The organism is Pectobacterium wasabiae CFBP 3304, assembly GCF_001742185.1.
Classification (GTDB): domain Bacteria; phylum Pseudomonadota; class Gammaproteobacteria; order Enterobacterales; family Enterobacteriaceae; genus Pectobacterium; species Pectobacterium wasabiae.
The window spans coordinates 4,896,034-4,953,704 of the sequence record NZ_CP015750.1; the positions used below are offsets into that span (position 1 = coordinate 4,896,034).

Annotated in this window: 49 protein-coding genes (1 of these 49 running past the window's edge); 31 read left to right on the top strand and 18 right to left on the bottom strand. The window is 52.1% G+C overall.

Annotated features, from left to right (window positions below):
- Positions 1-73: 73 nt before the first annotated feature.
- Positions 74-1,786, top strand: coding sequence for a methyl-accepting chemotaxis protein (locus A7983_RS22300; RefSeq protein WP_043885431.1), 1,713 nt, complete (start codon positions 74-76; stop codon positions 1,784-1,786).
- 68 nt (positions 1,787-1,854) lie between these two features.
- On the opposite strand, the gene dsrB is transcribed toward A7983_RS22300, so the two are convergent.
- Positions 1,855-2,058, bottom strand: a complete 204-nt coding sequence (gene dsrB, locus A7983_RS22305) for a protein DsrB (RefSeq protein WP_005970738.1) — start codon at positions 2,056-2,058, stop codon at positions 1,855-1,857.
- Positions 2,059-2,268: 210 nt separating this feature from the next.
- On the opposite strand from dsrB, the gene A7983_RS22310 reads away from it, so the two are divergent.
- Both A7983_RS22310 and A7983_RS23750 read left to right on the top strand, forming a co-directional pair.
- Positions 2,269-3,663 (top strand): diguanylate cyclase, encoded by a 1,395-nt coding sequence (locus A7983_RS22310; RefSeq protein ID WP_235778046.1) that lies wholly within the window; start codon positions 2,269-2,271, stop codon positions 3,661-3,663.
- Between the two features lie 276 nt (positions 3,664-3,939).
- Positions 3,940-4,158 (top strand): KTSC domain-containing protein, encoded by a 219-nt coding sequence (locus A7983_RS23750; RefSeq protein WP_039478652.1) that lies wholly within the window; start codon positions 3,940-3,942, stop codon positions 4,156-4,158.
- A 375-nt stretch (positions 4,159-4,533) separates the two neighbouring features.
- Here A7983_RS23750 and A7983_RS22315 read toward each other — a convergent pair whose 3' ends face one another.
- The gene (locus tag A7983_RS22315) at positions 4,534-4,884 is read right to left on the bottom strand and encodes an ArsR/SmtB family transcription factor (RefSeq protein ID WP_005970742.1); all 351 of its coding nucleotides are present in this window, start codon (positions 4,882-4,884) and stop codon (positions 4,534-4,536) included.
- A 52-nt stretch (positions 4,885-4,936) separates the two neighbouring features.
- On the opposite strand from A7983_RS22315, the gene A7983_RS23755 reads away from it, so the two are divergent.
- The gene (locus A7983_RS23755) at positions 4,937-5,941 is read left to right on the top strand and encodes a threonine ammonia-lyase (RefSeq protein ID WP_005970744.1); all 1,005 of its coding nucleotides are present in this window, start codon (positions 4,937-4,939) and stop codon (positions 5,939-5,941) included.
- A 198-nt stretch (positions 5,942-6,139) separates the two neighbouring features.
- Here the strand turns inward: A7983_RS23755 and A7983_RS22325 are convergent, their stop codons facing one another.
- Positions 6,140-6,580 carry a winged helix-turn-helix transcriptional regulator gene (locus A7983_RS22325; protein WP_039478648.1) on the bottom strand — a complete coding sequence of 147 codons (441 nt, stop codon included), beginning with the start codon at positions 6,578-6,580 and terminating at the stop codon, positions 6,140-6,142.
- Positions 6,581-6,682: 102 nt separating this feature from the next.
- Between A7983_RS22325 and A7983_RS22330 the strand changes: the two genes are divergently transcribed.
- A complete protein-coding gene (locus A7983_RS22330; protein ID WP_005970748.1) occupies positions 6,683-7,294 on the top strand; it encodes an NAD(P)-dependent oxidoreductase in 612 nt (203 codons plus the stop codon).
- 164 nt (positions 7,295-7,458) lie between these two features.
- Positions 7,459-8,298 (top strand): glutathione-dependent disulfide-bond oxidoreductase, encoded by an 840-nt coding sequence (gene yghU / locus A7983_RS22335; protein ID WP_005970750.1) that lies wholly within the window; start codon positions 7,459-7,461, stop codon positions 8,296-8,298.
- Positions 8,299-8,344: 46 nt separating this feature from the next.
- Here the strand turns inward: yghU and A7983_RS22340 are convergent, their stop codons facing one another.
- Positions 8,345-9,601, bottom strand: coding sequence for a multidrug effflux MFS transporter (locus A7983_RS22340; RefSeq protein WP_005970752.1), 1,257 nt, complete (start codon positions 9,599-9,601; stop codon positions 8,345-8,347).
- 93 nt (positions 9,602-9,694) lie between these two features.
- Here A7983_RS22340 and A7983_RS22345 point away from each other — a divergent pair, with 93 nt between their 5' ends.
- Positions 9,695-10,972: a TetR family transcriptional regulator gene (locus A7983_RS22345; RefSeq protein WP_005970754.1), complete on the top strand. Its 1,278-nt coding sequence runs from the start codon at positions 9,695-9,697 to the stop codon at positions 10,970-10,972.
- Between the two features lie 183 nt (positions 10,973-11,155).
- A complete protein-coding gene (locus tag A7983_RS22350) occupies positions 11,156-13,342 on the top strand; it encodes a TonB-dependent siderophore receptor (protein WP_005970756.1) in 2,187 nt (728 codons plus the stop codon).
- 144 nt (positions 13,343-13,486) lie between these two features.
- Here the strand turns inward: A7983_RS22350 and A7983_RS22355 are convergent, their stop codons facing one another.
- A complete protein-coding gene (locus A7983_RS22355) occupies positions 13,487-14,452 on the bottom strand; it encodes a chemotaxis protein (protein WP_005970758.1) in 966 nt (321 codons plus the stop codon).
- A gap of 592 nt (positions 14,453-15,044) precedes the next feature.
- On the opposite strand from A7983_RS22355, the gene A7983_RS22360 reads away from it, so the two are divergent.
- From A7983_RS22360 to A7983_RS22380, 5 genes are read left to right on the top strand one after another with little or no spacing between them, the layout of a single operon-like run.
- A complete protein-coding gene (locus A7983_RS22360; protein ID WP_005970762.1) occupies positions 15,045-15,707 on the top strand; it encodes a DUF3313 domain-containing protein in 663 nt (220 codons plus the stop codon).
- Between the two features lie 39 nt (positions 15,708-15,746).
- Positions 15,747-16,382, top strand: coding sequence for a paraquat-inducible protein A (locus tag A7983_RS22365; RefSeq protein WP_172645139.1), 636 nt, complete (start codon positions 15,747-15,749; stop codon positions 16,380-16,382).
- Positions 16,372-16,995 (top strand): paraquat-inducible protein A, encoded by a 624-nt coding sequence (locus tag A7983_RS22370; protein ID WP_005970766.1) that lies wholly within the window; start codon positions 16,372-16,374, stop codon positions 16,993-16,995. The genes A7983_RS22365 and A7983_RS22370 overlap by 11 nt, the downstream gene beginning before the upstream one ends.
- Positions 16,992-18,638 carry a PqiB family protein gene (locus A7983_RS22375; protein ID WP_005970768.1) on the top strand — a complete coding sequence of 549 codons (1,647 nt, stop codon included), beginning with the start codon at positions 16,992-16,994 and terminating at the stop codon, positions 18,636-18,638. Before A7983_RS22370 ends, A7983_RS22375 begins: the two co-directional genes overlap by 4 nt.
- Complete coding sequence (locus tag A7983_RS22380) at positions 18,635-19,258, top strand: PqiC family protein (protein WP_005970770.1); 624 nt, start codon at positions 18,635-18,637, stop codon at positions 19,256-19,258. The genes A7983_RS22375 and A7983_RS22380 overlap by 4 nt, the downstream gene beginning before the upstream one ends.
- On the opposite strand, the gene A7983_RS22385 is transcribed toward A7983_RS22380, so the two are convergent.
- Positions 19,236-19,850, bottom strand: a complete 615-nt coding sequence (locus tag A7983_RS22385; RefSeq protein WP_005970773.1) for a TetR/AcrR family transcriptional regulator — start codon at positions 19,848-19,850, stop codon at positions 19,236-19,238. The genes A7983_RS22380 and A7983_RS22385 overlap by 23 nt on opposite strands.
- Positions 19,851-20,395: 545 nt before the next feature.
- Between A7983_RS22385 and A7983_RS22390 the strand changes: the two genes are divergently transcribed.
- From A7983_RS22390 to A7983_RS22400, 3 genes are all read left to right on the top strand, one after another.
- Positions 20,396-21,133 carry a helix-turn-helix transcriptional regulator gene (locus A7983_RS22390; protein WP_005970777.1) on the top strand — a complete coding sequence of 246 codons (738 nt, stop codon included), beginning with the start codon at positions 20,396-20,398 and terminating at the stop codon, positions 21,131-21,133.
- Between the two features lie 312 nt (positions 21,134-21,445).
- Positions 21,446-22,204 carry a CDP-diacylglycerol diphosphatase gene (locus tag A7983_RS22395; RefSeq protein ID WP_005970779.1) on the top strand — a complete coding sequence of 253 codons (759 nt, stop codon included), beginning with the start codon at positions 21,446-21,448 and terminating at the stop codon, positions 22,202-22,204.
- A gap of 145 nt (positions 22,205-22,349) precedes the next feature.
- Positions 22,350-23,288 carry a LysR family transcriptional regulator gene (locus tag A7983_RS22400; protein WP_005970781.1) on the top strand — a complete coding sequence of 313 codons (939 nt, stop codon included), beginning with the start codon at positions 22,350-22,352 and terminating at the stop codon, positions 23,286-23,288.
- Between the two features lie 10 nt (positions 23,289-23,298).
- Here the strand turns inward: A7983_RS22400 and A7983_RS22405 are convergent, their stop codons facing one another.
- Entirely contained in the window at positions 23,299-24,429 is a 1,131-nt protein-coding gene (locus A7983_RS22405) for an ABC transporter substrate-binding protein (RefSeq protein ID WP_005970783.1), read from the bottom strand.
- 237 nt (positions 24,430-24,666) lie between these two features.
- Here A7983_RS22405 and A7983_RS22410 point away from each other — a divergent pair, with 237 nt between their 5' ends.
- The 10 genes from A7983_RS22410 (at position 24,667) to A7983_RS22450 (ending at position 37,160) form a co-directional block, all read left to right on the top strand.
- Positions 24,667-26,244: an ABC transporter permease gene (locus A7983_RS22410; RefSeq protein ID WP_005970786.1), complete on the top strand. Its 1,578-nt coding sequence runs from the start codon at positions 24,667-24,669 to the stop codon at positions 26,242-26,244.
- Positions 26,241-27,050 carry an ABC transporter ATP-binding protein gene (locus tag A7983_RS22415; RefSeq protein ID WP_005970788.1) on the top strand — a complete coding sequence of 270 codons (810 nt, stop codon included), beginning with the start codon at positions 26,241-26,243 and terminating at the stop codon, positions 27,048-27,050. The genes A7983_RS22410 and A7983_RS22415 overlap by 4 nt, the downstream gene beginning before the upstream one ends.
- A gap of 16 nt (positions 27,051-27,066) precedes the next feature.
- On the top strand, positions 27,067-28,860 hold the full coding sequence (locus A7983_RS22420) for an aryl-sulfate sulfotransferase (protein WP_005970790.1): 1,794 nt from the start codon (positions 27,067-27,069) through the stop codon (positions 28,858-28,860).
- A 94-nt stretch (positions 28,861-28,954) separates the two neighbouring features.
- Complete coding sequence (locus tag A7983_RS24690; protein ID WP_257785302.1) at positions 28,955-29,086, top strand: hypothetical protein; 132 nt, start codon at positions 28,955-28,957, stop codon at positions 29,084-29,086.
- A gap of 181 nt (positions 29,087-29,267) precedes the next feature.
- Positions 29,268-30,086 (top strand): ATP-binding cassette domain-containing protein, encoded by an 819-nt coding sequence (locus A7983_RS22425; RefSeq protein ID WP_172645138.1) that lies wholly within the window; start codon positions 29,268-29,270, stop codon positions 30,084-30,086.
- Positions 30,083-30,901 (top strand): ABC transporter ATP-binding protein, encoded by an 819-nt coding sequence (locus A7983_RS22430; protein WP_005970794.1) that lies wholly within the window; start codon positions 30,083-30,085, stop codon positions 30,899-30,901. Before A7983_RS22425 ends, A7983_RS22430 begins: the two co-directional genes overlap by 4 nt.
- 86 nt (positions 30,902-30,987) lie before the next feature.
- Positions 30,988-32,235 carry an MDR family MFS transporter gene (locus A7983_RS22435; protein ID WP_005970796.1) on the top strand — a complete coding sequence of 416 codons (1,248 nt, stop codon included), beginning with the start codon at positions 30,988-30,990 and terminating at the stop codon, positions 32,233-32,235.
- A 10-nt stretch (positions 32,236-32,245) separates the two neighbouring features.
- Positions 32,246-33,754, top strand: coding sequence for an ABC transporter substrate-binding protein (locus A7983_RS22440; RefSeq protein WP_005970798.1), 1,509 nt, complete (start codon positions 32,246-32,248; stop codon positions 33,752-33,754).
- Positions 33,755-33,791: 37 nt separating this feature from the next.
- Positions 33,792-35,570, top strand: a complete 1,779-nt coding sequence (locus tag A7983_RS22445; RefSeq protein ID WP_005970800.1) for an ABC transporter permease subunit — start codon at positions 33,792-33,794, stop codon at positions 35,568-35,570.
- Between the two features lie 129 nt (positions 35,571-35,699).
- Positions 35,700-37,160: an AMP nucleosidase gene (locus A7983_RS22450; protein WP_005970803.1), complete on the top strand. Its 1,461-nt coding sequence runs from the start codon at positions 35,700-35,702 to the stop codon at positions 37,158-37,160.
- 133 nt (positions 37,161-37,293) lie between these two features.
- Here A7983_RS22450 and A7983_RS22455 read toward each other — a convergent pair whose 3' ends face one another.
- Positions 37,294-38,232 carry a helix-turn-helix transcriptional regulator gene (locus A7983_RS22455; protein WP_235778045.1) on the bottom strand — a complete coding sequence of 313 codons (939 nt, stop codon included), beginning with the start codon at positions 38,230-38,232 and terminating at the stop codon, positions 37,294-37,296.
- A gap of 119 nt (positions 38,233-38,351) precedes the next feature.
- On the opposite strand from A7983_RS22455, the gene A7983_RS22460 reads away from it, so the two are divergent.
- Positions 38,352-39,338, top strand: coding sequence for a class I SAM-dependent methyltransferase (locus tag A7983_RS22460; protein ID WP_005970807.1), 987 nt, complete (start codon positions 38,352-38,354; stop codon positions 39,336-39,338).
- Between the two features lie 241 nt (positions 39,339-39,579).
- On the opposite strand, the gene A7983_RS22465 is transcribed toward A7983_RS22460, so the two are convergent.
- The 4 genes from A7983_RS22465 to A7983_RS24195 form a co-directional block, all read right to left on the bottom strand.
- Positions 39,580-41,241, bottom strand: coding sequence for a methyl-accepting chemotaxis protein (locus A7983_RS22465; protein WP_005970809.1), 1,662 nt, complete (start codon positions 41,239-41,241; stop codon positions 39,580-39,582).
- Between the two features lie 851 nt (positions 41,242-42,092).
- Entirely contained in the window at positions 42,093-43,499 is a 1,407-nt protein-coding gene (gene ygjG, locus A7983_RS22470; protein ID WP_005970811.1) for a putrescine aminotransferase, read from the bottom strand.
- Positions 43,500-43,819: 320 nt separating this feature from the next.
- Entirely contained in the window at positions 43,820-45,244 is a 1,425-nt protein-coding gene (gene patD / locus A7983_RS22475) for an aminobutyraldehyde dehydrogenase (protein WP_005970813.1), read from the bottom strand.
- A 119-nt stretch (positions 45,245-45,363) separates the two neighbouring features.
- A complete protein-coding gene (locus tag A7983_RS24195; RefSeq protein WP_005970815.1) occupies positions 45,364-45,519 on the bottom strand; it encodes a hypothetical protein in 156 nt (51 codons plus the stop codon).
- Positions 45,520-45,769: 250 nt separating this feature from the next.
- On the opposite strand from A7983_RS24195, the gene A7983_RS22480 reads away from it, so the two are divergent.
- The 4 genes from A7983_RS22480 (at position 45,770) to A7983_RS22500 (ending at position 52,577) form a co-directional block, all read left to right on the top strand.
- Positions 45,770-46,279 carry an RNA polymerase sigma factor gene (locus A7983_RS22480; protein ID WP_005970817.1) on the top strand — a complete coding sequence of 170 codons (510 nt, stop codon included), beginning with the start codon at positions 45,770-45,772 and terminating at the stop codon, positions 46,277-46,279.
- A 99-nt stretch (positions 46,280-46,378) separates the two neighbouring features.
- On the top strand, positions 46,379-47,332 hold the full coding sequence (locus A7983_RS22485) for a FecR family protein (RefSeq protein WP_005970819.1): 954 nt from the start codon (positions 46,379-46,381) through the stop codon (positions 47,330-47,332).
- Positions 47,333-47,610: 278 nt separating this feature from the next.
- Positions 47,611-50,289: a TonB-dependent receptor gene (locus A7983_RS22490; RefSeq protein ID WP_005970821.1), complete on the top strand. Its 2,679-nt coding sequence runs from the start codon at positions 47,611-47,613 to the stop codon at positions 50,287-50,289.
- A gap of 947 nt (positions 50,290-51,236) precedes the next feature.
- Entirely contained in the window at positions 51,237-52,577 is a 1,341-nt protein-coding gene (locus A7983_RS22500; protein WP_005970823.1) for an anaerobic C4-dicarboxylate transporter, read from the top strand.
- A gap of 44 nt (positions 52,578-52,621) precedes the next feature.
- Here A7983_RS22500 and cuyB read toward each other — a convergent pair whose 3' ends face one another.
- The 6 genes in view from cuyB to A7983_RS22530 are tightly spaced (at most 53 nt apart) and all read right to left on the bottom strand, a layout consistent with a single transcriptional unit that may run on beyond the window.
- Positions 52,622-53,338 (bottom strand): cysteate racemase, encoded by a 717-nt coding sequence (cuyB, locus tag A7983_RS22505; RefSeq protein ID WP_005970825.1) that lies wholly within the window; start codon positions 53,336-53,338, stop codon positions 52,622-52,624.
- Entirely contained in the window at positions 53,335-54,348 is a 1,014-nt protein-coding gene (cuyA, locus tag A7983_RS22510) for a D-cysteate sulfo-lyase (protein ID WP_005970827.1), read from the bottom strand. Before cuyA ends, cuyB begins: the two co-directional genes overlap by 4 nt.
- A 20-nt stretch (positions 54,349-54,368) precedes the next feature.
- On the bottom strand, positions 54,369-55,172 hold the full coding sequence (locus A7983_RS22515) for an ABC transporter ATP-binding protein (protein WP_005970829.1): 804 nt from the start codon (positions 55,170-55,172) through the stop codon (positions 54,369-54,371).
- Positions 55,169-55,942, bottom strand: coding sequence for an ABC transporter permease (locus A7983_RS22520; RefSeq protein WP_039478630.1), 774 nt, complete (start codon positions 55,940-55,942; stop codon positions 55,169-55,171). The genes A7983_RS22515 and A7983_RS22520 overlap by 4 nt, the downstream gene beginning before the upstream one ends.
- 6 nt (positions 55,943-55,948) lie before the next feature.
- Positions 55,949-56,962, bottom strand: a complete 1,014-nt coding sequence (locus A7983_RS22525; protein WP_005970834.1) for a taurine ABC transporter substrate-binding protein — start codon at positions 56,960-56,962, stop codon at positions 55,949-55,951.
- A gap of 53 nt (positions 56,963-57,015) precedes the next feature.
- Positions 57,016-57,671, bottom strand: partial view of a malate/lactate/ureidoglycolate dehydrogenase gene (locus A7983_RS22530; protein WP_005970836.1) — the 3' portion only. 367 nt of this gene lie beyond the right edge of the window; 656 of the gene's 1,023 nt are visible here — the last part of the coding sequence; its start codon lies off the right edge, out of view; it ends in the stop codon at positions 57,016-57,018.

The following is a 57,671-nucleotide window of genomic DNA, read 5'->3' on the forward strand; positions in this document are numbered from 1 at the left end:
ACTAAAACCTAAACGCCAACAGCACGGCTACTGGCACGCTAAATCATAATTTCCTGAAAATGAGCGAATAAATATGAAAATAACCTCAAGGTCTGAGCAACATGTCGAGGCTGGCATGCTGAGCAATTTACGGCTAGTTCCCTTATTCGTCATTATTTTGGGTGGTATCATGCTGTTATTTGCAGCATCTATCGGCGCATCCAGCTACTTTTTACAGAGCAGTAACCAGTCATTAAATGACGTCACACAAGAAATCGATACCCGAATGGGGATCTCAAACAGCTCCAACCACCTTCGCACCGCTCGGCTGTTGTTAATTCAAGCCGCTGCGGCAGCGCGTATCGGTGACTCTCAGGTATTCAATGACAACCTGACACAGGCTCAACAGCGTCTAGAACAGTCAAAAAAAGCATTCCTTGTCTACGAACAGCGCCCAGTTAAAACGCCTCAGGACATGGCTCTGGACGAAGATTTACGCAAATCCTATGATGCGTATGTCAATCAAGGCCTTATGTTGATGTTCACGGCAGCAAAACAAGGGCTATTTGAAGAAGTCATCACCCTTGAATCCGAAGAAACACGGATTTTAGATTTGGCCTATAACAAATATCTACTCGAAGCTGTCGCCTATCGCACGCAAAGAGCTAAAGAATTAAACGAAACCGCACATAAAAACGCGCTACTCGGATATTCGTTGATGGGAGGCAGTTTCGCTCTGGCCACCATTTTAACACTTCTGACATTCTTCCTTCTGAGAGGTGTCCTCATCAAACCAATGAACCAACTGGTTATGAGAATTCAACGCATTGCGCAGGGCGATCTGACTCAAGTGTCGGACCGTTATGGCAAGAATGAAATCGGTACGCTAGCCAGTAACGTTCACCAAATGCAATCTTCGTTGGTCACAACCGTCACTACCGTTCGGGAAAGCGCAGACTCTATTTACCAAGGTTCGACGGAGATTTCATCCGGTAACACAGACCTTTCCTCACGTACCGAACAGCAAGCGGCGGCGCTTGAACAGACCGCGGCAAGCATGGAACAACTAACCGCAACCGTGAAACAAAACTCAGAAAATGCGCACCATGCAAGCCAACTCGCAGCGAACGCCTCAGGGAAAGCCAAGCAAGGTGGAGAGATTGTTGCAAACGTGGTCAATACAATGAACAACATTTCGGGTAGCTCAAAGAAAATATCTGAAATTACCAGCGTCATTAACAGCATTGCTTTTCAAACGAATATTCTTGCGCTGAATGCAGCGGTTGAAGCAGCCAGAGCGGGCGAACAAGGTCGTGGTTTCGCCGTCGTCGCCAGTGAAGTTCGCAGCCTCGCACAACGTAGTGCGCAAGCAGCAAAAGAGATAGAAACGCTGATTTCCGAATCAGTCAATCTGGTTAATAGCGGCTCTGTTTTGGTTGATAACGCGGGTCAAACAATGAAAGAGATCGTCGATGCCGTCACTAATGTCACCGACATCATGGGTGAAATTGCATCAGCATCTGACGAACAAAGCCGGGGGATAACCCAGGTCGGCCAAGCGATATCTGAAATGGATAGCGTGACACAGCAGAACGCTGCGCTCGTTCAGGAAGCCAGTGCCGCAGCGGCATCGCTAGAAGAGCAAGCGGCATTGCTAACCCGTGCAGTTGCAACATTTAAGTTATCTAGCCATTTATCAAGTGCCCCATCTCCCGCGCGGCCAAACGCTCTGGCCACGAAGGGCCGTTCATCACTAGCCCTTCCCCGTCAAACCAATACGGAAAACGGTAACTGGGAAACGTTCTAATTCTGCCTACTAGAATAACGGCGGGCATTGTTCACTCGGACAGTGCCCGTAGGTTGGTATATTCCCTGTTACTCTTTTTCCAGCAATGTTGTTGGCTCAACAAACGTACCATCCTTACTGTCAACCTCATTGAAAAACCAGATACCAGCAGGGTAATCGTTTAATGCAACTAAATACATTATCCCTTCCTGAAACGTTTCCACAGCCAGAACTACCCCTTCCCTACGAGCCTTCCCATCGGTTTTAACAGTAACCAGATCATTAACTTTCATAAATTTATCTCAAAATAGCTTCTAACATCAAAAGAACGGCATTATCATTTACACTGACGGAAATAACAGTACCTATATGAAATGATTAGTTTTATTTATTTTTAGCAACAACATGCTAACCCTCTCTGTCATTAAAAAAATTGATCATTTCTACCTTAGTACACCCGACATATTCGCAAAAGAGATGAAAAATTGAACGAACTACGGAACGTGGATGAACAGAGAGATAACGGTGAGCAGGACTACAATCAAGTCGTAACATCAGAATGGATGCAACTGATAACCACAACCTCACAAAAATCTTTTAACCTCCTGCAAACTCTCGCCGCACAAAAAGCATCCGACTTCGCTGACAAGTTCTACTCCTACATGCTTAAAGATCAGGAGGCTTCTCTTTTTCTTTCAAGCCAGCAAGTCCATGATCGACTTCATGGGTCTATGAGCAAATGGATAGTAGACATTCTAACCAATACTGGGAACCACCTAACAGATTTGATCAACTATCAAAGGAAAATTGGTCAGATTCATGCGCGTATTGGCATTCCTGTCGATCTGGTTGAACGTGGAGCCCGACGCCTAAAATGGCAACTCTATGAAGACATTGCGCAAGTGGCAGATGATAAAGCGCTATGTTTTGATGCTATGCGTTACGCCTCTATTTCCATGGATATTGCCATAGAAATAATGAATAAAACATATTCACAATCGCACGATCTGGCGGCCAAAAACGAAGAGTCCTATCGGTTATTTTCTATTCTGGAAAATGCCAGCATGGAGAGAGAGCGACAGAATGCATCACTGCTCAATTGGGAAAATGCTTTTATTTTTAGCGTTGCTACCGGTACACCCCTTTCCAGTATCCAGGATCTGAGTGATTCGGAATTCGGTCTGTGGTTTAACCATAAAGGAAAATCTAGTTTCAGTAACATTCAGGGAATACGGACTATCGCTACAATCATAACCGAAACTGATGACTACATTCGCAACTACAGCAATACCCCACTACTAACACAGCAAGATTACGCCCCACTGCTTAAAGCCGTCAGAAGCAAAATTTATAAAATAAATATGCTGTTGGGATCGCTATTTGACGAAGTCCAAAAACTGGAAAGTGGTAAGGATACACTAACCCTCTTACTAAATCGCCGCTTCCTGCCCACCATTCTTCGACATGAAATATCGCTGACAATGCATTCAAATACGCCACTCAGCATCGCCATGATTGATATTGACCACTTTAAATCCGTCAATGACACCTATGGTCATACCGCTGGCGATAACATTTTAAAGCGGATTGCGGAAATTCTGTATGAGAACACAAGGAACAGCGATTATGTTTTCCGTTATGGAGGAGAAGAATTCATGATCGTGCTCATAGAAACACCCAAAGTCGCCGCCCACACCATCATCGAACGATTGAGAAAGAAAATTCAGGATCACACGATTCATCTCCAAAACGGAGAAAGCGTGACAATGACCATAAGTGCAGGCATCGCCGTGTATAGTGGCCATCCAGATTATGAATGTCTGATAAAGGCAGCAGACGATGCGCTTTATCAAGCCAAGGCAAACGGCAGAAACAGAATCGAATACGCGCAGGAATAGCTATTCTGGCTTATTGCAAATCTGCGTTTCAAGCCACGCCTGAAAAAGAATAGTGAGCCATTCGTTATCGTAGGTTTGCATCATTCCCCTTGCCAAACAGAAAAATTTGCCTGCATTGAACAAATTCACAGCATAAAAATGATAAAGCAACGATTTTACTAACCAACCCGCCAGAAATTTGATACATATTCAATAAATAAGCATGATCGTCGACAATGCGTCATGCAGTAAATTTTTTATAATTTAATCTTATTTTACGCAGGAGAGGAACAAGCATTGCAGCGACAGCAGGTTTCATCGTCACGAATTGATTTCATTGGGTATGACCTAAAGACGCACACCCTTGAGATAACGTTTCATAACAAAGATATCTATCAATATGTTGGCGTGCCCGAATCTATCTATAAAAAATTTATTTCTGACGCTGTCGTCTCTAAAGGTCGTTTCTTTGATGGCGTAATAAAAGATAAATTCTTATGCAGAAAAGTCCGATAGGTTGAATGCTATCGATTTAGCAGATACCTAATGCAAAGGCATTTCATCACCGGATTTCAACGTGAATCGGGTAAATTGTCTCTTCTGAGTGCGGCGATAGTGAAAAAAACCTGTATTACCGAGTGTGCTTACCGCGATAAAATAGCCAAAGAATTATCCCCTTCTTATTTATTCCAACGCCTGGACTAAGGCGGTAACCTGCTCGATTCCCCCTTACCGGAAGAATAGAGGATCTCTTTACGACAATCAGAGGCGATATAAAATGCCTGATATTTTGTACAGCCGCGTAAGCACTGGCGTTATCTGTTCGTCAACCTCACAGATAAGCTGACAAATTTCAGGGAAAGTGATGACGTCAAAAGCGATGCTTATAGCTTATTCTGACGACGTATGTTGACGTGAGGTGGCCTGTGCAAGCTCGGATAATACCGCGACAGCTTCGTCTAAACGCTCGGGGACGAGTTTGTAGAACACCCAGTTTTTGATGCGTTTCGAGGTGACAATTCCGGCTTTCGCGAGATATTGGAGATGACCAGTGACGGTCGGCTGGCTGAGGCCAATCTTCTCAGTGATAAACCCTACGCATACTCCATCCTTTACCAGATCGCCATCCTGCTGTTCTGGGAAGTGTGCCCGAGGATCGGCCAACCATTCCAAAATGATGAGTCGCTGCTCATTGCCGAGCGCCCGTAGTAAATCGGCCGTTGTCGTTGCCTGCTTGTTCATATAGCCAAACACCTATATAGTCATTTTCATATACAGTTGATAGGGGAATACTATGACAAGCAAGCACCAAAGAGCAACCGACTCCGTAACATTGAAAGATATTTACGACGCATCTCAGCAGATTAAAACAACGATACGCAGAACACCGCTGGACCACTCGCAGGAATTATCCGCGCTTGTTGGTGCAGAAATCCGACTCAAAATGGAAAATCTTCAACAGACCGGCAGCTTCAAGCTGCGGGGCGCAGCAAACGTTCTTGCCAATCTGGATGCAGAACAGCGCCACGCTGGCGTCATCGCCCCGACGGCAGGAAATCACGGATTAGGGCTCGCCTATGCCGGTCAGGTCGCGGGCATACCCGTAACCTTATTTTTGCCACGTTCGGCAGATCCGATGAAGATTGCAGCCATGCAAGGCTGTGGCGCTCGTGTTATGTTTTTTGATGACGTAGAAGAAGCAAGACAAGCAGCGATTGTTGTCGCACAACAGTCTGGTGCCACCTTCGTTTCTGCCTACGATAACCCGTATATGATTGCCGGTGGCGGCACCATCGGTCTTGAGATTATGGAAGACTGGATGGATGCGGAGGTCATTCTGGTAAACATCGGCGGGGGCGGGCTCATCTCAGGGATTGCGACGGCAGCCAAAGCAATCAACCCTGCGATCGAAGTGTGGGGCATACAAAGTGAAGCCAGCCCAACGTTCGCCCGTTGGAAGGAGGCGGGTGACACGCTTCCCGTCGATCTGGCACCGTCCATCGCCGAAGGCGTCAGTGGCTATATAGAGCCCAGCGCGATGACCTGGCCGCTGGTACGCGACCGTGTCGATCGCGTGCTCACCGTCTCAGAAGCTGAAATCAAAGCCGCGATGCTGTCAATGCTCGATCTTCACCGTCATGTTGTCGAACCATCAGGAGTACCAGTCGTCGCGGGAGCCATTCGCTACGCGAAGGAGATTGGAGGACGTAAAACCGTCTGTGTCGTCACTGGCAGGAACATTTCAAGCCAACGCTATCTTATGCTGCTTAATGAGGCGACAGCCGGTATAAACGGATAAGGCATTCAAGCGCCCTCTTTGCAGTCAAAGTGCGAAGAAGGCGTTACAGCGTGAACTCATAATGGGAACCGTCTCAAGAAAGCTGAGGAGGTATTTCGATGAAGATGGAATGACATTACTGCCATCGTGCGGGCAAGGCCGCACGACGAGGTGATATTTAGATTGGAGCGACCAATTGGTTAAGCGTCAAAGGACTATTCAGGCATCGCGTTGCCTGGCCTGACGGCGAGAGCGACAAATTTCAGCATGATTTTGATCGGCCCACTGAATCAGCAACTGCATGGGTTGCAGGAATGAATGCCCCAATGCAGTCAGTGAGTATTCAACGCGCGGAGGCACTTCCGCATAGATCGTCCTATCGATAAAGCCATCGGCCTCCAGTCGTTTGAGCGTGCGTGACAGCATCTGACGTGAAATATCGTCGATATGACGACTCAATTCGTTAAAGCGCAGTGTCTTTTCTGCCAACGCTTCCAGTATTAACAGGCTCCACCGATCGCCGATGCGATCCAACACATCGCGGATCGGACAAGGATGGTCAAACGCAGCATCATCGAGGTTTTCCGTTGACGGTGTTTTTTGGCCAACCGTCTCATTGATAATGGTGTCATTAGTCATTGTTGTGTGACCTGGTTGCATACTGGTGACTTCTTGTCGGGGAAAAGTCGGCAATGTACCATCCAGGTGGTCTATAGTCTATTTTTGTCACTTAGTCTCAAAATAAGAAAATAAGGAGTCCACATGTCACATATCGCTCTCATTGGTGCCTCAGGCGATGCTGGTTCGCGTATTCTTAAGGAGTTATCTGACCGTGGGCATACGGTCACCGCAATTGCACGTCATCCTGAAAAAATTGCCTCACTACCGAACGTCACCGCTAAGCAGGGAGACGCACTGGACAACGATGTGCTGGTGGCGTTATTCAAGGGACACGATGCAGTAGTCAGCGCTGTTAAATTTGGCTCGTCCGATCCGGCTATCCTGATTGCCGCCGTTAACGCAGCAGGCGTAAAACGCTATCTGGTGGTCGGCGGTGCGGGGAGCCTTGAAATTGCACCGGGTCAGCGTCTGATCGATCAGCCGGATTTCCCTGATGCTTACCGCCCTGAAGCCTCTAGCGGTGCAGCGTTCCTCGACCTGTTAAAACAAGAGAAGGATCTTGATTGGTCGTTCCTCTCACCGTCCGCCGAGTTTGTTCCGGGCCAACGTACTGGTAAATTCCGCCTCGGTAAAGATACGTTGCTGAGTAACGATAAGGGCAGCAGCATTTCGTTTGAAGATTATGCTGTCGCGCTGGTTGATGAAATTGAAAATCCAGCACACATTCGTCAACGCTTTACCGTCGGCTATTAAGCTCTGACGACGATCCGCACATTGACCACCTCTTTCAACCGTGTGCGGGTCTCGCTTTATATCAATATGAGGAAGATATAGAACAGAACGGTATCAGCAAAATGCATGAGTTTGCTATGGTGTTGACTTAACTCGCTCTCTTTTCATGCATAAGGAGTTTTTGAATGGCTACCTCCCCAACTTATGTACCGCCAAAAGTCTGGCAGCCCGCCTCTTCCGGTGGTGCCTTCGCCAATATTAACCGTCCAATAGCCGGTCCGACGCACGAAAAAACTCTGCCTATTGGTAAGCATCCACTTCAGCTTTACTCGTTGGCAACACCGAATGGCGTGAAAGTGACGATCATGCTGGAAGAACTTCTGGCGCTGGGCCATGCGGGTGCAGAGTACGATGCCTGGCTGATTAAGATAGGCGATGGAGATCAGTTCTCCAGCGGGTTTGTCGACGTCAATCCGAACTCCAAAATCCCCGCGTTACTCGACCAAAGCGGCGAAAAACCGATTCGCGTGTTCGAGTCTGGTTCCATTCTGGTGTATCTGGCCGAGAAATTTGGTGCGCTGCTGCCAAAAGACCTCGCCACGCGTACTGAAGCCCTGAACTGGCTGTTCTGGCAGATGGGTTCCGCCCCTTACGTTGGCGGTGGATTCGGGCATTTTTACGCCTACGCGCCGGAAAAATTTGAATATCCGATTAACCGCTTTTCGATGGAAACCAAGCGCCAGTTGGATGTTCTCAACCGTCAACTGGCAGAAAATCGCTATCTGACTGGCGATAGTTACACCATTGCTGATATTGCCGTTTGGCCGTGGTACGGCGGGTTAGTACAGAACGCACTTTATTCTGCCGCAGAGTTCCTGTCTGTACATGAATACACGCATGTGATCCGTTGGGCTAACGAGATTGCTGCCCGTCCAGCAGTGATCCGTGGTCGAAAAGTCAACCGGACCTGGGGAGAAGAATCTGAACAGGTTGCCGAGCGCCATCAGGCGTCCGATCTGGATTAATTCTCTGCCGCCTGCCGAATAATGCAGGCGGCATCCCGATTAGCCTTTAGCTCCCTTCCCTTTCCGGTGCGCAGTTATCCGTCAGCGTATTTTCCATAGTATTGATATCCGTTTGTCGCCAGGCATACCACCAGCTCAGCAGCGCCCCTATTGCACAGACCGTTAATAACATTACCGGCGGAAGCAACGTGCCATCATGCACGATCCCCATAATCACGCCCGCAACTCCACCGAAAACATACTGCAATACGCCGAGCAATGAAGAGGCTGAACCCGTCTGGCCCGGTGCCGCATTCATTGCCACCGCTACCCCATTGCCGAACACCAAGCTAAGGAAACTCATAGTCAGAAATATCAGCCCTGTGATGATCCACAGCGACGTTATGCCAGCCAGCAGCACACCGCATAGCGCTACCCCTCCGACAACATGCAGGGCGATCCCGACGGGCAAGATTTGATATTCACGCCAGCGGTTCAACAGGAAGATATTAATTTGTCCCAGCAGCACCATGCCAAGCGCATTAGATGCAAAAATATAGCTGTAAGTTGTCGGTGACAGGTGGAAATATTCAATAAAGATGAAGGCTGACGCGCCAATATAGGTAAACAGGCCCCCCATCACGAAAGAGCCGGATAGTGTATAGCCCATGAATTTTTTCTGCCGCAGTAGTACAGCGTAACCGGTCAAAGCCGACAGCATGCCACCACGAGTGCGGTCACGCCGTGGCAGACTTTCCGGAACACAGCGCCAGGTGGCAAACAGCATCAGCATACCGACAAACGTCAATACCCAGAAAATGGCTGACCAACCCAGTGTACCGAGCAGAACACCGCCCAACGGCGGTGCGATAATCGGCGCGATCGCCATCACCTGCATAAGCAGCGAGAACACCTTTGCAGCATCACGTTCCGAATACAAATCTGCCACGATGGCACGCGGGATCACCAATCCGGCTGCGCCGCCGAGGCCTTGCATCAGGCGGAAGAAGATAAACCACGATAGCGTGGAAGCATGGGCGATGAATAAGGAGGAGATGGAAAACAGCACGATACCCAGTAGCAACGGACCCTTTCGTCCATAGCGATCGATCAGAGGGCCATAAATGAGTTGTCCAAGCGCCAGTCCGATCAAAAAAACAGACAGCGAGGTCTGCATTCCCGCCGCATCCGCGCCAATATCCTGCTGGATCGCAGGAAAAGCAGGGAGATACATATCAATCGACATAGCATCAAACGCGCACAGAATGCCTAAAATGCCGATGAGAACAAAACTGCGCGACGCCAGTAAAGACGAGTCAGACATCGATAACACCTCAAAAATGGACCACTTAGTCATGAATAACCGACAGCAAAGGGAATGCGAATCGGATAAGATGCGTATTGCTGAGCGCAATATATGACTGACCAGTCGAAAATACAAGACAATGTGATGGCGCGCAAAAAAACCATTGAAAACGATCTAATTCTGGATGCCGCGGAAAAGGTGCTGCTGCGCGATGGCGTGCATCGCTTTACGTTAGATGCCGTCGCGGCGGAAGCGGGTATTAGCAAAGGTGGGCTGGTTTACAGCTTTCCCAGCAAAGATCGATTGATCATGACCATGCTGTTGCGTGAACTTGCCCGTTTTGAGGAGGATGCACAGCAGCAAACCGCATGCTATACCGACCAACCTCATGCCGATGTATTGGGTCACATTACCGCGATTGCTCAGGAAGAAGAAGAGACGACATCGCGCGCCGTTGGCCTGCTCACCGCGCTGGTTCATTCCCCTTCGATGTTAGCGCCCGTGCAGGCGTTTTATCGCTCCAGGCTGGACAAGCTACGTGACGCCACGCCAGCCATGCGGCGCATCCGCCTGGCTTTTCTCGCCACAGAAGGCGTTTTTCTGTTACAAGGGCTGGGCTTCGTGACGCTAGATCGTGAGGAACGGCAAACGATGCTCGACGATGCCAAATCCTTATTCCAGCCGGACGATGCTAAACATACGATTATTACACACACCATTTCCGTTCCTCAGACTATAAAGCCAGCTTTTTCCCCACGAGAAACACCCATCGTTCTTGCTGGCGAAACGACGTCTGAACAGGCGATCGCCTGGCTGGCAGAAAAAGGCGTCACGCCGAGCGGAACAGGATTGGAAGCGGTACACCCACGCGCCGCTCACATTGTTGCAACGGCCACAAACCTCATCAAGCGCGACGGTATTCGCGCCCTAACACACCGCGCTGTCGCGCATGACGCTCACATACCGTTAGGGTCAACGACCTACCATTTTAATAGTCTGGATGACATGCTGAATGCCGTTATGATTAGCGCGATTGCGCTGTTTCGTGACGACATGTTTAGCTGGTTTTACACGCGCCGCCATGACAATCCGTGCGATGTCCTGACCGATTTTGTCATGCGAGGCATAGAAGATATTGATGAGCTGGCACGCGAGTACGAACTCTTTACCGCCGCCATTTCGCGCCCTTCTCTGCGCCCTATCGCGCTTGAGTGGTCCAACACCGTTGTCGCTATCATCAAAGTGGTCGCTCCAGATAGCGCCGCACTCCCGCTAGGTACACTGTTGAACGGCTTTTTCATCCGTGCACTACTGGAGAAACATGAGCGTACTCTACCGCGCGATCTGGTCTATCAGGCGGTTTCCGCGTTGTATCACGCCTTTCGCTAAGTCATACGGTTTCTCATAGAGAAGCCGTTTAATCCCTTTCCCTCCGCAGCCCCCACTCTCCCTTGTTGCGACCAATCCTCACAATAAAACTGTACATATGTACCATTTTTTATCAAACTACCAAACGCAAATGACTCTCGTTTGTATTCATATATCTGCGCGTTGTAAGGGTGAAAATAAAAAATGCACAAACAGCAATTCCATATCATAAAACCATTGGCTGTGATCGTTGCCGGGCTACTTGGAGCACATCTGGGTATGGCACAGGCTGCCGATGAGGATGTAATGACCGTCAAAGCCACCGCCGAACAAGAATTAAAACAACAGCCCGGAGTTTCCATCATTACGGCTGAAGACATTAAAAAAACGCCGCCCGTTAACGATCTCTCTGACATTATCCGCAAAATGCCGGGCGTGAACCTCACAGGCAACAGCGCCACGGGTGCCAGAGGTAACAACCGCCAGATCGATCTACGCGGAATGGGACCGGAAAATACGCTGATCCTCATCGACGGTCGCCCCGTCACATCGCGTAATGCGGTTCGCTACGCCTGGGATGGCGAACGAGATACCCGAGGCGATACCAACTGGGTGCCCGTCGAAGACGTGGAACGTATTGAAGTCATACGCGGCCCAGCCGCAGCGCGCTACGGTTCCGGTGCCGCAGGCGGCGTAGTGAATATCATCACCAAGCGTCCATCCAACATCTGGACCGGTTCACTTTCGCTGTACGGCAACCAGCCGGAAAACAGCAAAGAAGGGGCCACCCGCCGCGCCAATATCAACCTGAGCGGCCCGCTGGCCGGTGATGCACTCACCATGCGGTTGTACGGTAATATCAATAAAACCGATTCCGACAGTTGGGATATCAACCGTAACCAGAATGGTTCTGCCGCCGCCGGACGTGAAGGCGTGCGCAATAAAGACCTCAATACGCTGCTGTCCTGGAAACTCTCGCCACAGCAAATTGTTGATTTTGAAGCGGGCTACAGTCGTCAGGGTAATATCTATACTGGGGATACACAGTTCAGCGGTGGAGGGGTAATCCCCGAAAGCCTGGCAAAGAGCGGGGCTGAAACCAACCGACTGTACCGCCAGAATTATGCCATTACGCATAACGGCATCTGGGATTGGGGACAATCCAAGCTGGGCTTCGCTTACGATCAAACGAATAACACCCGGCTTGATGAAGGATTATTCGGCCGTTTTGAAGGATCCATCAATAGCGATCGCTACAGCACCAGCCGTTTGAAAAACGTGCGTATTAACAGCGAACTGAATATTCCGCTGGAGCTTTGGGCTGAACAAACGCTCACGCTGGGTGCGGAGTGGAATCGGGAGCAGTTAAACGATCCGGCATCAAGCAGTTACCCAGGGGACAGCCGCGATACCCTCCCCGGCACATCCGTCAACCCTTCTCAGCGCAGCAGCAAAAACAGTGCCGAACTCAGCGCACTCTATTTTGAAGACAACATCGAAGTCGTACCCGGCACCAAAGTCATTCCCGGTCTGCGCTTTGATTATCATGACAAGTTTGGTGGCAATTACAGCCCAAGCCTGAACATCCAACAAGAACTGGGCGAGATGTTCAGCGTGAAGGCCGGTATTGCACGCGCCTTTAAAGCACCGAACCTTCATCAATCCTCTACTGGCTACTTGCTCTATTCACGTGGTAACGGTTGCCCGTTCGGCGTGGATTACGATAACGGCGGCGGCTGCTATCTGGCGGGTAATGACAATCTGAATCCCGAAATCAGCGTCAACAAAGAAATCGGTCTGGAATTCAAACATGCTGGTTGGCAGGCGGGTGTGACCTATTTCCGCAATGACTATAAAAACAAGATTGTTTCCGGCACCGATATCCTCGGGCTGACACAGTCAAATGCAGCGATCTTACGTTGGGAAAATGGCGGTAAAGCGCTGGTAGAAGGGCTGGAAGCCAACCTGCTGGTGCCAGTGGTTGAAGACACGCTGGACTGGAGCACCAACGCCACCTATATGATTGAATCGAAAAATAAAGACACCGGCAACCCGCTGTCGATCATCCCGAAATACACTGTTAATACGATGCTGGACTGGCAGGCTACAGAGAAGCTTTCTGCCAACATCAATTGGACGATGTACGGCAAGCAAAAACCGCGTCAATACGCAACGAACCATACAGAGAACAAAAACGGACTTTCATCACGCGAAATCGGCAGCTACTCCGTTGCGGGTGTGGGTGTGAACTACCAGTTCAGCAAGAATCTGCGCGTCAATGCCGGTATCAGTAACCTGTTTGATAAGCAGATTTATCGTCAGGCGCAAGGGGCATCTACCTATAACGAACCAGGCCGCGCCTATTACGCAGGGGTAACGACCTCATTCTGATAGCTACACCTTTCTGGCTCGGCTTTATTCAGCGCGTCAGGACGCACGTTATTCAGATAATCAACGGCTAAAAAAATCGGCCTCTGCCCTCTCCCGAAAAGGAGGAGGCAAAGGCCGAATGTTGTAACACCCTCGTTCGACGACTTAACGGCGTACTTTGCTCAGCACGGTCTGGATCGCCGTCGACAGCTCGTTGATCTCAAATTTCGCGACGTAAGCATCCGCACCGACATTGCGTACGTGATCTTCGTTCGCACTACCAGATAACGAAGAGTGGATCACCACAGGGATATTCTTCAGATACTCCTCACGCTTGATATTTCTTGTCAGCGTAAAGCCATCCATTTCCGGCATTTCCAAATCGGTCAGAACCAGTGAGATCTTGTCCGAAATCGGTCGCCCTTCTGACTGCGCTTCTTGCGCAATTTGCCGTATTTTGTTCCAGGCATCCTGTCCAGTGATGTGCATACTAAACGGGATTCCCATCTGGGTTAGTCCCTGTTCAAGCAATGAACGGGCGACTTTTGAATCTTCCGCCACAATCGCAATCGCACCGGGCGTGTAGGGATAGACCTTCTCTTCCGCATTCTTGAGCTTGGTTTCACGATCGCCAGGGATGATATCAAACAGAATCTGTTCAACATCCAACACCAGCGCCAGACGATTACTGTCTTTGTCGGAATCAAGACGCGCAATACTGGTGATATAGGAGCTACTCACGCCCGCTTCAGCAGCCAGAACCTGACTCCATTCCAGACGAACAATATCGTCTACTGACTCCACTGCAAATGCCTGCGTACTACGTGCATACTCAGTGATAAGGAGAATGTTCAGCCCGGTTTCCGGTGCACTACCAACCACAGCAGGAAGATCGATAACGGGAATGATTTGCCCACGAATATTGACCATACCCAGCATCGGCGATTTCATGCCAGCCGCTTTGGTCAACGTAGGCATCGGAACAATTTCACGTAGTTTAAACACGTTGATGCCAAACAGCTCAGACTTGCCACCTTCAGGTGATTTGCCCAACTGGAATAGTAAGAGTTCGAATCTATTAGCAGCGGTGAGGTTTGTTCTCTCATCTATCTCTTTTTGAAAATTATCCATGCTTTCCTCAGTGCGAGTCATTATTTATAGGTATAGCGTAGTCAGGCAACATTCGAGATGTGAGTAAACATGAACTAACATCTGGCCGCTCCACTGTACGTGATAGTCGTATTCTTCAATCTTATCCAGCGTCAAACGTAAAATATTTATTAGTTGTGTCAACTTCATCATCCAACGATGGTAATCATCGGAGCAGTAGACGGATATCAACCCTCTCAGTATAGCGGTTGGCTCACATCCTTTAAGGCGCAGATAACATTCCCTGAATCACTAATATCGGCAGAATTTGCCAACACCTTATCCCAAATCGTGGCAGAAATGTTGCCTGAGAAGAAAACCTCACGCTTCTCTTGACACTGTAATCAGAAAAAACTAAAAACATACCGTACAGTTTAGTTTTATTAAGAGATACACGTAAGTCAATGCTGGTCACTTAAGCATGGATTTAGGGTTCCCACGGCATTTCGGTAAACGATAGGCATCAACAGCCAAGGTGCTCTGCCATATGAACGGTTCGCGTTACTAGGCCTCGTGTGGTTAAGACTGCGTGTCATCACACTATTTCGCGATTCTCTTTACAGGATATTCTCACATGGTCACATTATCCCAGGTTGCACGTCCTACCGTATTGGCTCTCGTAGTCATACTCGCGGGCTGCGCAAGTAATTCCCCTGTGCGCTACAGCGGCATCGCATCCTCTTCGCAATTGGCACAAAACTCAGGCGAGCACGCGGATCGCATTCCTTATCGTTACACCACGTCCGTCGACTGGAAGCAATACACCCACATCATCGTCGACCCAGTCAGCATTTATCAGGGAAGCGACAACCAATTTAAGGACATGTCACCGCAGGACAAGCAGTCGCTGGCCGCCTATATGCAGGATACGTTCAGTAAAACCTTGCGTTCCCGTTTCAATGAAGTGACCTCACCCGAATCCGGAACACTACGGCTGAAACTAACGCTAACGGGAGCCGATACCACGACGCCCGTTGCTGGCACGTTTACTAAATTCGACCTGGCTGGCGGGCCCTACAACATCGTGCAATCCATTCGCGGTAAAGAAGGCCTGTTCAACGGATCCGTGAACTATGCCGTTGAAATTTATGATGCGACAACCAACAAACTGCTCAATGCCTATGTCGCGAAGCAGTATCCAAACGCCATGAACGTCGGGGCCAGCGTGGGTGCACTGAGCGCTGCGGAGGTCGGTATCGATAAAGCGGCTGAAGAACTGGCCGACATGCTGAAGTAAGCGGAAAAAAACATAACTATGACAGTGCGGAACAGCATGATGACAATCTACCCCCACTTAATTATCTGTCCGCACTGCGACAGTGTGCACCATTACCGGGCGTTGAAATCCGGTGAGGCTGCACGCTGCACACGCTGTCAGGCCACGCTTTATCGTTCAGGATGGATAAATATCGGGCATCGACTGGCGCTGATACAAACAGCGGCTATCGTCTTTTTTATCGCGAATAGCTATCCAGTACTGACCGTCAGTTTCCATGCGTTACAAAATACGGCAACACTCTGGCAAGCGGCACTCGCGTTGGCTAACGGTGCAACCTTACCGCTGGCGGTAGGCTGTTTTTTTCTCCTGATTCTTGCCCCTTTTATGCAAATCATGCTGACTGGCTGGATATTGATGTTCGCCAACCAAGGTCGATGTGCCCCCGGTTTTATTCCCGTGATGAAGTTACTGCTATGGCTTCGTCCCTGGAGCATGTTGGAGATTGCGACGTTGGGCTTTCTGATCGCCGCCATCAAGCTCTCTGGTTTTATGCAAGTGATGCCGGGAGCGGGTTGCTGGGCGCTGGCGGCGCTGATGTTGCTACTCGTCGTCGTCAACAGTGTGGATCTTCGCCCGTTGTGGTCGCTGGTGCCCACAGACAGTAACCGCAGCGTGGTCAGCCATGAAAAGTAATCCTCCCGTCCAGCCGTTGCAACTGATCGCCTGTCCGCTGTGTGGGCTCGTCTGCCAGCATGAGGCCGACACACACAGTGCAGCACGCTGCCCGCGTTGCCAGTCGCGGCTGACATCTACCAACAGGACAAACACGACGCTTTCCTCTGCGCTGCTGGTCACCGCCCTGATTCTCTATATTCCTGCCAACACGTTACCCGTGATGTATACCCGCCTGTTCGGGTTGGGGAGCGAAAGTACCATCTTAAGCGGCGTGATTGATTTCTGGCACAGCGGTGATTACGGCATCGCCTTGCTGATCTTTACCGTCAGCATCGTCATCCCCTGTATGAAATTTTTGATTCTCGGCCTGCTGATCTCCATGTCGCGCCAAAAAAGCCGTAAGGCGATGGCCGAGCGTGCCGCACTGTATCGGCTAACGGAATGGGTGGGCTACTGGTCCATGCTGGATGTCGTCGTCATTGCTGCTGTCTCTGCACTTGTCAGATTCCCTCCCCTGAGTGAAGCGGAACCTCGCAGCGGCATGCTTTTTTTCGGGCTGGTGGTGATACTGACCATGTTGTCTGCCATGAGCTATGACCCACGTCTTATCTGGAAAGGTGAAGAAAAATGATCCACGAACAACCCAGCGATCCGGTGATTATCCGCCAACGCTGGCGAATCTCATTGATCTGGCTGGTGCCAGCGCTCGCCATGCTCACGGGTCTCGCCATGCTAATTCATACCTGGTCAGATACTGGGCCTAAAATCGTGATTTCCTTTCAGAGTGCAACCGGCCTTGAAGCCGATCGCACCGTCGTCAAATATAAAGACGTAACGGTAGGCACCGTAAAGGACATTTCATTGAGTCAGGACAGTGAGCAAGTTCTTGTCACCGTGCAACTTAATCGCAGTGCGGAAAGTCTGGCCCATGCCGATAGTCGCTTTTGGGTCGTTCGTCCACGGGTCGGCATCGGCGGCGTAACGGGCATTGATACTCTGCTCTCTGGCGCTTACATTGGGGCCGATAAAGGTGAATCCACTCAGGGCGAAACTCGCTTTGTCGGTTTAGAGTCGCCGCCGACGGTGATTAACGGCATGCCGGGTAGCCGCTTTGTCATTCAGGCAGACGATCTCGGGTCGTTGGATAGTGGTTCGCCGGTTTACTACCGCCGCATCCCCGTTGGTCGCGTCGCATCCTACCAGTTGAACAGCGATGGCCACGGCGTCCAACTCCAAATTTTTATTGATGCACCCTATGACCGGTTTGTCACGCCGAATACTCGCTTCTGGAATGCCAGCGGGATGGATCTTTCCGTTGATGCCAACGGCTTTCGCCTTAGAACGCAAACCCTCGCAGCCGTCGTGGCTGGCGGCATTGCTTTTTCCACCCCCGATCTAGACAACGTCATCACCCGACCGGAACCGCTAACCACCTACAAACTGGCACGCGACCAGGAATCAGCCCTGTCACCACCTGATGGCCCGCCCATCCTTTTCAAACTCCGTTTTGACCGATCGTTACACGGTCTGGAGGTCGGTGCGCCCGTGGAATTTTCCAGCGTCAAAATCGGCCACGTGACCACCATTGATCTGGATTACAGTAAAACGGGCTACCGCTTTCCTACGGTTGTCAGCATTGAAGTGTTTCCCAATCGTCTCGGCAACGTGCTGAATAAACTCCCAAAGCAGGCGATGTCGCTCGAACAACAAACGGCTGAGTTTACGCGCGATCTGGTCGAGCACGGCCTGCGTGCACAGGTTGCGCCAAGCAATTTGTTGACCGGGCAGCTCTATATCTCACTCGATTTTGTACCCGATGCGATAAAAACGTCGTTTGATGTCAACGCTAGCCCGTTAGTTCTGCCCACCGTCAATGGGGGGTTTGATCGGTTACAGACGCAGATGGCAAGCATCATCGGCAAGATTGACAACCTGCCATTGGATGCCATAGGTCGCAACATGAACACCACGTTGCTCGAAGCCAATAAAGCGCTCCGGCAGGTCAATGGGCAGACATTGCCAGAGGCCAATCGGTTAATGAAACAAATGCAACAAGCCGCACGCCGTGCTCAGGATGTACTGGAAGAAGATTCACCACTGCAACTGGGCATAACACAGTCATTACAGGAAATTCAGCGTACCTTACGCGCGCTGCGCAGTCTGGCAGAACAGATCGATCGTCATCCAGAGTCACTGCTTCAGGGACGGCAGCATGATTCGCCACCGCCAGCATTTCATCACGATATCGCCACCCAAGAAGGTTCCTCAAAATGAAGCCATTGGCACTATTCTGTCGGTTGGTTATTATCACAGCACTCAGCGCCTGTTCATCACCTCCGGTGCACTATCACACGCTGCTTGCACCAGCATCACCGACTGCAACCACTGCGCATACCGCTCCCTTTTTCATTGATGTGCTGCCTGTTGGCGTTCCAGACCAAATTGATACGTCGCAGCTCGTTATTCGGCAAGGTGATAGCGGTGCTGCCGTGCTGGATAACGAACGCTGGCTCAGTCCGCTGGGTGAGGAAATCCGCACTGCGCTTTCAGCCGGACTGAAGCAACGTCTCAACACACAGGATATTTCAGGGCTGGTGCGTCCGGCAGAAACACCGGTAGTCAGAATCCACCTTCAGGTTCGACGATTTGATAGCTGGCCAGGTCAATTGGTAGCCTTTGAGGCCGACTGGAGCCTGAGTGACGTTGGGGAAGATGAGCGCGCACGTTTGCTCTGTCGCAGCCAGTTTACCGAGCAGGTTGCAGGAAGTGATGCCACTCTGCTACGCGCCCAGCAGCAAATCATGGCTCGGTTAGCAGACCAAATCGCAGCAACGGCAATCCGCTGGGTGCCAGAACATAAAGGAACCTGTCTTACACCGCAGCCCCAGCCATAAACATACTGACCGCATCCCCCACTATCGCGCGGATGCGTTCGAGGCTTATTGGCTGTAAATGACGGTGGAATATGCGATCATCGATTTCTGCCGTCAGCAGTGCTAAGAATTGCAATGCTCGCACACGTGGATGCGCTGGCTTCAGTTCCTGCCGCGCTATCGCCGCCGCCATCAACTCAGACAGTTTATCGACATTCTCTTTTGGGCCAGATTCATAAAACAGAGAACCAATATCAGAATGCCCGGCTTCCGCCACCACCATCCGATAAATCGCCATGGCGCTGCTATCGTTGGTTAATACGTACAGAATACGCTCACCGAAGCGAGTCAGTTGCACTTCCAGCGTTTCGGACGCCAGTGCCTCTGTCATCAACTCTGCGGTTGCCTCGGAAAGATGCATCGTTGCATGTTCACGCACGACGGCGGTAAACAGTTCTTCTTTGGTTGAAAAATAACCATACAACGTAGCCTTGGAACCGCCGACCCGCTTTGCCAGCTCATTCATGGTCGCACGTTCGTAGCCCATTTCCTGAAAAAGCTGCGCCGCCGTTTTAACGATGGCCTCACGACGAGCCTTAGTGCGGACTTTCATCACCACTCCTGCCAGCCGATGCTGACGAGCAAAATAGGATTCGATATAGCAATATTATCAAAACATTAGCTTCGCCGCCGCCTCTTTACATAAGACCACATTACTGTCGGTAAAATGCGACGAAAAACGGGAAAAACGCGATAATGAACATCAAAGGATGATGGGGGTTGATAAGCTAAAACGGATTATTTACTATCCCGCTCCGAATGCAGAAATGTCCTAGTCGCAGGAACGCAAGCGTATGGGCGATTTGAGTATGGCGAGAGAACTGTTTTTAGGGCGCGTGACTTAACACCACACACCCTAAATTCAGTAAACAGAATAGGAGCAAAACTATGGGTAATTCCCTGGGTTGGCAAATCAATTTGTAACAATTTTTTTTTAAAATTTACTGTCTTAACTTTTTTATAAATTGTCCTATTCATGAAAAAATTATAAGTGATATCATGGGGTAACAGTAGTTAGACTTAGGTATAGGTTCGGGCTATACTTTTATGTTCCTGTCAATACGATAGGTATATTCTCGCTTTTATTGAGGTCGTTACATGTCTGTATTTTGCTCTGATAATGAAATTATCAATAACACGATAAAAACCTATCTCAGCCGAAAGCTAAAACAGTATGGCGATCTGAAATACGCCTACATGATCATGAACAAGAAAAACCCATCGCAGGTTGTGATCATTTCAAATTACCCGCAAGAATGGGTTAATACGTATAAAGAAAATAACTATCAGCATATCGATCCCGTTATTTTAACGGCGATCAATAAAGTATCACCATTCTCTTGGGAAGATAATATTGTTATTAATTCCAAACTGAAATTCTCCAAGATTTTTAATCTATCAAAAGAATACGATATTGTTAATGGTTACACTTTTGTCTTGCATGACAACAATAACAATCTGGCTGCGTTATCGATTATGTTTGAAGAAAATGCGCTAATGGATATGGAAAATATTGTTGAAAAAAACAAAGACAAATTACAAATGCTGCTTATTGTCATTCATGAAAAAATCACTACGCTTTATAAAGAGATAACGCAAACCCCACAGAGCAAAAAGCAAAGCGATAAAGAGATATTTTCTCAGCGTGAAAACGAAATTCTCTACTGGGCCAGTATGGGGAAGACCTATCCGGAAATTGCGCTAATTTTGGGTATAAAGATTAGCACCGTGAAATTTCATATCGGTAATGTGGTAAAAAAACTCGGTGTTCTCAATGCCAAGCATGCCATCAGACTGGGCGTGGAATTACAGCTCATCAAGCCAGAACCACTATAGCCATCATCACGTCTATTTCACGTTGTTGGAATAGACGATTGTACGTTCGTTCTACTGCGCGTGATAACATCCTCCCGTAATACATAATTCATTATGTGTTCCCTGCCGAGGTAATTCTCTGCCATTCCAGCGGGTCATATCTCCTTACTGCCCATTCCTCTGCCGCTTATTCACCTTACAATCCGTTACCGATTAGGCTTTCGCCTTTTACCGCAGAGTCATATTAATGACATCGCCCCTGCTCCATACTGAACATCGCTACTTTCGCATGCTCCGTTTACCCTGATATCTTGCACCAACCGGAGATCTGTCATGAAACGAAACACGATCCTGCTCTTCACGATTTCTGCCATCGTTTTACTCACAGCAGCCACGGCAATAGGGTGGAAGGTTGTCCGGGGAAATAGCAATGCGCTGTGGGAAATCGTCAGCGGACAGTGCGTGCCAAACCAGCAGCGCAGCGGCAATCCAGCCCCCTGTCTGGAAGTTAACCTAGCGGATGGCTATGTGCTTTTTGATGACAGAAACGGCCCCTATCACGATCTGCTGCTCCCAATGGATAAAATTAGTGGCATCGAAAGCCCTGAACTCTTGCAGCAAAACACGCCTAATTTTTTCATGCAGGCGTGGGATCGCCGCGGCCACCTTTCACGCGAGGTGGGCAAACCCATCAAAGATGATTATCTCTCGCTGGCAATTAACTCGCGCTATGGCCGCACGCAAAACCAACTGCATATCCACATTGCCTGCCTGCGTCCAGAGGTTTATCACACGCTGAATCAGCAGTTCCCAATACTCTCTGCCGACTGGAAACCGCTACCCGTGAAAATTAACGGGCATGTCTATCTGGCAAAAATGATCACGGCGAATGAACTGACGCAAAGCAATCCGTTCAAAACATTAGATCGTTACGCGCAGCAGCGGAACGAATCGATCGGCAAATACGGTCTTGCGATGGTTTCCACACCGACAGGCGACAAGGTGCTACTCGCCAGCAGCCTTGACGTGTTCAATATGAGTCTCGGCTCTGTGGAAGAAATTCAGGATTTTTCCTGTGCGCTGGCAAAATAACCACTGACCGCGCCAGACGGCGGTCTCCGCTTGCTGAAGGCCCATAGCAATCAATTCGCTATAACTTATGAATTTTTGTTCATTGCGTTGTTATCCGACCTCCGCCTAAAAAGTGGGGAAAATCGATACGGTAGGTAGCTGCAACATGCATCTGGATTTACGGCAATTACGCAATTTTCTTGCACTGGCCGAACAGGGGAGTTTTGTACAGGCCGCAGAAGCGGTCTGTCTGTCGCAATCAGCGTTCAGCCGCAGCATTCAAGCGTTAGAACAAACGGTGGGACACCCGCTTATCGATCGTCAGAGCCGACGCTTTGCGCTGACGTGGCAAGGCAATACGCTGCTGCCGTTTGCACGGCGCATGCAGGAGCTTTCCTGGGAATTGATGACCGACATGCGGCAAATCAGCGAGGCGCAGGAGGGCGAACTGACGTTTGGCTGTGGCCCCGCGCCGTCTACCACGCTTATCCCCAAGGCCATAGCACATTTCCATGCACTACGGCCGCGTGCCAAGGTCACTTACAGCGTGGATAATTGGCAATCCCTGCGCGAGCGGTTGCTGGCCGACGAGTGGCCTTTTATTGTTGCAGATACCTGGCAGGCTGAAATGGAAACCGGCCTCCATGTGCAACCATTAAGCCCACAGCGCTGCTTTTTCATCTGCCATTCCTCACATCCGCTAGCCCAGCAGGCAAATGTGACACCGGACGACCTCCTGCGCTTTCCGCTCGCCTCGCCTTTTATGCCTGTCGGCATGCGCAAAATTCTGGCCTCCCTGACGCGTCAACCCGACTATCGCCCACAGATTCAGTGTGATCATATCTATTCTGTCTTCAGCATCCTACGGCACACGCAGGCCATCAGCTTCGCCAGCGAGGATGGCTTTGCGCTAGGGCGATTAAGCCATCAGTTGGTCGAAATTCCGCTGACGGGCACCCCGCAGGAATGGGGACACATGCAAACCCGCTTCGGGATTGTCACCTGTTTGCAAAGAACGCTGCCGCCGCTGGCCGAACTGATGATCGAAACCCTACTGGCGCAAGACAGGCTGCGCTCACCCGTTCCTGCATTGCCGACCCTGTGAGCGCTCATGATTATTTCGTAGAGTTACCGCTGGCGTCATACACCGGCCAATTTGACTCCAGCCCCTTGGCCTTCAATGCCCGATCGGCGAACTCGCCAGCAAACCAATCGCTGGCTGAAAACGTGTTGCGAATCAGCCCCACCGCTTTCGCTCGCTCAATGCTGTCCTGCAAACTGCTGAGCAAAAATGGATCGAGGCGTGGCGAGCTTTGAAACGGAAGATCTTCCGCTTTCAGTTCTTCCTGAAAGATTGCCTGCGGTATCTGGCTCTGTTCGGACATCAGTGCAGTGTATTCTGGCAGGTGCTGCGCATCGCCGATCCATTGCGCATTATCCACCAGTACATTCACCAGTTGCTGCGTCGTGCCCGGATAGCGATCGATAAAATCCTGCGTCGCCAGCACCGCAGCCTGCGTGGTATTCGCCCAGCCCAGCGCCCGGCTGGTGGTGACAATATTGATGCCCTGCTTACGCAGCGCCAGCAGAGAGACACCGCCCCACACCGCATCCACACGTCTGGCGGCCAGAGCGGCTTTGCCCGCTGTCCAGTCCAGGTTGATGACCCGTACATCACGTTCATTCAACCCAGCGCTTTTAATCGCACGTTCAAACGACAGTTGATCGGCCGTTCCTTTGTAGACTGCAATCCGCTTGCCGCGTAAATCCTCAATGCGCTGAATACCCGATTCCGGTGTCGCCGCCAGATAAGAATTAGAACCGCGCGATCCCACCAGCACCCGCGTCGGCAGACCGCCTGCTCGGCCAATAATGGCGGCGAGATCGCCCAGATACACCACGTCCAATTGCTTGTTTGCCAGCGCTTCATTCACCGCTGGCCCTGCGCCTTTAAAGAACAACCACTGAATTTTGATGCCCTGCGGCTCAAACTCCTTCTCCAACTGTTTTTGAATATGTGCCAGCCCCAACGGTCCGCGGATAAAGGGCTTACTACCCGCGCTTTGATCTGGCAAACCGATACGAATTTCCGTCGGCTTCTGTGCATCCGGCGTTACACCATCATCTGCCTGCACCGTAGAAACCAGCGCGGCGCTCATCAATAACGTCATGCCAAGAATCTTATTCATTCCCAGCCGCCAGCGAGAATAATGGGTTATCAACTCTAAAGGGGTAACATGCTGCATACGGTTTTCCTCAATAATCCGTTTTATCTGCCATGAAACTAGCGAACCGTCGGCGTCAGGCTTAAATAACATTTACAGGTTTATTCAGCGGAAAAAAGCATAAATCAGCGCTGACGGGCTTGGGCTACGCGTATGCATTTATTGCACGACGGCCATCGCTTTATTGCATTGGCATTCAACATCGAAACCTGTTTTTTATTCCTTATCCATCCAACAGTGATGCTTTCGTGGAATAAAATGAATAAGTCGATAGTGCTGAAAAAAACCATGATCGTCTGGCCTTCGCTGCCGATAGCGCTGGCCTATCCGTTCGTCGTGCCGCTGGCGTTGCTGGCACTGTGGTATATCAGTAGCGACTACGGTTGGATGCCCGCCCAGATTCTCCCTGCCCCCCATATTGTCGCCAACACCGCCATCGAACTTTGGCACAACGACCTCCTGTCACAGCTCTTTATCAGTCTGCAACGCTTAGCGAGCGGCCTGCTGGCCGGTTTACTCGCAGGAACCTTACTTGGCGCACTGATAGGGGCATCACGACGCGCCGAACACCTGCTGCACCCAACGGTATACGTGCTGGCACAGATCCCAACGCTGGGGTGGATACCCCTGTTTATGGTGCTATTCGGTATTGATGATGGCCTGAAGCTGGCGGTTATTATCAAGGCCGTGATTATTCCCGTGACGCTGCATACGCAAACGGGCGTGCGTAATGTGCCGCATGCGCTACAGGAAGTCGCGCGCACTCTGCGCCTACCGTGGCATCAGCGCCTCATCAAATTAACACTGCCCGCCGCATTCCCGACCTGGCTCACTGGCTTGCGGCTCGCACTCTCACAGGCGTGGGTATCGCTGATCGTGGTCGAACTGCTGGCGTCATCTCAGGGGATTGGCTACCTGCTGGTGTGGGGACGTCAGCTATTTCAGCTAGACATCGTGTTTGTCTGCATCGCCACCATCGGACTGGCAGGGCTGGCGATGGAGTGGTTGATTAACCAACTGGATCGCCGTCTGGTCTTCTGGCCGCATCCACCAATCAGCCGCTTAACTACGGCACCGTCTCGCCGCCTATCGGCGCTGGCTTTACCCTTTCTGCTTCTGTTGTTCTGGCAGCAGGCCAGCCGCTTTGCCTGGATCGATCCGCTCTTGCTTCCTCCGCCCGCCGACGTGTGGCACATGCTGCTACAAGGCATTCGCGACGGTTCACTTACCGAGGCAATGCAGGCCAGTCTGACCCGCACGCTCGCCGGTGCGCTATGCGGCATTGTTGTAGGCCTCGTGTGCGGCATCCTGCTGGGGCTGAACGCCACCAGCGACGCCCTCTTCACGCCGACTATCGCGACGCTGCGCCAAATTGCGCTGTTTGCCTGGCTGCCGCTGCTGACCGCCTGGGTCGGTAACGATGAAACGGGAAAAATCACGTTTGTCGCACTCGCCTCCTTCTTTCCGATGCTGGTGGCCAGCCATCGCGGTATTCGCCAACGTTCACAGGCATTACAGGAAGTCGCTCACGTGTTGCAGCTCCGTTTATCGACCCGTCTGCGAGTATTAATCCTGCCGGGCGCAGCGCCTGCGATCTTTGCGGGTTTACGCCTGTCGCTGATTTATGCCTGGCTTGGCACCATCGGCGCAGAATATTTCATGTCATCAGGCACCGGAATCGGCAGCCTGATGATCAACGCTCAGCAGTTGCTGGACATGCCCCTGATTATCAGCGGCATGCTATTGATTGGGTTAACAGGTGCGGTACTCGATCGCATCGGACTCGCTCTGGAACAGCGGATGACGCGCTGGCGTTCCGCAGGAGAAATCGTATGACATCCCCTTCCCTTGATGTGTCACCGCCAGTGGTGCAGTTCGACCATCTACGCAAACAGTTTCGTGTACAAGGCGAACCGCTGACGATAATCGATGATTTTTCCCTGTCGATTCACAGCGGTGAACTGGTGGCGATTGTCGGCAGCAGCGGCTGCGGCAAATCCACCCTACTGCGCATGCTGGTCGGATTAGACAACGACTACCAGGGGCGCGTACTGGTTGAAGGCAAAACCGTTCGTGGTATCGGACGTGAACGCGGCATGGTATTTCAGGAACCGCGTTTGTTTCCGTGGCTGACGGTGCGGCAAAACATCGCACTCGGGCTGGCGAATGAGTCAATCAGCGAAAAAGAGCGAAAACGCCTGATCGACCATTTTATTCAGTTAGTGCATTTGCAAGATTTTTCCAACGCCCTGCCCGCCCAGCTTTCCGGTGGCATGGCGCAGCGCGTGGCCATCGCACGCGGGCTCGTCGCCAATCCACGCATCCTGATGCTGGATGAGCCTTTTGGTGCACTAGATGCCCTGACCCGCCAACAGATGCAGCAGGAATTGCGTCGTATTCATCAGGCGGAAGGCACCACTACCCTACTCGTGACGCACGACGTCGAAGAAGCCGTCTACCTCGCCGACCGCGTCGTCGTACTGGCACCACGGCCGGGGCGTATCCGCCAGATTGCAACCATTTCGCTGCCGCATCCGCGCCAGCGTGATAGCCAAAACTTTCACCAACAGTGCAGCGATCTGCTCGCACTGCTGACGCAGCCAGCCGATACGGCGGCCATCCCTTCTTCTCTGAACACGTAAATACTGGAGCACCATTATGGGACACCCTTCCGTCTACCCAACCGGCACAACAATTTACAACCCAGAAAAAGCCTGGGGCGGCTACACCGTCTTTCAAGCGTTGGAGCGCGGCGCGGTGCTAGTGGATATGAACGGCACCGAACTGCGTCTGTGGGAAGGTCTGCACGGTTTCCCTAACAAAATCCTGCCCGGTGGTTACATCCTCGGACACAGCGGCGAACGTGATTCACGCTACGGCATGCAGGACATGGTCGATCTGATTCAGGTGGACTGGGACGGCAACATCGTCTGGAAATTCAACGGTTATGAGCACATTACCGATCCCGATCTTCCGCCCGAATGGATGGCGCGCGTCCATCATGATTACCAGCGCAGCGGCAACCCAGTCGGCTATTACGCACCGGGGCAGGAACCGCAGTCGATTGGTGGCAACACGCTACTGCTAGCGCACACTAATCTGCACAATGAACACATCAGCGACAAATTGTTGCTTGATGACACCATCATCGAGGTGGACTGGCAGGGCAATATTTTATGGGAGTGGCGGTGCAGCGACCATTTCGATGAACTGGGCTTTGACGACGATGCCAAAACCGCGCTGTACAACAATCCTAACCTGCGCAAAAGCGGCGGCGGAATGGGCGACTGGATGCATATCAACTCCATGTCGGCACTTGGCCCTAATCCATGGTTCGATCAGGGCGATATCCGTTTCCATCCCGATAACATCATCTGGGATGCCCGTGAATCCAATATCATTGCCATCATCGACAAGCAGAGCGGCAACATCGTCTGGCAGCTTGGTCCCAATTACAATACGCCCGAACTCAAACACATCGGCTGGATTATCGGCCAACACCACGCGCACATGATCCCCGTAGGTTTACCGGGGGCGGGTAATATTCTGGTGTTTGATAACGGCGGCTGGGCAGGCTACGGCGCGCCCAATCCGGCATCCCCCGATGGGGTGAAAAACGCCTGGCGCGACCATTCCCGCGTGTTAGAAATCAATCCGGTAACGCTGGATATTGTCTGGCGCTACTCGCCTTACGAAGCGGGCATCCCGCACCCGACTGACGCGTTTCGTTTTTACAGCCCGTACATCAGCAATATCCAGCGCCTGCCGAACGGCAACACGCTGATTAACGAAGGGGCTAACGGCCGACTGTTTGAAGTCACCGCCGATCATGAAATTGTCTGGGAATTCATTTCACCCTACTGGGGCAAGACGGTAAACACCAACATGTTGTATCGCGCCTATCGCGTACCCTACGAGTGGGTGCCACAACTGCCGCGCCCACAGGAAACGCCGGTGATTGCCCCGGATAACACTCAGCTACGTCAGCCCGGAGCTGCCGCGCCCGGCTTCGCCAGCGTCATTCGTATTGACGGTGTGCGTCCTTATAAAAAGAGCGGCGATGCCCTGTGTGTCGCGACCGACAGCGAAGATCTCAAGCGCAGCCCAAAACTCTTTGCCGTCAACCGTGAGCGTTTTGCTCCGCTTACCGCCGACGACTGGCCTGAACTAGAGTCAAAAAATGCACCACAGCTACTGCTGGTCGGTGCCGAGCGCTGCGTCCACTGTAAGAGCCTCTACCGTCAGTTGGAAACAATTCTGGATAACGAGGAATATCGCCAGTTGTCGAGCCATTATCTGGACGCCGATCATCACATTACACTGGCGGAGAAACTGACGGTAAGAACACTACCGACGCTGCTATGGCTTGAAAACGGTGAAGAACGGGCGCGCCTGAGCGGCGCACAGCAACCCGAACGCCTGCGACAGTGGCTAGCAGACCAGCAAGCCTAAACTCCACGACATCTAAGGCGATCTCGCTTCCAGTGAGATCGCATCTATCTGTACACTGGCTCTTACACAAATGCCTCAATTTACGATGGTTTATATGCGGCTTAAAAAATTATGCAGCGGTGGGCGCGGCCGCCGAGTGAGCGGTATGGAACCTGCTCAGGTCAGTCAAATTACTCAGTTGAGTGCGGCAGAACTGGCACCGCTCAGTAATGAACCTAACGAGTAACCACTCAAGATACGCTGCGCTTCCCTACGATTTACTCTCTCCAATTTCACCATCGACGCGTGCTATCAGGGCGGCGTCGATAGCGTAATTTATTCACTCTGGATCACATTTCCTTTGCATCATCTCATCCCAATTTGTTATGTTATTACATATCTATTTACATCAACCGTATACCTTAACCATGATCAGTTGGGACAGACACACAGACGCCATTCTTCAGGTAGAGAACCTTAGCCTGTCTATTGGTGGTGAAACCAAAGTCAGCGATATCAGCTTTACGCTGTTCGCAGGCGAACGAGTCTGTTTACTCGGCGCATCGGGTTCCGGTAAATCCCTCACCGCCAAAGCCGTGATCGGTACCCCAGCCACAGGTTGCCAGATTAGCGGCAGTATTAAGGTCAATGGTGAAGAAGTCAGTCAGTTGAAAGCGCTGGCGCGCCCGCATACCAGCCGAGTATCTGCCGTTTTTCAAGACTCTGCGGCAGCGCTTAATCCGCTCATGCCGTTAGGGAAACAGCTCTCGCTGGCGTTGAAAACGCCCTCTTCCGCTGAGCTTGCTGCGCTTCTGACAGCCATGAAGCTGGACGATATTCCCAACCTATTGCAGCGCTACCCTGCCGAACTGTCCGGCGGTCAGCGTCAGCGTATTTGTATTACCCTCGCGCTGCTTGGCAAAACTCGCCTGCTGGTCGCGGACGAACCCACAACCGCGCTTGATGTCATCACTCAGCAACAGGTATTACGGGTCTTACAGGAACGTAGCGCGCAGCCGGATGCACCTGCACTGCTGTTTATTACGCATGATATCGCCGTCGCTGCCCAACTCTGCCAGCGCGGTCTGGTGATGGAAAATGGTCAGATCGTTGAATCCGGTACTATGCTGCAACTACTGAATGCACCACAGCATCCCTATACCCGTCGTTTGGTGGCTGCCGCCCGTCGCGCTGACAATATTTTATCCACCAATGTGTTACCCGTTGCCGGAGCGCTTGCCGGATGAATCACCATCTGCATGCGGTTCCTTCACCGTTTTTAAGTCTTGAGCACGTCAGCCGCTATCGCCAAGCGTCACGTTTACCGTGGCAAAAGGCCGATCCTGCCAGCGCGATTTTCCACGATCTGTCGCTACATTTACACCGTCACGAGCGCGTCGGGCTGGTCGGTGCCTCGGGCTGCGGTAAATCCACATTACTGAAAACGCTGCTCGCCCTTGAAGCACCGGAGAGTGGCACGGTGTACTGCGACGGTAACCTGATTAAACCCGGTTCGGTACGTTCGTTGCTTTGGTATCGCCGCCGCGTTCAATATATTCCGCAAGATCCAGCAGGTTCGCTCGCTCCACGCCAGCGCGTCGCCGCTCTTCTCACTGAGCCGCTGAAGCGCCTGCGTCCTGGTGAAAATGTATCAGCGTGCCTACGCGACGTCATGGAACAAGTCGAACTCAGCACAACGCTGCTGGACAATGCCGCAGGGCAACTTTCCGGTGGGCAGGCACAGCGTGTCGCGCTAGCGCGAGCGCTGATTATTCGTCCCGATTTTTTACTGGCGGATGAACCCGTCAGCGGCCTGGATTTGCCGCTGCGCGAACAGATTAAAACCCTGCTGCAACAGGTCACTGTACAAAACAAGATGGGATTGCTGATGGTATCGCACGATATTTCGATGCTCGCGGGCCTGTGCGACAGGATGCTGGTCATGGATAGCGGGCGCATTATTGAAGATCGTCCCACCGCCGAGGTGCTGGCTTCACCAAAACAGGCTCACACCGCCCGTTTATTGCAGGCCGTGCCTGGGCTGTCAGCCTCCGGCTATTAGCTCGCTAAAAACACACGTTTTACAAAATAAAATACCACGTCAATAACACATCTCCCCATCGCGGAGATTTTTAAACGGATGATTAAATGTCAGACCTCACCGCCAACCGCGGCCCACGGCCTTACCCTCCGCTGCTTCTGGGGAGTCAGCTTGTTTTCAACATTGGCTTTTATGCCGTTGTGCCGTTTCTGGCTATTTTCTTGCGCGACGACATGTTGCTGTCCGGCTGGGCTATCGGGATAGTGATTGGCTTACGCACCTTTTCTCAGCAGGGCATGTTTTTAGTCGGCGGCGCACTGGCGGACCGCTTCGGCGCCCGCGTGATTATCCTGTGCGGCTGTGTGGTGCGCATCAGCGGCTATTTACTGCTGGCGCTAGGCGACTCGCTGTGGCCGATCATCCTCGGTGCCTGCCTGACTGGCGTTGGCGGTGCCCTGTTCTCTCCCGCCATTGAAGCGCTGATGGCACAGGCCGGTACGCAAAGTGAAAAAGAGGGAAAACGTAGCCGCTCCGAGTGGTTCGCCCTGTTTGCGATTTGCGGCGAGCTGGGTGCCGTATTGGGGCCGTTGCTCGGATCTGTGCTGGCCGGGTACGGATTCCAGCGCGTAGCGCTTGCGGGTGCTGGCGTCTTTGTTGTCGCGCTTATTATCCTGTTTTTCAGCCTGCCACCGACACAGCGAAATCAAGGCGAATTGCACATCGCCCCATGGTGGGAAACCTTCCGCCAACGTCGCTTTGTCGCATTCATCATCGCCTATAGCGCTTACCTGTTCAGCTACAACCAGCTCTATCTGGCGCTACCGGTTGAACTGCATCGCTCCGGCAGCAGCGAGAAAGATCTCGGCCCGCTGTTTGTATTGGCCTCATTGTTGGTGATCGGGCTACAGCTCCCGCTGGCGCGTTTTGCCCGCCGGATTGGTGCGGCACGCATGCTGCCATTGGGCTTCGCGCTATTGGCTGCCTCATTCCTTAGCGTCGCACTGTTTGCCTCCAGTACGCCGCCTGAGGGATGGCAACGTCTGCTGCCAGCGATCTCATTAATTACCCTGCTGACGCTGGGGCAGATGCTGATCGTCCCTGTTGGGATGGACCTCATTCCCCGCTTTGCTAATCACCAGAATCTGGGTGCGCACTATGGCGCACTGGCATCAATGGGCGGCATTGCCGTACTGGTCGGTAATTTTATACTCGGTAGTCAGCTCGATCGTGCACTGACGCCATCGCCACAGGCCGCCATTCCGTGGGTGCTGCTCGCCGCCGTACCCTTGTGCAGCTCGCTAGCTATGCTGGTTATCTGCCGCCCGTTTAAATCCGCTTCAACCATAAATGGATAAGGATAGACTGATGAAGAGTCGTAACCTCCTGTGGCCCGTTTCCGGCCTGCTGTCAGCCACGTTGCTACTTTCAGGCTGCTTCAATGAACCGGAAGAAAACCACGCCTCACATCATGACGGTCGAATTAAATTGGCGATGCTCCAACCACCGCGCTCCGGCCTGACGCCGCTGAGCGATGACGCCTTTAAACTGTCGCGCTGGAGCACGGCGGAAACGCTGGTGGTGCTCGACAAACTCGGGGAAGCCCAGCCCGCGCTGGCGACGAAATGGCAGCAGATCGATGATAAATCCTGGCGTTTTGAACTGCGTCCGAACGTCCATTTTCATGACAACACCACATTAAACGCCGCCACGGTAGTGAATGCGCTCACCGTGGCCTCCACCGCCGCCCCCAAACCGCGCATTCTGGACGGCGTGCAGCTAACGGTAAAAGCCGATGGCGATAGCGCCGTTATCGTTTCCACTGCGAAACCAGACCCGCTGCTGCCACAGCGTTTATCCAGCCCGCAGTTGGCGATCCTCTCCATGCATGCTTACGGTAAAAATCATGTCGTCAACCCGATCAACACCGGAAGCGGCCCATTCGTTCTGCGTAGCGTCACGGGCACCAGCAGTGCGGTATTGGATCGATTCGACAGCTACTGGGGTGAGAAAGCACAGGCCAGCGGTATTGATGTCAGCTTTGTGTCCGATGGTACAGCACGTGCTGCCGCCTTACGTACCGGCACGGCAGATATTGTCGAAGCCATTCCGGTTTCTCAGGCTCCGCTGCTGGATCAATCGCTGGTGCATGAAGTCCCAATGCCGCGCACCAATACGCTGTATCTGAATACGCGTCATGGCGTGATGCAAGATCCCGCGCTGCGGGCTGCCGTGCGGAATGCGATCAATCGCCAGCAGTTGGTGGATAACGTGTATGAGAAGCGTGCCGATGTCGCGCAAGGTCTGTTAGGTCCTGCGCTACCATGGGCTGCCAAACTGCGCCAGCCCGTGGTGAATCCGGTCAAAGCCGGTACACCCGCAGGTGCGACCATCACACTAGCCACTTTCAGCGATCGCGCCGAGCTACCTGAAGTCGCGGTCTATCTGGCACAGCAACTCACCGCCGCTGGATTTACGGTGAAACAGGTCGTCCGTGAGTATGCGCAGATTGAATCCGACGCGCTGGCAGGCAAGTTTGACGCCTTTATTTTATCGCGTGCAACGGTGCTAGACTCCGGCGATCCCGTTGCTTATCTGTACAGTGATTTTGCCTGTGAAGGGTCATTCAATATCGCCCAATTATGCCGCCCAGAAATCGATCAGGCGCTGCAAAAAGCGGCTGCAATTCCCGCGGGAGAAGCACGCCGTCAGGCCATTATGCAGGCAGAAAATCTGATCCTTGCCAGTGATGCCGCGATCCCCATGCTGCATGAACGCGTCATTCAGGGTGAAGGCGCACAGATAAAAGACGCACTGCGCGACCCACGCGAACGCACGCTGATCAACGCAGCCACGCATATTGCTGCGGCGAAATAACGGGTAACGCATCGGTAACCAGAAAGATGACAAGTTTATGAGCGAATCGCTGTACTGCCGCACCTGTGCCAACATTAACCAGACGCAACGCCCACGATATGGCGTGCTGATCCCGTTGTTTTCGCGACTGCTGACGCTGGCAGGAATTGTGGTGCTGATTGGTATGCTGCCGTGGCTATCCGGTCAGGACCCGGCGCTGGCATTGCTGCGTGCTCGCTCTGGTGAACAGGAAGCAACGGCGGAAACGCTAAACGCGATTCGTCAGTCGCTCGGGCTGGATCAAGGGCCGTTGCAGTTGCTATTGAACTGGCTGACTGGCCTATTGCACGGCGATGCAGGTAACTCCTGGGTTTCTGGTCGCCCCGTGCTCCCAGGCATGTTGCAGGCGGCAGGCGTATCGCTCACGCTGATGGCCTCTTCGGTGCTGGTGGCTTTCACACTGGCCACCGTGCTGTGCGTCCCTACCTTTCGGCAGGGACTTCGTGGTCATATTCACCGTTCAGGTGGTCTGTTTGCTGCCTTATTTACCGCGCTGCCCGAGTTCCTGCTAGCCTCGTTTTTGCTGATCGTCGGTGCTGTCTGGCTACAGTGGTTTCCGCCCTATGGCTGGTTAGGATTACATTACGCGGTGTTACCGTCACTGGCACTCGGTATTCCAGCAGGCGGTTACCTTGGCCGGATTATTGCCGATGCGCTCTCCGCCACTTTTAGTGAGAACTGGTTAACGACCTGGAGCGTCGCGGGGGTGAACCGTCGCCATATCGCGCTGGCGGTGATGAAACGCACGCTGCCCAGCGTGATGCCGCTGGTCGGGCTGGTACTGGTATCGCTGACTGGCGGCGCGATTGCCGTCGAAAAAGTGTTCGCCATTCCTGGTCTGGGACGCGCCACTCTGGGTGCCGCTGCCGCGCAGGATCTCCCCGCATTGCAAGTCGGTGTGCTGATCTTACTCCTTATTGCCTCGCTAGCTGGCATGGTGGCTGGCGGTGTGCGGCTGCTGATTCTCGGACGCGCACTGCGCAGCGGAGCGATGCCCGTGCCGGAAGAACGCGGTAGTCCCGTGTCTCGTCACGCCATCTGGCTGCCGATTGTCTGCGTACTGCTGCTGGCACTTCTGCTACTCGCTGGCCTGCCGCGCGATCCCGTTACCTCCGCCTTTTTGCGCCTGCAACCGCCTTCATTCGCGCTACCCTTTGGCGCAGACGCCATGGGGCGTGATTTACTGGCGCGCGTCGCACACGGCACGTTGAATACCTGCTTGTTAGCGCTGGCGGTGTCGCTGGCTTGTCTCGCGATTGGTCTGTTGGTCGGGTTGTTCCCACGTCTGTTCACCGGCCCCATTGAAGTCACCAACGCCCTGCCACCGGTGATCGCCGGACTGCTGGTTGCCGCCGTCAATGGCCCAACGGCAACGGGTGCAGCGATTGCGGTCATCGCGGTTAGTTGGGCGCCACTCGCGGCCCATACGGCAGCGCTAGTCGCTGAAATTAATGCGCGCCCTTATATTCGAATGTTGCCGATACTCGGTATAGGATCAATACGGCGTAGCCTGTTCTATATTCTGCCCGCGCTGGCTGGTCCGCTTTTCCGCCACGCCATGCTGCGACTGCCTGGCATCGCGCTGGCGCTGGCATCGCTCGGCTTTTTAGGGCTGGGCGCGTCACCGCCGACGCCGGAATGGGGACGCGTATTGGCAGAAGGTATGCCGTATATCGAACGCGCCTTCTGGGGTGTGCTGGCACCGGCTGCCGCACTCGGCGTGCTGTCGATACTGGCCGTGAGCGCAGCGAATCTCTCCGGTCGCCACAAGCACTAGCCGCACGCTTCACTTCATGAGCACTTACCCGCCAGATTTGACGATGGCGGGTCAATGCATCTTCAGTTACGCTGTTAGCTAACCTCTGCCGAAGTACAAAATATGAAGAGTGTGAATAAAGGAGAGAACATGCATAGCAGCGAATCCCACATCAGCCTCACCGTCACTCAGGCTCTGGATAAACTGGAAGCGCTGTATGATGATGCCGTCTCGGCACTGCGCGACGCCATCGGAGACTTCATCAACCACGGTACGCTGCCCGATGCCAACGCGCGTGCAGCCGGGTTATTTTCCTACCCCGCCTTACGCGTGAGTTGGAACGGCGAATCGACCGGGCATCCGCGCCATCGTGCCTATGGGCGTTTTACCCATCCCGGCAGTTATTCTACCACCGTCACCCGTCCTACGTTTTTGCGCGCTTATCTGGCGGAACAGTTGATGCTGCTAGAGGGAGATTATGATGTCACTATTGAAGTCAGCCCGTCACAGCAGGAAATTCCGTTTCCCTACGTGCTCGACGGTTCCGATCTGATTCTTGACCGTTCCATGAGCGCTGGCATCGCGAAACATTTCCCGACCACGGAGCTGTCACAGATTGGAGACGAGACGGCTGATGGCCTGTATCATGCCACCACTACATCGCCATTGTCGCACTTTGACGCGCTGCGTACCGACTTCTCGCTGGCCCGCCTTCGTCACTATACCGGCACACCCGTAGAACACATTCAACCGTTCATCCTCTTCACCAACTATACCCGCTATGTTGACGAGTTTGTGCGCTGGGCCTGTGCGCAAATTGCCGATCCCGCTAGCCCGTATGAAGCGCTGTCCTGCGCGGGTGGCATCTATATCACCGCCGAGACGCCAAACCCCGAGCAGACGGTGTCCGATCTGGCCTGGAAGAACCACCAGATGCCCGCCTATCATCTGATTCCTCGTCAGGGTAAAGGGATTACGATGGTCAACATCGGCGTCGGGCCATCCAATGCGAAAACCATCTGCGATCATCTCGCGGTAATGCGCCCGCATGCCTGGTTGATGATCGGCCACTGCGGCGGCCTGCGCGAAAGTCAGTCTATTGGCGATTACGTACTGGCACACGCTTATCTGCGTGACGATCACGTTTTGGACGCTGTTTTACCACCGGATATCCCGATCCCCAGCATCGCCGAAGTGCAGCGCGCGTTGTACGACGCCACCAAGATGGTCAGCGGTATGCCGGGGGAAGAAGTGAAGCAACGCCTGCGCACTGGCACCGTTGTCACCACCGACGATCGCAACTGGGAGCTACGCTACGCCGCTTCCGCCCTGCGGTTTAATCTTAGCCGCGCCGTTGCCGTGGATATGGAAAGCGCGACAATTGCCGCACAGGGCTATCGCTTCCGTGTGCCTTACGGTACGCTGCTGTGCGTCTCGGATAAGCCGTTGCACGGTGAGATCAAACTGCCGGGACAGGCGAACCGTTTCTATGAAGGGGCGATTTCGGAGCATTTGCAGATTGGCATCTGCGCTATTGACCTGCTGAGGGCGGAAAGCGACAAGCTGCATTCGCGCAAGCTCCGCACCTTTAACGAGCCACCGTTCCGCTAATCGCATGATTTTTTGGTTAGGACAGGCGACCGCATTTATGCGCTCGCCTGAACTGGCCGCCACGTCCGTGGCACTTTCTTGATAGCGGCAAAGAGTGACGTTCAAGCGCCCATCTTAACGCCAGCAAGATAGGCTACTTACGCGCCGCAATCATTTTCGGGTTACGGTTGAAATAGCGTGTAAATGCCAGACTGAAATTAGCGGGATGCCGATAGCCGACTTGCCAGGCCGTCTGCGCCACCTGAAACCCCAACTCCAGTAGCTGGTGCGCGCGCTCCATTCGCATCCGTAATAGCATCTGCCCCGGCGTAGTTGCGAAACAACGGTGAAACCCAAGTTTGAGTCGGGATTCACTCATGCCCGCCTGCGCCGCAATGCAGGCCAGCGTCAGCGGTTCCGGCAGATGTTCCCGCATCCAGCAACATACCTGCTCCAACTGCTCTCGCTCTTGTGGATGAATAGCGTCACGCCTGTCTTTCGGTTGCAGGATATACCGATACTGTGACAGCAGGCTTAAGGCATGAATATGGCGATTCAGCGGATCGGCGTCACTACACAGCGCATTGACATGAATCTGACTGGCCGAAGATACCGATGTAAACGCGTGCAGTCGCACGTCATCGTCACTGAACAGTTGTGCCGCACAGGCCGAACCAAAATAGCGTGCCGCCGCTGTTTTCTCTACCAGCAGCCGCAACTGATCGACATGCGGTTGAGCCTGATAACGGCGTTCGCCCACACAGGAGCCAAACGTCGTGATAGTGACATGTTGCTCACGAAACCAGACCTGTGAGCCGCTGCTGTCGCAATAGGCCGACTCCCCTGCCAGCGCAAACGTCATAACCAGCATTGGCTGTGAATGTGGATTGTGGGTTTCCTCCACCCATGCACGACGTGGCCGGTATTGCGAGCGCGCTAACGACAGACCGGCATCAATACGGCTGAAATCCGACCAGCATTCACCAATATCGCCTGGCAAAGTGCGACGTGCACCTGAGATATCAACCTCACTCGCACAGCACCGATCGCCTGCTGGTTTTTCACTTCGCCTCTGTCGCTGTCTTTGCATCATCTTCCCTCGCCGTTTTGCATATGAAAAACGCCGTCTCGCATAACAATGAACATAATAACCATTCTCATTTATAGATAGCATATTCCCTATCGACTGACCATCCATGAGAAAGATCGCTTATGAACCCACTAGAGACACTATGGCAGCTTGCCGCCAGCAGCGTGAAAGCCGACGCTTTACATCTGGCGCTAGAACAGCAGATTTTCGACCGGTTGGAGGATGCCACCACGCCGGAACAACTGGCGGAAGCGCTGGGGTGGCAGCCGGAGAAAACCGGATTTCTGCTTGAGATCCTATGGAGTATGCAGCTTTTGACGCGCCATCATGGCAGTTATCGAACCGCATCCGCCAGCGCAGCCGTGCTCTGTCGCAGCAGTCCGCGCTTTTTGGGTGATGCCTGGCGTTTTCGCCTCACCAGCCTGCGCCAGTTTGGTCAGGGACTCCGCGACGGAATGCACCAGCCGCTGCCCACACAGTTGAGCGAATTACCGCGCGATGCGGCGTGGGCCAACGCGGCAGAACAGCAAATCGCGCAGGAGCAGCGATCGGTAACCGCAGACCTTGCCGATCAACTGATCTCCAGCCTGCCGGATTTCCCACAAATCAGGCACATTCTCGATCTGGGCGGTGGCCCCGGCTGGGTGACGATTACGCTGGCGCTACGCCACGCGCAGATCTCCGGCACAGTCTATGACCTGCCGCAAACCGCTGCCGTGGCACAGCGTAATATCGACAATGCCGGGTTATCCGCACGAGTGTCAGCACAAGGCGGGACGTTTCCCAGCGAAAAATACGATCTGATCTGGAGTTCCTCCTTCCTGCATTTTATCGAGGACATTCCCGCCATGCTGGCAACGCTTTACCACACACTCGCGCCAGAGGGAACGCTGGTCCTCGCACAGGCAGAAATTAGCGAAGAAGCCAACGCCGCTGCTCCGGTTCTGCCGTTTTATCTGCCGATGCAAATGAGTGGACGCCACGTCACACGAGAAGGACAACTTACACAGTGGTTATTGAAGGCGGGTTTTACCTCTGTCGAAACCCGACGTCATCAGGCATTTCCCATGGCGCCGTTAAATGTCCTGATTGCCCGTAAACACAGGTAATAGCGGTACGCCATAGCGTAGCGAAAATGCGGAGAGACAGATGCAAAAAGCCAGTCAGTGTGTGCTGACTGGCAAGTAAAACCTTTATGACACTGTCTATTTATTATACTTCCCTATTTCTTATATATCCCTGACATGCTGGCAGCCATAATTTTTATACCCGTCATACTTCAAGTTGCATCTGTGGTCTTCAAAACATTAACGTCTTGTCCTGAAACTCGAATTATTTAGAGCATCTATATCAGAAACTTGTCCAATCTGATGCACCTGAGGCTGATGCACTGGCAGACGCTGGGAGCCTGGCAAGCGAGAGAGTCTGCGTTGCTGGCTTCGGTGTTGAGAGTCCATAGTTCGCTATTTTGAACACCGAGACTTCTCTGACAAGTTGATCCGCCTGTTCCTTGAGACTTTGTGCTGCCGCCGCAGATTCCTCCACCAACGCGGCATTCTGCTGTGTTGTCTGATCCATTTGGCTAACGGCAATACCGACCTGTTCGACTCCCGTCGACTGTTCAGCACTGGCGGAGCTAATCTCTGATACGGTATCGCTCAACTGCCGGATAGACTCCACAACCTGCTGCATCGTTTCCCCTGCTTTATTCACCAGCACAGAACCACGCTCGGTGCGTTCAACACTCGCAGTAATCAGATTTTTGATTTCTTTAGCAGCTTCTGCACTACGTTGCGCGAGGTTACGCACTTCACCCGCAACAACAGCAAACCCCCGTCCTTGTTCGCCCGCTCGGGCAGCTTCAACGGCGGCGTTAAGCGCCAAAATATTCGTCTGGAACGCAATACTATCGATGACGTTAATAATATCGACAATGCTGCGCGAACTATCATTAATGGCCTTCATCGTATCCACTACGTCATTGACAACATTCCCTCCCTGAAGCGCCACGGTGCTCGCATTTTGGGCTAGCGTATTAGCCTGGCGGGCATTGTCGGCATTATTTTTTACCGTCATACCTAATTGCGTCATGGTCGAAGACGTTTCTTCCAGCGCACTCGCCTGTTCTTCGGTCCGTGATGACAAATCAGCATTACCCTGAGCAATCTGCATACTGGCGGTGGCAACACTCTCTGCATTGTTTCTAACGCCAACCACCATTCGTGTCAGCGCCGCTTGCATTTCCTGCATTGCCTCTAACAACAAGCCGGTCTCATCGCGATTATTGACGACAATAGAACCACTCAAGTCACCCACACTGATGCGCTTCGCAGAAGAAAGTGCAATAGATAACGGTCCGGTGACGCTTCGGGTTAACAGCCAGGCAGTAAAGCAGCCTAAAACAGCGGAGAAGATCGATAGCACTAACATCCACAACAGCGCATCGTGGATATATTCTTTCGTCGCCTGTTTGGAATGATCAACAAACGATACCTGTAACGCAGCTAACTCGCTGAGCTTGGTGAAATAGAGCGACTGGACAGTGGCGATATCGCCAAACACCAATTCGGTAGCCAGCGCATCCTCACCTTCCATCGCATAGTCAACGGCTTTATTAATACTCAGGCTATACTGTTTTCTGATATCGATAAGTTGATTAAATAACTCCCGTCCTTTTCCCGCGTTGATACGACTATCGAGGGTTTTATATATTTCACCAGCCGAATGGGTCGTTTTTACGATGATCGCCTTGAGAGCCTGCTTTTCCTGAACCTTATCCCCAGGAAGGAGGATAATATCGCGTAATGTGCGAACATTGGTATTTAATATATCTTGAATATCACGCACCATATCGACTTTTGGCATTCTGTCCTCAGTAATCCCATCGACTTCGGCACCAATATTTTTCATGAAATAGTAGCCCACTGATGACAAAATGAGTGTCAATATGATTAACACACCAAACCCTAGAGAAAGCCGATTTCCAATTTTTATATTTTTAAATAAATCCATGTTAACACCAGAATTTTACATTTTTACAAAAGTTTTACCCTATTGCGATTGATAGACATATTACCTACTGTTTATCAAACAAAATACGACAAACGGTAAAGCGAATCGTTATCATAACAGGGTCCCTGGCCCCTCTAAATTTCTTATTTTTAGATACATGAGGCAGAATACTGGCATAAGAAATTCATTTAGCCATAGATATACCTGTAACACTTCAAGCCGCGTGCACACTGAATCCCTGCAACTCGAATTATTGCGGATATAGCTTTAAAATTATATAAATGTTGACAGAACTTGCTTACTGAAATTGTTTACCTGGTAAAGTAACTCGCCCCTCTTTTTATTTCGTCCTAAGCATCACACGATGTACGCGAATAATTTAAAGCAAACCATTTCTAAAATGATGGCTCTGTTTTCATTTTTCGCCTCACCCAATTTGGCGCCCGCTACGTTTAGTTAATGTTATGGAATAATAAAAACAACGTAGAGAGTCAACCAACTACGTTCTATAACCTTACACTATCATAAATAGAAGATCGATCGAAAATAACGATCATTAAACCGTTCAATCCCCTCTATTCGATCGTTTTTTTCTATCAGAAAAGAAGTTCCGATTTTAATTAATTAACATTAATTTATAAGTTAGAAGGCTAATAGTTTAGAGTGCATCAAAATAGTGTCCATACCACGACGTTGTGAGGCCTTAGATATAGTGTAACATTGATGAACTAATTAGATTTTAAACATAAAAGCAGACCACTGATGCCCATCAATGCAAAAAACCAGTCAGTGAGAGCTGACTGGTTTTCGGGATGAGCGTAATAGGGTACGGCGTGTTTCCGTCTCGTTTTTCACTCTACTGCATATTCCTTCATTTTATTTTCATCAGGCAGTGTGCCACTGAGCTTCTTAAGTACCTCTTTTGCTTCCTCCAGCACGCGGACACACTGCGCGCGTGTGATGGTAAGCGGTGGCTCAATCCTGACCGATTTAGCATTGTTCAAAGTACCCGCAACTAAGATATTGCGCTGAAATAACTCTTTCGCAAAGGCATAGCCGATCTCGTTTTTCCTGAACTCGATAGCCTGTAACAACCCCATTCCGCGCGCTTCAATAATCAATTGAGGGTACTCAACCGCCAGTTGCCGTAAGCCCCGTAGCAAAAATGCTCCCTGGATTGCCGCCTGTTCTGGCAGCTTTTTCGTCAGCAGTTCATTGACCGTTGCCAGCGCCGCCGCACAGGCCAGCGGATTGCCGCCAAACGTGGTGGTATGCAGGAAGGGATTTTCAAACAGTACGGAGAATACGGCTTCCGTCGCCACCGTTGCGCCAATCGGCATCACGCCGCCACCCAGCGCCTTCGCCAGACACAAAATGTCAGGCTGCACGCCATAATGCTCACAGGCGAACATCTTGCCCGTGCGCCCCATGCCGGTTTGCACCTCATCCAGAATCAGCAATGCCCCGATTTCATCACATAATGCTCTGACCGCAGGCAAATAATTTTCCGGTGGCACAATCACGCCGCCTTCGCCCTGAATGGGTTCAAGGATAATGGCTGCAACGTCATCGCCAGTTTTCTGGCATTGCTGAACCTGCTTGCGCATGGCGCTGATATCGCCAAAAGCAACATGATGGAAGCCGGGTAACAGCGGCATGAAAGGACGACGAAACGCGGGTTTGGCGGTAGCGGAAAGCGCGCCGAGTGATTTCCCGTGGAAGGCACCAGTTGCGGCGATAAAGGTATATTTACCACGCGGCGATTGGTAGGCCTTCGCCAACTTCAGCGCCGCTTCCACCGATTCCGTTCCACTATTACAGAAGAAGCTGTATTTCAAATCGCCCGGCGTTAGCGCCGCCAATGTTTTTGCCAGCAATCCCCGCAGCGGGTCAAGCAGTTCCTGGCTGTGCAGTGGCTGTCTGGCAAGCTGGCTCTCAACGGCAGCAATAACATTAGGGTTACGATGCCCCACGTTAAAAATGCCGTAACCACCCAGGCAGTCCAGGTATTCATTTCCTTGGGTATCAATCAGCGTATTTGGGCCGCTGGCGCGCCATTCGACTGCGCCATAATCGCCTCCGGTAGTGACAGATTTTCGGTATTCAAGAAAACCCGGGTTGACGTATTCACGAAAACAACTCAAAACTTCTCGATTCAGTGCCGCTATGTCATCGTGGGATAGCGTGTCACTATGAATCCAGTGCAGTGCCTGCTGAGTACACTCTAGCGGGTTAAGGTGGGCGTTTGATCTGGACAAAATGCGCTCCTTGAAAACGAACATCACGTGATGCCAATTTAATTAATGCACATAACACGCCAATCGCCCGCCCAAAATCAGAATAAAATACAAAAACTCGATCTAAACCAAAAACCCAGTAGATAAATTGAACTAAATACTAAATATTGAAATTAATAACCAACTGACATAGTGGATGCCAGTGTGAAGGCACTCTGCGTATCTTACGCTGCTCCGCTTTTGCCCGGTGCGCCCTCTTTTGGGGCGCGCCTAGGTTGGACGAACTCGCTATTTGATCACGTTGCTTCTCAAGCATAACGCTTGCGGCAGAGTGGATAATCTCAGTGCCGGATCATGATATGACGCACGATGGTGTAATCTTCCAGCCCGTACATCGACATATCTTTGCCGTAGCCGGATAGCTTCTGTCCACCATGCGGCATTTCACTGACTAACATGAAGTGGGTGTTCACCCAGGTACAACCGTATTGAAGACACGCGGCCAGACGGTGTGCTCGCCCGATATCGCGCGTCCAAACCGACGAAGCCAGCCCGTAATGCGAGGCATTCGCCCAGCCAATCACCTGCGCTTCATCGTCGAACGGCGTAATCGAGATGACGGGGCCAAACACCTCTTTCTGAACAATTTCATCTTCCTGCTTCGCGCCTGCCAACACCGTCGGTTGGAAATAGAATCCCTGCCCTTTCACCCGCTCGCCACCGGTCACGACCGTGATGTGCGGCAGCGCTTTGGCGCGTTCGACAAAGCCAATCACACGTTCAAGCTGCGGCTCCGTAATCAACGGCCCCAACTCGGTCGTTTCATCATGCGGGTCGCCCATTTTCAGCGTTGCCACCGCTTTTCCTAATGCTCCAACAACCTCATCGTAAATCGCACGTTGCACATACAGCCGACAGGCGGCGGTACAGTCTTGCCCTGCGTTGTAAAAACCGAAACTACGGATCCCATCAACGACCTGATCGATATCTGCATCATCGAACACAATCACGGGTGCCTTGCCGCCCAACTCCATATGCGTGCGTTTTACGCTGGCCGCCGTATGGGCAAGAATATGTGATCCGGTCGCGATCGAACCGGTTAGCGACACCATATTTACTTTCTCATGCCCTGTCAGCGCATCACCGATGTCCGCGCCACGCCCGAACAGGATATTCACCACGCCAGCAGGGAGTATCTCCGCCAGCAAATGTGCCAGATAGAATGTCGTCAGCGGAGTTTGCTCCGCCGGTTTCAACACCACGCAGTTTCCCGCCGCCAGCGCCGGTGCCAGCTTCCACGATGCCATCATCAGCGGGTAATTCCACGGGGCGATGGACGCCACCACGCCAACCGGATCGCGCCGTATCATGGAGGTGTGCCCTTCCAGATACTCTCCCGCCGCCGAACCGCTTAGACAACGCGCCGCACCAGCAAAAAAGCGAAAGACATCCGCCACCGCCGGCACTTCATCATTCAGCGCCGCATGATAGGGCTTGCCGCAGTTCAGTGATTCCAGCTCGGCGAACGCCTCAGCATTTTCCTCAATGGCATCGGCAATCCGTAACAGCAGCGTCGCGCGGGTTTTCGGCGTGGTCTGTCCCCAGTGTGCAAAGGCGGACTCTGCGGCCAGAACGGCTGCATCAACCTGGTGCAGATCGGCCTGCGCAATGGCGGTAATTTGCTCTCCCGTTGCGGGGTTGAATACCGCCAATGCCTCGCCGTTTCCCGCGACCAGCTTGCCGTCTATCAGTAATTTGTCATGCATACATTTTCCTTACAGAGAGAAAACGATCGTGTTTTTCATCACTATCTGCAAAATGTCTGTGCAAAAAACCTGCCACGTTATGTTAATAGTCAATCCGTTCTGCTACAGGTGGCATCAAACTAAGGCGTGTTACCCGACGCTTTCTTCGTCTGGGTCGCGGCCTGTCTCGCTTCCTCTGCCAGCGCTTCAATCTCTTCTTCCGTCAGTTGATCTGACGCTTCATGCACCTTTGCCAGCCCTTCGCTGACCGTCACCTCTTTAGGATCGTCCTTCATCGTCATTCCTCTCAATCAAATAATACGTCGACAAAGATAAGTGTAGTCGACGGCAAAAATCCGCCAACCTGAAGAAGATTTAACACTGCTTTCCGATTCGTCATATGTGATAATAATTATCAATTACATCATATTTATTATTCAGGGCCTTACCCCGTCGACGTCAACGGACAGTATTACGCACCGTGACAAGGGAAAGGGGTTCTGTTGCCGCAGAGTCGGCGGGAAGGTCACCTGACGGGACGTTGGCATGTCAGAGTCTGAACTCAGAATGCTGTTCAACCACTATGCAGAACGGTTAGAACGCTATCTCAATCATAAACTGCGCGACCCTCAAACAGCGGCAGATCTGGTGCAAGAGAGTTTTTTACGGCTGGCACAACGGCTGGAGCAGCAGGATGATGTAGACGACAAGAAAGCGTATCTCTATAAAACAGCCAATAATTTGCTGCTCGACCACGTCCGCCACCAGCAGCGCTGGCAGATGGCCGCGTGTGTTGACGACGTGGATACGACGCTGGACTCTCTGCCGGATGCCACTCCCCAACTCGATCGAGCAGCGATCGCTCAACAGGAACTGGAGCGTCTGGCAAACGTACTGGCAACATTGCCTGAACGCACGCAGCAGATATTTCACCTACACCGGTTTGAACACATGATGCAGGCACAAATTGCTCAGCAGTTGGATATTTCCCTCAGCACCGTTGAGAAACATCTTGCTATGGCTCTGCATGCCATGCTGACGATCCGCTCCTCATGAAAATAGTCGCCAATAATGAAATAATCACAAATTATTTACGGGTTTATTGCCCTCAGACGTCTACTTATTTAGAGACCCTACCCACTCTAGGCCTATAACATGAACGATTATCCCCCTGAAATCCATCAACAGGCTGCACGATGGGCCATACGTCTGGCCGAAGCGCCGCTGGACGATGAACAGGAACTGACATTCCAGCGCTGGCTGGCACAGGATCCCCGCCATCGCCAGGCTTTGGAACAGGCAGGGATGCTCTGGCATGAGTTAGGGTCGCTCAGCGCCGAGCAAAAACAGGTGCTGCAACCACAACCGGTAGCCAAATTGCCCGTCAGACGCGTCAATCGCGTGACACAGTGGAAAATCGCGGCCTTATTGTTGCTGGGCTTCAGTCTTGGCACGACGTGGATTTCCGACAGCATCATCACGCTGCGCTCAGACTATCACGCGGATCATCAGGTTAAACAGGTTACGCTACCGGACGGCAGCCAGGTTGATATGGATGCAGGCAGCGCTATTGTTCTTGCCTACACACCGCAGGAACGGCGAGTCACGTTGCTGCAAGGTTCGGCCTGGTTCACCGTTGCCCCGATGAATGTGCAGGAAAAACGTCCTTTCCTGGTCGATGCAGCGTCGGGAACGACACAGGCGTTGGGCACACAATTTATTGTGCAAAACGCATCACAGACAACGACGGTCGGCGTGGTGGAGCACAGCGTTCAGGTAACCACAGGTGGACAAACGCTGCGGCTTGATGAAGAGCAGGCCGCACGCTATACCAAGCAAGGTATGACACGTCTTCCCGGCTGGAATAGCCGCGAGCGTGGCGATTGGCGACGTGGCCTGCTGATATTTGATCAACAGCCGCTCGCTATTGTGATCGCCCGAATCAATCAGTACCGCGCTGGTACGATCGTCATTCCTAGTTCAGCACTGCGCCAACGTCAGGTCAGCGGCATGTTTTCGCTTAACGAACTGGATAGCGCGCTGCAAACCATGGCCGTTGAACTGGGTGCCAAAACCGTTTCGCTGCCCGGCGTCACTATTTTGTACTGATCTATACCGATTCTCCCCCCTCTGGTATTTCCTTTCGCTACCGCTCCTGCAATGCCGTTCGGGAGTGGTGAGCACTCATCAAGAACCACGACGTTTACAATGCCGCAACTCACCGGTGAAAAAATTTTTAATATTTTTTTACGGGTTCTGTTACCTCAACCGTCTTCATATTTAGATAATGATTTTTATTATCATTTCCATTAATGACGAAAGGGTTAGTTATCCTTTTGTTTATTAATGTTTATTAGTTATTTAACTGACGGTAGACCAGGCAAAAAATGTTAAAAAAAACACGACAGCAAGATATCCGTTTGTTACAACTCACTCCCCTTTCTCTCGCCGTTGGCATTGCACTCTCACTGCTGAGTTCGCACCACTCTGCGCAAGCAGAGACACAGGCCGCCAACGTTCAGGAATCGGCTCGTCAAAGCGTTACCTTTTCCATCAGCCCGCAACCACTGAGCAGCGCATTGCTCCGCTTCGCCGAACAGGCCGGGCTACAGGTCTTTTTTGCTGACGTCAAACTCGAGAATATGCAGGCCAGCGCGCTTCAAGGGCGCTTCACACCTAGCCAGGGACTGCGTCAGTTGATCGGTGCCAACCCGGTTGATTTTCAGATCGGCAACAACGGCGTGATTACCCTACGGCCTCGTTCAGCCAATGTCGATACCGCAAAAATAGACGATGTCATGACGGTACGCGCATTCACCGTTGCCAATCCGGGCGACTGGATCTACGAACAACCGCGCGCCATCAGCGTCATTTCACGCGAGCAGTTGGATAACCGCCCCACTCGCCACGCCGCCGATATGCTGGAACAATCCGCTGGCGTGTACTCCAGCGTCAGCCAGCAAGATCCTTCACTGTCGGTGAACATTCGCGGGATACAGGACTTCGGTCGCGTGAATATGAACATTGATGGCGTGCGACAGAATTTCCAAAAAACCGGCTACGGCCAGCGCAACGGGCAGATGTATATCGACTCAGAGCTGCTCTCCGGTGCCACGGTTGAAAAAGGCGCGACAAACGTGATGGGCAGCGCAGGGACACTGGGCGGCGTCGCTACCTTTAATACAGCCAGCGCCCACGACTTTCTGGCACCGGGTAAAGAACTGGGCGGAAAACTGCACGCCAGCACGGGCGACAACGGGACACATTTTATCGGCAGCGGCATCATCGCGCTCGGCAACGAAAGCGGCGATATTCTGGTGGGTGCCAGCGAACGCCATCTCGGCGACTACTGGCCGGGTAACGACGGCAATCTCGGGAATATCCGTATTCCCGGTAATTCGAGTAATTACGCAACGTGGGCGGATAACCTAAAGCATCAGAAAGTGAGCAGTGCAGCCTACACCATGCGCTCACGGCTGGCGAAAGTCGGCTGGAATCTCCCCGCCAACCAGCGTTTCCAACTCAGCTATATGCAAACGCAGACGTCTTCCGAAAACGCAGGGACATTATCCAATCTCACCAATACTGATCTGGGATGGAGAGCTAGCGGGCACAGTAATATTATGGCGCGCAGTACGGCGCTGGATTACAGCCTGAAACCAGACAACCAGCGCTGGCTGGATTTGAAGACCAAGATTTATTACGCCGATACCAATAACAACACCGATAACTATGCTCTTTCCAATACCAGTGCGTATCACGAGCGCACGCGATTACGCACCTACGGGGTGCAGGCGCAAAATACATCGACGCTGTTGCAGCGGGGCGCACACGAGCTAAAAGCCGATTATGGGTTGGATTTTTATTACGACAAGATCACCACGGACAGTACCAATAGCACGGCCAGTAACGCCACCCCGGAAGGGAACCGTGCGATAGTCAGCCAGTTCTTCAATCTGAATTATGCCTACGACGAATGGGTAACGCTGCAAGGCGGCCTGCGTTACGATCGTTACCAGCTACGCGGCACCACCAGCATCAGCTATCGGGACATTCCCTATACCAGCACCAATCCCTGCACGGCACGATCGATCGCACTTTGCCCGCCGTTCGTGACCACCACGCAGGATTGGAATGTCGATGACGAACACAGCAAGCTTTCCCCTACGCTATTTGCTGGCGTCCGACCCGGTGTTGAATGGCTACAGCTATTCACCAGCTATGGTCTGTCCTGGCGGCCGCCGTCAGTCAGTGAAACCTTCGCCAACGGTACCTACAGCGCGGGCAATTATTACCTGTATCCGAATCCTAACCTCAAGCCGGAGCGCTCACGCGCCTGGGAGGTCGGGTTTAATATTCAGAAGCCCGAATTGCTTATGGATGGCGACAGGTTGGTCACCAAAGTGTCCTACTTTGACACCCGGATAAACAACTACATCAGCCTGAACGGCGCACGCAACAAACCGGGCTATAACGGCTATTCGCTCAGTAATTCCGTGTTCCAGAATAACCTGGTGAAGAGCCGTTTCCGCGGGATGGAATATCAACTTAATTACGACGCGGGGTTTCTGTATGTCGATGCAACCTACACCCACATGATCGGCAATAACGATTTCTGTGCGCCGGTAGCCTGGATGGGTGGCGTCACGACGGTTGGCGGCTCCAGAGGCAACTATTACTCCACGCCTGTCGATACCACGGCCAGTGACTTTTCTTGCCAGAAAACGCTGTTATTCAGCAACGCGGCCTATCTTCCCGGCGATCGCGGCTCTGTCACGCTGGGGACGCGCATCTTCGATCGCAAGCTGGATATGGGTGTCACAATGCGTTTTGCTCCGGGCTATCAGGACACTGCAGCGCCAGCCAACTCCGCCTATTTAGCCGATTGGCCTAAATATGAAGTTTACGATCTGTACGCCAGCTATCGCCTGACTGACAGCCTGACGCTGCGCGGTTCCATCGAAAATATGGCTAATCGTACTTACATCGTGAGCTATGGCGAATCACTCGGTTACACACCAAGCCGAGGGAGAACGGTGCAGGCTGGGGTGGAATACCGATTCTGATTTACCTGCTTCCCAATATGGGAAGCAGGAAAACAAAGAGAATGGCCACTGGCATGCTGATATTCGATCATATTCTGCTTTGGAGGGAAAATATCCGGCATCCAGATATGCTAAAAAAACCACAGAAATTTTATATTAATAACCAATCATACTATAAAGTAGCATTGCCCTTCGCATCTAAGGCAAACAAAACAAAAAACAAGTCAGCTATATTCCTGCAATGGATAGCGTCAACGTGCCTATTTTTATTTTCCGACAATACCGCAGTGGCCAGACGTTGACTTCATTGATAAATAGGGATTCATTTTTCATTTTTTAAACTAATCATTTAAAAACAACAGAATATGAAAAAATACCCCGTTAGAGGTAGATTAATTAACATCTAGATACGATTTTTCGTGGTAAGCGTTAACGAAAACAAAAAATAAAACAGCACAAAATACAACAAAATAAGAACAAGGATTTAATTATTTAAAAAAAAAACCTATCAACCATTAACAATCCAGCCAGCCGAAGCTTTAAGCACCCATTAATAAATTAAAGTTACACTTAAAAAACTAAAGTAATCGAAAAGATATAATTATTGCGAGCGAGATCTTTTATTTTCAGGAAAGAGGACAAAGATAAAAATTAATAGATTTAGATCAAGAAAATAAATAACAACCCGTCCATATAGTACCCGCAGTAAAAACTCACTTATTTTAATTCTAACTAATCAATTCATCTTACATACACTAAATAATTCGAGTTTCAGGCAGGCGGCAAGAGAAGGACAAATTTGTCGGGAACGAATTTGACCAGCCAGCGGCTGGCCTCCGGTGAGAGACAGGATGTCTCTCATTTCATCCCGATGAGCTTACTCAAGTAAGTGATTCAGGTGAGTGACCGAAGCCAACGCACATGCAACTTGAAGTATGACGTGTATAAAGCAATGCAATGGGGCTACTATGGACTTCATCATTCAATTAGTCATTGTCTTGATCTGCCTTTTTTATGGGGCAAGAAAAGGCGGGATCGCGCTGGGTTTATTAGGCGGGGTCGGACTCGTTATTTTGGTCTTTATCTTTAAACTGCAACCGGGTAAACCCCCTGTTGACGTCATGCTGGTCATTATTGCCGTGGTCGCCGCCTCGGCAACGCTTCAGGCATCGGGCGGGTTGGATGTCATGCTACAACTCGCAGAGCGTATGCTGCGGCGCAACCCGAAATACGTTTCGATTATCGCGCCGTTTGTCACCTGTATTCTGACGATCCTGTGCGGTACGGGCCACGTGGTGTATACCATTCTGCCGATTATTTATGATGTCGCCATCAAGAATAATATTCGTCCTGAAAGGCCGATGGCTGCCAGTTCAATCGGCGCACAGATGGGGATTATTGCCAGCCCGGTTTCTGTCGCGGTTGTCTCGCTGGTTGCCATGCTGGCTAATTTCACCTTCCAGGGTAAACATCTGGGATTCCTCGACCTGCTGTCTATTACCATCCCTTCTACCCTGCTGGGTATTCTGGCGATAGGGATTTTCAGTTGGTTCCGCGGTAAGGATTTGGACAAAGATACCGACTTCCAGAAATTCATCGCCGATCCAGAAAACAAACAGTATGTATATGGCGATACCGCCACGCTGCTAGACAGAAAACTGCCGTGCAGTAACTGGGTGGCGATGTGGATTTTTCTGGCAACAATCGGTGCGGTGGCCATTCTGGGTGCCGTTGAAGAGCTGCGTCCGGTCTTTGCTGGGAAGCCGCTGTCGATGGTGCTGGTGATTCAGATGTTTATGCTGCTCTCCGGCGCTATCATCATTATCGCCACCAAAACCAATCCATCATCGATCTCGAAAAATGAAGTGTTCCGTTCAGGAATGATTGCCATCGTCGCGGTATACGGTATCGCCTGGATGGCGGAAACCATGTTCGGCGCGCATCTGGAAGAAATCAAAGCCACGCTAGGGTCGTTGGTTAAGGTCTATCCGTGGGCTTACGCCATTATCCTGCTGATCGTGTCCAAGTTCGTTAACTCACAGGCGGCAGCACTGGCGGCGATTGTCCCTGTTGCGCTGGCTATCGGGGTCGATCCCGCGTATATCGTGGCGTCTGCACCAGCCTGCTACGGTTACTATATTCTGCCGACCTACCCAAGCGATCTGGCTGCTATCCAGTTTGACCGCTCCGGCACCACCAAAATCGGCCGTTTCGTCATCAACCACAGCTTCATTCTTCCTGGCTTGATTGGTGTGAGCACATCCTGCGTCTTTGGCTGGGTGTTTGCCGCGATGTACGGCTTCCTGTAATCGGTTCTCTGTACCTAAAAAGCCGTCCAGCAATGGGCGGCTTTTTATCTCTGCTGCCAGATGCGAACGCAAGCCTGTGCCAACGCCCGCGTTGGATCGATGCTGATATCCCACCAGCGTGATGATACCACCTCCAGCGCAAGGGGGACTTCCGTGCAGGCCAGTACCAGACGCTCTGCCCCGCGATCTACCAATCGTGCCGCAAGCTGCTCTAACAAACGCCCACCGTGCTGGAGCTCACCGCGTTTTACCGCATAGCATCCCGGCACGAAGAGCGTCGTCATTTCCTGCTCGTTTGGCACCACCGTTTCAGCGCCTAACTGCGCGCTAAAACGCTGCTGATACCATCCGGCGTTTAACGTCCCGTGGGTCGCAATCAACCCGATTTTCTGCGGAGCTTTCTTTACCTCCGCAGGCGGTGTGATGGCATACAGTGTGGCATCGGCAATATGCACCAGCGGCGCATAGCTTGCCTCAGCCAACGCATCAAACCAGTAGTGTGCCGTATTGCACGGCACCACAATATGGCTAACCGACAGGCGATTAAGTTGCTGAATTGCACTCAATAGCGTCGGCAGCGGCGATTCGCCAGTTCCTGCTAGCGCCTGTTGCCGGTCGGGAATCTGCGGCACATTCCAGACAACCACCGGTACATGATCCTGATCGCGGCTGGCCGGCGTTTCCTCAACGATTTTATGCAACAGATCGACCGTTGCCAGCGGCCCCATGCCACCCAGTACACCAATCAGCGGTGTGCTCATTGCTCAGCCGTTTCTTCGAACAACTGACGGTAGCCAAACAGCCCCGCCGATCCCCCAGTATGAATAAAGACGATGTTCTCATCGGCGCGAAAATGCCCCTGACGAATCAGGTCAATCAGCCCCGCCATCCCCTTTCCGGAATAGACCGGATCGAGCAAAATCCCTTCCAACTGCGCTAATAGCCTGAGTGCTTCCAGCGTTCCTTCTGTCGGAATACCGTAGCCTTTGCCAACGTAGTCGCTATTTACCAGCACAGCGCGGCGCGGCAGTTCGCCGAGGATCCCCAACAGTTGCCAGGTGCGCTGCGCTAGCGCGTAAACATTCTCTTCCTGCTTTGCTTTAGGCGCTCTGACGCTGATGCCTAGCAGCGGAATCTGGCTGTGTGTTGCTGCCAGCCCGGTAACCAGCCCTGCCTGCGTTCCCGTGCTGCCCGTTGCATGGACAATATGATCGATGCGCAAGCGCTGCTGACTAGACTGGAACAGCAGTTCTTCCGCACAGGCGACATACCCCAGCGCACCTACCGGACTGGAACCGCCGCCGGGGATGACATAAGGCTTAAATCCTTCTTTACGCAGCGATTCTGCCAACGTTTCCATCGCCTGCTGCATATCCGTACCTGCGGGTAGATGATCGATAATCTCACCGCCCAGTAGGTTATCCAACAGCACGTTACCGGAGCGCTGGTAGTCTTCGCCATAGTCCTCCACGCGCTTTTCCAACAGCACTTTGGTTTTTAGCCCCAGCTTTGCCGCCGCTGCAATGGTTTGTCGCACATGGTTAGACTGTGTCGCGCCCTGCGTGATAATGACATCCGCGCCCTGCTGCTGCGCATCGGCTAACAGGAACTCCAGCTTACGGGTTTTATTCCCACCAGTCGCCAGCCCGGTTGCATCATCGCGTTTGATATAAATCGTCGGCCCGCCTAAATAGGCAGACAGATTCGGCAACGCCTCCAGCGGCGTAGGGAAATGGCCCAGTGATAAGCGGGGGAATCGGGCAAGGTGCATGATGTTCTCCTAAAAATTGATTACAAATTAAGGTGACGGCGCGCTTCTTCACGAACGCGGTGCAAAATACGCTGCTTCAATGCGGCGTAGTCGGGATGTTGGGCCAGCGTTTCAATTTCTCGATCGCGGCCAAATGGCAGCCGAATCTCTTCCGCAATACGGCCAGGACGTGCAGACATCACCACAATTCGGTCAGCCAGAAATAGCGCTTCATCGACGTCATGTGTGACAAACAACAGCGTAGTGCCGGTTTTCTGCCAGGCGGACAGCAGCAGCTCCTGCATCATCAAACGGGTTTGTGCATCCAGCGCGCCAAACGGTTCATCCATCAACAACACCTCAGGGTTCGGCAGCCAGGCTCGCGCCAGCGCCACTCGCTGTTTCATCCCGCCGGAAAGCTGCCACGGATAGTGCTGCTGAAAGCCCTCCAGCCCAACCAGTGCCAGATAGTCTTTCGCTTCATGTTGCATACGGATTTTATCTGCACCCTGCATCCGTGGGCCAAACGTCACGTTTTCCAGCACGGTGAGCCAGGGAAATAAATTGGCCTGCTGAAATACCATGCCACGCGACGGCCCTGGACGACGAACAGGCGTGCCACCGCACCACACCTGTCCCGCATCAACAGTTTCAAAACCCGCGATTAAATTGAGGATGGTCGATTTACCGCAGCCGGAAGGGCCAAGCAGCACCACAAATTCGCCTTTGGCAATCTGGAGAGAAACGTCATCCAACACCGTTAAGGAGCCGCTCTGTGATGGAAATGCGAGGCTAACGCGTTCAACAGCAATGTGTGGTGCATCAGGTTGAGAACGTTCTGTCATGATGATTTCCCCGCCCAGGGCACGAAGATGCGCTGCGCACCGACCAGTAGCAGATCGAGCACATAGCCAATCCCTCCCAACAGTAAGATGCCCAGCATGACAATATCGGTTCGCAGATAAGCACTGGCATTCATCACCATCCAGCCAATACCCGAGGTAGCAGCGACCATTTCCGCCGCAATCAGGGACGTCCAACCGACACCAATAGCCAGCCGCACCGTGGTGAACAACTCCGGCAGCGTATCGGGCAGCACCACGTGGAGAAAGATCTGGCGAGGGCTTGCGCCGAGCGTTTGCGCGACACGGATACGGGAACGTTCCACGCGCTCCACGGCAGCACAGGCACCGACCACAACGCTGAGAAAAGTAGCGATAAAGATCAGAAAGAATTTGGATGCTTCGCCAATTCCCAACCAGACGACCGCCAGCGGGATTAGTGCAATTTTAGGCAACGGTCGCAGAAACTGAACAAAGGGATTAAATACGGCAGCGATCGGAGGTGATAATCCCATCAGCAGCCCAAGCGGAACGCCAAGAATAATGGCGACGCTGAAAGCGCTCAGCGCTCGAGCAACACTGACGGCAATGTGTTCCCATAGCGACACCTGCCGATAGCCATCTTGCGCTAATTCCCCCGCAGTCAGGAGAATATCCGACAGCGGCGGTAACAGCAGCGGATCCACCCACTGCTGCGCCCCCGCCCACTGCCATAATGCGAGCACCACCGCCACAGAGGTGATGCTCAATAACACATAAGACGTTCTTTTCACGACCCGTTAATTCCCTTTCGCGGCCTGCTTCAGATAGGAAGAATTAATGGAGTCAGCGAACGATGCGGGAATATCGCGCTGGCGAACCTCGCCAATACTCTCCAGAAAATGGGCCGTTTTGGCGACCGCCTGACCGATACCGCTGCGATCCGTGTCGTTGCCATCACCGAGCCACTGTGCCGTCGCCTGCTGCTCCAGCGTCGGATATTCCAGCCCTGACAGCGTATTGGTTGCTGTCGTAACGGGCGCACCGACCTCTTTTGCCACAATCGCTGCCGCTTTTTCCGGGTCCTGACGGAATTCATCCACTTTCTGCTGATGTACCCGCAGGAAGCGTGCCACCGTTTCTGGGTACTGCTGGGCAAACGCCTTCCTGACCACATAATTGTTGTAAATTAGATAACCGTCTTTTTGCAGATCCTTGGTCGCAAAAATCGCGTGTCCAGCGGAGGCTTCGAGTTCCTGTGCGAACGGTGCCCAAACGTAGCCAGCATCAATATCACCACGTTTCCATGCCGCTACCATCTCAGCCGGGCGTAGCGGAATAAGGGTTATTTTGCTGCGATCGAGTTTGTTAACTGCGATTGCCGCTTCCAGCGCATACTGCGCCGTTGAATTTGGCGGATAGGCAACGCGCTTCCCTTCGATATCTTTCAGCGTAGTGATGCCGGACTTGGCAATCAGGCGCTCATACGTGGCGATCACGCCGGATACACCGACAATCTCTACCGGCAGTTTTCTGACAATCCCAGCCGTCGCCGGGCTGGAACCGAAGTTGGCGATATCAATCGCGTTACTGGCGAAATAATTCAGCGCATCGGCACCGGAAGCAAATTGCACCCACTTTACTGGCGCACCCAGCGTTTTTTGCAGCGAGCCGTCAGCTTTGGCTAACACTAAGACCTGTGAGCCGCCGCTGTAGGCCACGCGAACTTCATCAGGATGATTTTCCGCCGCCAGTACAGATGTGGTCATTAATAACAATCCACCGACACCGACTGCACTCAATATATTCTTCATTGCTCTCCCCTATGACGTTGAATAAAAAAACCAGTTAATAAATCATTAATTCATCAGGCCACTTTATTATTTAAATAAGATAACTGCCCCCAACTGACATCATCGACGAAAATACCGTCCGTCAACCGCTGACGATAGGTTTGTTTTTCTTTATCACCCGGCAGTAATAATCCATCATCATCACGGGATTGGCGTACCCATTCTAATAATGCAGGAATTTCCTGCTGATAGGTTGTCGCTCCACCTAATTTTTGTGGATCGATTAAAATAGACAACATGCTGTTAATAATCTGCTTGCCCTCGCCTTTCGCCGTGCGTTCAGTTTTCCCTCCGGTCAATGCCGCGCCAAGCAGAGAGCAAACCAGCGACAACCCCGAGCCTTTATGTTCACCAAACGGCAACAGCGCGCCCAGCGGTTGTTCCATCAGCCAGCGCGGATCCACCGTCGGGTTGCCTTCGTTATCGACAATACAGCCGGGTGCAACCGGTTTACCCTCATTCCACGCGATACGGGCCTTGTTACCGGCAATCACACTGGTAGCAAAATCCAGAATTACAGGGTCATCCTGTTCGACTGGAATACCAGCACAGAACGGGTTAGTCCCGAAACGCGCCTGCTGACCTTGCCACGGTAGTACCACGGGTTTGGTATACACGTTGGCAAAATGCAGCGACACCAACCCGACCTCCGCAGCCTGTTCTGCCCATG

What these genes read in the sequence shown, in the direction of transcription:
- A7983_RS22300 (WP_043885431.1), top strand. Translation starts at nt 74, where the DNA reads ATGAAAATAACCTCAAGGTCTGAGCAACATGTCGAGGCTGGCATGCTG.
- A7983_RS22455 (WP_235778045.1), bottom strand. Translation starts at nt 38,232, where the DNA reads ATGATGCAAAGACAGCGACAGAGGCGAAGTGAAAAACCAGCAGGCGAT.
- cuyB (WP_005970825.1), bottom strand. Translation starts at nt 53,338, where the DNA reads ATGAGCACACCGCTGATTGGTGTACTGGGTGGCATGGGGCCGCTGGCA.
- A7983_RS22430 (WP_005970794.1), top strand. Translation starts at nt 30,083, where the DNA reads ATGAATCACCATCTGCATGCGGTTCCTTCACCGTTTTTAAGTCTTGAG.
- A7983_RS24195 (WP_005970815.1), bottom strand. Translation starts at nt 45,519, where the DNA reads ATGAAGGACGATCCTAAAGAGGTGACGGTCAGCGAAGGGCTGGCAAAG.
- A7983_RS22460 (WP_005970807.1), top strand. Translation starts at nt 38,352, where the DNA reads ATGAACCCACTAGAGACACTATGGCAGCTTGCCGCCAGCAGCGTGAAA.
- A7983_RS22325 (WP_039478648.1), bottom strand. Translation starts at nt 6,580, where the DNA reads ATGCAACCAGGTCACACAACAATGACTAATGACACCATTATCAATGAG.
- A7983_RS22410 (WP_005970786.1), top strand. Translation starts at nt 24,667, where the DNA reads ATGAATAAGTCGATAGTGCTGAAAAAAACCATGATCGTCTGGCCTTCG.
- A7983_RS22400 (WP_005970781.1), top strand. Translation starts at nt 22,350, where the DNA reads ATGCATCTGGATTTACGGCAATTACGCAATTTTCTTGCACTGGCCGAA.
- A7983_RS22385 (WP_005970773.1), bottom strand. Translation starts at nt 19,850, where the DNA reads ATGAAAGTCCGCACTAAGGCTCGTCGTGAGGCCATCGTTAAAACGGCG.
- A7983_RS22465 (WP_005970809.1), bottom strand. Translation starts at nt 41,241, where the DNA reads ATGGATTTATTTAAAAATATAAAAATTGGAAATCGGCTTTCTCTAGGG.
- A7983_RS22330 (WP_005970748.1), top strand. Translation starts at nt 6,683, where the DNA reads ATGTCACATATCGCTCTCATTGGTGCCTCAGGCGATGCTGGTTCGCGT.
- A7983_RS22370 (WP_005970766.1), top strand. Translation starts at nt 16,372, where the DNA reads ATGAAAAGTAATCCTCCCGTCCAGCCGTTGCAACTGATCGCCTGTCCG.
- A7983_RS22315 (WP_005970742.1), bottom strand. Translation starts at nt 4,884, where the DNA reads ATGAACAAGCAGGCAACGACAACGGCCGATTTACTACGGGCGCTCGGC.
- A7983_RS22395 (WP_005970779.1), top strand. Translation starts at nt 21,446, where the DNA reads ATGAAACGAAACACGATCCTGCTCTTCACGATTTCTGCCATCGTTTTA.
- A7983_RS22405 (WP_005970783.1), bottom strand. Translation starts at nt 24,429, where the DNA reads ATGCAGCATGTTACCCCTTTAGAGTTGATAACCCATTATTCTCGCTGG.
- A7983_RS22340 (WP_005970752.1), bottom strand. Translation starts at nt 9,601, where the DNA reads ATGTCTGACTCGTCTTTACTGGCGTCGCGCAGTTTTGTTCTCATCGGC.
- A7983_RS22350 (WP_005970756.1), top strand. Translation starts at nt 11,156, where the DNA reads ATGCACAAACAGCAATTCCATATCATAAAACCATTGGCTGTGATCGTT.
- A7983_RS22445 (WP_005970800.1), top strand. Translation starts at nt 33,792, where the DNA reads ATGAGCGAATCGCTGTACTGCCGCACCTGTGCCAACATTAACCAGACG.
- A7983_RS22415 (WP_005970788.1), top strand. Translation starts at nt 26,241, where the DNA reads ATGACATCCCCTTCCCTTGATGTGTCACCGCCAGTGGTGCAGTTCGAC.
- A7983_RS22490 (WP_005970821.1), top strand. Translation starts at nt 47,611, where the DNA reads ATGTTAAAAAAAACACGACAGCAAGATATCCGTTTGTTACAACTCACT.
- A7983_RS22420 (WP_005970790.1), top strand. Translation starts at nt 27,067, where the DNA reads ATGGGACACCCTTCCGTCTACCCAACCGGCACAACAATTTACAACCCA.
- A7983_RS22525 (WP_005970834.1), bottom strand. Translation starts at nt 56,962, where the DNA reads ATGAAGAATATATTGAGTGCAGTCGGTGTCGGTGGATTGTTATTAATG.
- A7983_RS22390 (WP_005970777.1), top strand. Translation starts at nt 20,396, where the DNA reads ATGTCTGTATTTTGCTCTGATAATGAAATTATCAATAACACGATAAAA.
- patD (WP_005970813.1), bottom strand. Translation starts at nt 45,244, where the DNA reads ATGCATGACAAATTACTGATAGACGGCAAGCTGGTCGCGGGAAACGGC.
- A7983_RS24690 (WP_257785302.1), top strand. Translation starts at nt 28,955, where the DNA reads ATGCGGCTTAAAAAATTATGCAGCGGTGGGCGCGGCCGCCGAGTGAGC.
- A7983_RS22485 (WP_005970819.1), top strand. Translation starts at nt 46,379, where the DNA reads ATGAACGATTATCCCCCTGAAATCCATCAACAGGCTGCACGATGGGCC.
- A7983_RS22480 (WP_005970817.1), top strand. Translation starts at nt 45,770, where the DNA reads ATGTCAGAGTCTGAACTCAGAATGCTGTTCAACCACTATGCAGAACGG.
- A7983_RS22360 (WP_005970762.1), top strand. Translation starts at nt 15,045, where the DNA reads ATGGTCACATTATCCCAGGTTGCACGTCCTACCGTATTGGCTCTCGTA.
- A7983_RS22435 (WP_005970796.1), top strand. Translation starts at nt 30,988, where the DNA reads ATGTCAGACCTCACCGCCAACCGCGGCCCACGGCCTTACCCTCCGCTG.
- A7983_RS22425 (WP_172645138.1), top strand. Translation starts at nt 29,268, where the DNA reads ATGATCAGTTGGGACAGACACACAGACGCCATTCTTCAGGTAGAGAAC.
- A7983_RS23755 (WP_005970744.1), top strand. Translation starts at nt 4,937, where the DNA reads ATGACAAGCAAGCACCAAAGAGCAACCGACTCCGTAACATTGAAAGAT.
- A7983_RS22375 (WP_005970768.1), top strand. Translation starts at nt 16,992, where the DNA reads ATGATCCACGAACAACCCAGCGATCCGGTGATTATCCGCCAACGCTGG.
- yghU (WP_005970750.1), top strand. Translation starts at nt 7,459, where the DNA reads ATGGCTACCTCCCCAACTTATGTACCGCCAAAAGTCTGGCAGCCCGCC.
- A7983_RS22380 (WP_005970770.1), top strand. Translation starts at nt 18,635, where the DNA reads ATGAAGCCATTGGCACTATTCTGTCGGTTGGTTATTATCACAGCACTC.
- A7983_RS22450 (WP_005970803.1), top strand. Translation starts at nt 35,700, where the DNA reads ATGCATAGCAGCGAATCCCACATCAGCCTCACCGTCACTCAGGCTCTG.
- cuyA (WP_005970827.1), bottom strand. Translation starts at nt 54,348, where the DNA reads ATGCACCTTGCCCGATTCCCCCGCTTATCACTGGGCCATTTCCCTACG.
- A7983_RS22355 (WP_005970758.1), bottom strand. Translation starts at nt 14,452, where the DNA reads ATGGATAATTTTCAAAAAGAGATAGATGAGAGAACAAACCTCACCGCT.
- dsrB (WP_005970738.1), bottom strand. Translation starts at nt 2,058, where the DNA reads ATGAAAGTTAATGATCTGGTTACTGTTAAAACCGATGGGAAGGCTCGT.
- A7983_RS22440 (WP_005970798.1), top strand. Translation starts at nt 32,246, where the DNA reads ATGAAGAGTCGTAACCTCCTGTGGCCCGTTTCCGGCCTGCTGTCAGCC.
- A7983_RS22365 (WP_172645139.1), top strand. Translation starts at nt 15,747, where the DNA reads ATGACAATCTACCCCCACTTAATTATCTGTCCGCACTGCGACAGTGTG.
- A7983_RS22500 (WP_005970823.1), top strand. Translation starts at nt 51,237, where the DNA reads ATGGACTTCATCATTCAATTAGTCATTGTCTTGATCTGCCTTTTTTAT.
- A7983_RS22345 (WP_005970754.1), top strand. Translation starts at nt 9,695, where the DNA reads ATGACTGACCAGTCGAAAATACAAGACAATGTGATGGCGCGCAAAAAA.
- A7983_RS22515 (WP_005970829.1), bottom strand. Translation starts at nt 55,172, where the DNA reads ATGACAGAACGTTCTCAACCTGATGCACCACACATTGCTGTTGAACGC.